This is a genomic window from Bacillus sp. NPDC094064, assembly GCF_050279585.1.
Classification (GTDB): domain Bacteria; phylum Bacillota; class Bacilli; order Bacillales; family Bacillaceae_G; genus Bacillus_A.
In genome coordinates, this window is the sequence record NZ_JBNNUI010000016.1 from 1 (window position 1) to 56,651 (window position 56,651).

The window sequence follows — 56,651 nt, forward strand, 5'->3', positions numbered from 1 at the left end:
CTTGGTCGCTCATTTGCGACTTCCTTATGTTAACATCTTCGTTTTTCGATGTCAACTAAGTTTTTCAATTTCTTTTTTGTCGTTTTCTGCGTTTCTGCATCAGCGACGGTTATTAATTTATCATATATTAACTATTAACGTCAACACTTTTTAATAAAAATTTCTTTTTCTTACATAACGGATACATTCTTCCGCGTTAGCAACTCTCCGAAACAAACAAAAAATGATTTTATATCTTTCTTCCATTGCCTTTTTTACAACGTCATGAATACGCTCATCTTCAAAATCAAATAAAAGTTCCTCTAGCTCTCTCTTCAACATGTATTCCATTTCTTTTCTCTCTTCTTTCGTCAACATAATCCCAAGCAAATCATCACCTCAATAATCCCTTACGGGGCAATAAACATTCCGCTCATTTTCACTTATCAAAATCCTCTCATTCATTATATCCACTACTTACGATATTAATCACTTGTTCTCTTTTTTATATTTTAAGCATATATGTAACTGAAAAGGATTGGACAAAGGGGCGTAATATTATGTTTTTCTTTTTTATTACGAGTAAAAGAACTTTTAAACACATTAGCTTAATAGTAATACTTTCCTTATTTACGGCATGGCTTCTCTTTTTAAAAACATATTCACATGAGTCTGCTTTTTCAACAGCTACAGGACCTAAGGTAATTTACAAAGGGGACACCAGTAAAAAACAAGTTGCATTCACGTTTGATATTAGTTGGGGAGACAAAAAGGCTATTCCAATCCTTGATACACTTAAAGAAAGAGATATTAAGAATGCAACCTTCTTCCTTTCTGCTGCATGGGCAGAAAGACACCCTGATATTGTTGAACGCATCATGAAAGATGGACATGAAATCGGTAGTATGGGCTATAATTACACGTCCTACACTTCTCTAGAGACAAATGAAATACGAAGAGATCTTTTGCGTGCACAAGATGTTTTTACGAAACTCGGTGTGAAACAAGTCAAGCTATTACGTCCGCCTAGTGGAGACTTTAACAAAGCAACACTTAAAATAGCAGAATCACTCGGATACACTGTCGTTCACTGGAGTAATAATTCGAACGATTGGAAAAACCCAGGTGTAAATAATATCGTATCCACCGTCTCTAATCATTTGAAAGGTGGAGATATCGTTTTATTACATGCATCCGACTCTGCCCTTCAAACAAATAAAGCTTTACCACTGCTTCTACAAAAGCTAAAGAGTGACGGATATGAACAAATATCTGTCTCACAACTTATTTCCAACACAAGTACAAAAAGTGAAGATGTAAAGTAATTTCCCTACTACCCTTCACACATAAAAAGCTCTATTACCTTTCATCCAGGTAATAGAGCTTTTTTTATCCTGATATTCACAGTAGTACAACTATTACTGCGTAAAAACAAGATAATTCTCTTAATTAAACAGATTTACTCGTTCTTCCAATTAAACGATGTAACACAAGTAACTGATATGCATTACACAATAAAAGTGGTATCACCATTAAATATAACCAATCTGTATCATTAATCCGAAGTGCTGGTACCCATTCAAGAATTGTGACGACAACCATAAAAAACAGGGCAGGCACAAATGCTTTTTTATTCGTTTCTTTACTTTTTATATAAGCAACAATCGCTCCAAACACAAATAATACCCCAGCAACAAGTATGTTATTCCCTAATGAAACTTCCCCATTTGCAATAAGTACGGATCTTAAATATACGAAATCAAATAATACAAATGCGATAAAGAAAAGTTGTACTGCATTCCATAAAGAAGATGACCGAAACATCCCGAGTCCAAAACGATGAATTGTTAAATATGCAAAGAACCCCATTTGACTTATAACACTAAAAATAAATCCTACACCCATCAACCAGAAAGAAATTGCTAGAATTTCCTTACCGTCGAAATTTTGAAAAAATTTAGCGTACTTGTCCCACTCTAAAACAAACCCGATAAAGACCGTACTAATTCCTCCAAGAAACAACGTCGTTAAAAATAGTCGTACCCACTTGCGGCTATTCACAACACATCCCCCATTATTCGTATATTTCTAATTAAATTGTATCAATGACAATTTCAAAAAGCTAGCCATGTTCATGTATAAATTCCTTAAAGATATTTATATTAAAAAAGAGAACTGTGTTGAAAGGAGTCCCAATTTATGAAACGGATGCTACTCGTTTTGATTTCTTCTTTTTTATTTATCGCACTTGTAGCATGTGCACAAGAAAAAGAAGCTAAATCCGAACTAGATTACGATCAAACAAAGAAAATGATTATTGATATTTTAAAAACTGACCAAGGAAAGAAAGCTATTCAAGATGTATTAACAGATGAAAAAATGAAACAAGCACTCATACTAGATGAAACAGTAGTAAAGAAAACGATTGAAGATGCAATGGTATCCGACAAAGGGCAACAATTCTGGGAAAAGCTCTTTAAAGACCCTGAGTTCTCATCGAAATTCGCTAAAAGTATGGGAAAAGAACAGACAAACTTAATGAAAACTCTCCTAAAAGATCCTGAATACCAATCAGGTGTGATAGAAATTATGAAGAACCCTGAAGTAGAAAAAATAATGCTGCAAACAATGAAGAGTAAAGAGTACCGTCAATATTTACAACAAGTACTAACAGAAACCGCTGAAAGCCCTCTCTTCCAAGCTAAGATGATTGACATCATTAGTAAAGGTGTACAAAAAGCTGAAAAAGGTGGGTCTGATAAGAAAGAAGCGGGCGGTGAAGGTGGTTCCCAAGAAGGGAACAAAGAACAACAGTAAAAATACTAACTATAATAATGAGTGGACGATATATATATCGTCCACTCATTATTACTTTACTTTTGCGTGACAGCTGTTTTCTCAATCACTGTTTCAGCTATCGTACGATAAATAAGACCCGTTGTATGTGTATCTTCATATACTGACGGCGCAAAGTCCTCTTTATTCCAATCAGGTTGTTGAAGTGGAATTCGGCCAAGTACATCTGTTTGGAGTTCTGTAGCTAATTTATCTCCTCCACCTCTTCCAAATACATACTCTTTCTCTCCAGTTACTTTACTTTCAAAATACGCCATATTTTCAACAACACCAAGAATACTATGTTCTGTGCGTAAAGCCATCGCTCCAGCACGTGCTGCTACGAACGCCGCTGTTGGATGAGGTGTCGTTACAATAATCTCTTTACAAGCCGGTAACATCGAATGTAAGTCTAGCGCAACATCACCTGTACCTGGAGGTAGATCTAATACTAAATAATCTAAATCACCCCATTCTACTTCTGTGAAGAAGTGATTTAACATCTTCCCAAGCATTGGCCCTCTCCAAATAACCGGTGCATTATCTTCTACAAAGAATCCCATAGAGATTACCTTTACACCTAGACGCTCTACCGGAATTATCTTATCACCTCTTACGATAGGACGTTTTTCTATCCCCATCATATCTGGTACGCTAAAACCGTAAATATCTGCATCAATAATACCAACCTTTTTCCCTAGACGAGCTAAAGCAATTGCAAGGTTAACAGAAACTGTTGATTTTCCAACTCCACCTTTTCCACTCGCCACTGCTAAAAATGTCGTTTTTGAGTTTGGTGATAATAAAGATTCACTCTTCTCTTCTTGCGGCGGCGCAAACTGAGCTAATTCCTCTTCCGTAAACTCTGCAAAACGAAGTCCCACCGTTGCTGCCCCAAGTTCTTTTACTAACTTTACGATTTCGGCTTGCAATTGCATTTGTTCTGCTGTACCCATTTTTACAATTGCAATTTTAACACTCACATGTCCCTTTTCCGGCTTGACTGTTACCTCTTTAATTGCATTTGTTTCTTTTAACGTTTTATGTAAAAACGGATCTACAATCCCTTCTAATGCTTCTACTATTTGCTCTTTCGTTACCATAATTAGCCCAGCCCCCTGTATGAAAAATAACGTAATGTTAATTAAATTTATCTCTCTTCATTCCTGAAATAAATGCGTTTACATTTCCAGTATAACATATTTTCCGAAAACTTCGTTAACGACAGAAACTCAAAAAAATCCTCCTTATTCTGGAGGATTTCCTTTTTCCGTGAAATAACGTAATATACCACGATATATAGCGGCAGCTACCTTTTGCTGATATTTCTCCGAATTTAACATATACCTTTCGTTCACATTCGATAAAAAGCCAGCTTCAATTAAAGCACCTGGTGTCTTCGCATACTTTAATAAATACACATGAGAAATCGTTTTAGCAGAACGGTTCGTATTTTCTAAACTCGTTCGCAATTCAGCTTGTATAAATTTCGCAGCACGTTCATTTTCAAGTAACGAACGATAATAGAACGTTTGTGCGCCTTTTGATCCACTACTCGTTAAAGCATTTAAATGAATACTTGCAAAAAAGTCTACATCAGGTTTATTAATGATCTCTACACGCTTTTTTAAATCCTCCGCTTTACGTCTACTATACGACTTTGTATCCTTGTGAGCTAAATCATAGTCTCCCTCACGTGTTAAAATAACTAACGCACCTTGTTCTTGTAAATAATCTTGTACTTTCTTTGTAATCTCAAGTGTAATATCTTTTTCTATAATATCCTTTCCACCAACAGCCCCTCCGTCTGGCCCACCATGCCCAGCATCTAGTACAATTACTTTCCCTGATAAGGGTAAATTCCAAGCTCGCCACGATTTTGTAATTTGAAACTCTTGTTTGACCAAAAAAAACAAAACAACCGCAGCGAGTGCAAAAGAGATAATTCGAATTCTCTTCATACCTTTCCTCCTCCAGCTAGTCCCTCTAATTACTTATATGGGACAAGAGGAAAGTTTATGCTTGTCTTAATGAAGCTTTAATCGATATCTTCTTTCACCTTTTTCATATCCTTCCTGCCACCATAAGCCGATAAACTGCTGGCAAGATTCAAAAAGTAATTCCTCATCTTGTAACTTAATTTCTCGCATAGTCATGCTCGTTAAAAATTGAAATAGTGTTTCTGTTAATTGTTGCTCTTCTTCCAAAGCTCTATATTTCACGTCAAAGAACGATTCGCCATAATAACCAAATTTACTATATCTCGCTCCTAATAAATACGATTCTATCCCTAATTCAATGCAGTAATCTTCATACTGACGATGAAGCTCCTGCATCTGAAAGGCATCTCTAATATTTGAACGTAATGTTTTTAATGATAATTCCCGCAGCATCTTTCGTTCATATTTCAACTGCTTTTCTTTTTGTTTTTCTTGTAAGCTGACAATGACATTCATAGTACTTATAAACCTCCCTACTACGTATTAGTCTAAACTTCTAGAGAAGAAGCATACGCGAGCGGATAGCACTAAAATATTCCAAGCAATAAAAATTATAAAAGAGGAATGAAACATAAAAAAACCCCAACCAAAATGGTTGGGGTTTGTAGTTCGCAAAAATTAACGTTTTGAGAACTGAGGTGCACGACGTGCGCCTTTAAGACCGTATTTTTTACGCTCTTTCATACGTGCGTCACGAGTTAATAGACCTGCACGTTTTAGTGTTAGACGGTATTCTGGATCAGCTTTTAATAAAGCGCGAGAAATACCGTGACGAATAGCACCAGCTTGACCAGTGTATCCACCACCATTTACGTTTACAAGTACATCGTAGTTACCTAAAGTTTCTGTTGCAACTAGAGGTTGTTTCACTACTTCACGTAATGCAGCAAATGGGATATAGTTTTCAAAATCACGACCGTTAATGATAACGCGTCCTTCGCCTGGAACTAGGCGTACGCGCGCTACTGAACTCTTACGACGTCCAGTGCCATAGTATTGAACCTGTGCCAAAGTAAGCCCTCCTTTAATTAATTATCCGCGAAGTTCGTAAACTTCTGGTTTTTGTGCTTGGTGTGGATGCTCTGCTCCAGCATACACGTTTAGTTTCTTAGAAACTTGACGGCCTAAGCGTCCTTTTGGAAGCATGCCTTTAATTGCAAGCTCTAACATTTGTACAGGGTAGTTTGTACGCATTTCTAGAGCTGTTCTTTGCTTAAGTCCACCTGGGTGGTTAGTGTGACGGTAGTAAATTTTATCGTTTAATTTATTACCTGTTAAATGAATTTTCTCAGCGTTAATAATAATTACATGATCACCCGTGTCAACGTGTGGTGTAAATGTAGGTTTGTTTTTACCGCGTAAAATAGATGCTACTTCCGTAGATAGGCGACCTAAAGTTTGACCTTCAGCATCAACCACATACCATTTACGCTCAACTTCGTTAGCTTTTGCCATAAAAGTCGTACGCATGTGTTTCCCTCCTCGTTATCTTTTCCATAGAAAAAATCTATTGTTTATCTTAAACACGATTTCCTTCCGGGGCTAATCGTGGTTTTAGAAACAATACCATATGTTATGATATACTTTTGAGTTTCTAATGTCAAGCAAATGTTACACCAGGATTAGTTGTTATAGTTTACCTCCCATAAGTAAAGCCCATGACCTGGAGCCATCTTTCCAGCAAACTGACGATTTTGTTTCGCTAAAATCTCTGGAATGCTATCAGGATCAAGCTTTCCTTGCCCTACGCTAAGCAACGTACCAACAATAATTCTGACCATATTATATAAAAATCCATTGCCTACAAAACGAAAAATTAATTCATCGCCTTGCTCAATTAATTCTATTTCATAAATTGTTCGCACTTTATCCTTTTTGTCAGTTTTTGCAGAACAAAAAGAGGTGAAATCATGCGTTCCAATAAAATACGGAATCGCTTTTCTTATAGAATTGATTTCAAGCGGATATGGATATTGATATACGTAATTTCTACGGAATACATCCGCAGTCTTTGATAATAATACACGATAACGATATTCTTTTTTCTCAACACCGTAACGCGCATGAAATTCTTCAGTTTTTTTCTCTACCTGCCTGATAACAATATCATCTGGCAACATTGTGTTTAAAGCATTACTCCATTGCCACTCTTCAAGAGACAACGGTGTATCAAAGTGTATTACTTGTCCTTTGGCATGAACGGTAGAATCCGTTCTGCCCGATGCCTGAACACGAACAAGCTCCCCTTTATGCAATTTCTGCAATGCTTTCTCTATCTCTTGTTGAACAGTACGATGCTGCGGCTGAATTTGATAACCACAAAAATGCATGCCATCATATGCAACCGTACATTTTATTCTATCCATTTCTCTATTCTCCATTACGATCGCACCCATGCCAAAATACAAGCTAAACAAAGTAAGCTTATAATCGTTACTGTATCGCTTGTTTTCCAGCGTAGTTGCCTAAATTTAGTACGTCCTTCGCCACTTTGATATCCACGGGCTTCCATCGCGATTGCTAAGTCCTCTGCACGCTTAAAAGCACTGATAAATAGAGGAACGAGTAATGAAATGATAGCTTTCATCCTATCCTTTATCGGGCCCCCTGCGAAATCAATACCACGTGACGCTTGTGCCTTCATTATTTTACTCGTTTCATCCATTAGTGTCGGGATAAAACGAAGAGAAATTGACATCATTAACGCGATTTCATGAACAGGAACTTTTATACGCTTCAACGGCTTTAATAACGTCTCCAACCCATCTGTAATTTCAATAGGTGTCGTCGTTAACGTTAATAATGTCGTCATTAGAATAATAACGACGAATCGTATAGAAATGTATATCCCTTGCTCTAATCCTTTTTCATGTATAGAAAACCAACCAAGTTGGAATAGTACATCCCCTTCTTTATTTGTAAAAATATGCAGGAAAAATGTAAAAAGAAAAATCCATAAAATTGGTTTTAAGCCCGAAAGTACATAACGAATCGGCACTTTTGCAAAAAATAAAGCAATGAGTGCATATAAAAATAAAAATCCATATGAAATCGCATTATTTGCCAAGAAAACAACAAATACATATAAAAAGACAATCAGCAGCTTCGTACGTGGATCAAGTTGATGAATAAGTGAATTCCCTGGGATATATCTCCCAATAATCAACTGCTGCATGATTCATGACCACCTTTTCGTAACACCTGCACAACTTCATGAGTAAGATCCTCTAAAGATAAGGTAGCCTTTGGAATTGAAATGCCAAACTTCTCTTCAATTGCACGTTTATACTTTAAAGACATAGGAAGATCAACGCCAATTTTTTCTAATTCATCAGCATGTGAAAATACTTCCGCTGCACTTCCTTGCAAAAAGACCGTTCCTTTATGCATGACTACAACCTGCTCTGCATACTTAGCAGCATCCTCCATATTATGCGTTACAAGGATAACTGTAAGACCTTTCTCCTTATGTAGCTTATAAAACATCTCCATAAGTTCATTCTGCCCTTTAGGATCTAGCCCTGCTGTAGGTTCATCTAATACAAGCACTTCGGGTTCCATAGCCAGTACGCCCGCTATCGCAACACGCCTCATTTGCCCTCCACTTAACTCGAACGGAGAACGTGTTAATAGTTCTGTATCTAATCCTACAAGTTCAATTGCCTCTCTGGCCTTTTTCTTCGCTTCTTCTACAGATACCCCAAAGTTTGTAGGGCCGAAACAAATATCTTTCTCCACAGTCTCTTCAAACAACTGATGTTCTGGGAACTGAAAGACAACCCCTACTTTTTTACGTAGTGGCTTTAGCTTCTTTTCTTTCTTTCCTGCCGAAATGAAATGTTCACCAATTTGAACCGTACCATTTGTCGGCTGCAATAAACCATTTAAATGTTGAATCATCGTCGACTTACCTGAACCAGTATGACCGATAATGGCATAATAGCCCCCACTTGGAAACGACACGTCTACATCATAAAGTGCGCGTCTTTCAAATGGAGTTTTATATTGATAACGATGTTCTACTTTTTGGAATGTAATCTCCAAAGTTCGTTCACCAAGCTTTCCATTGTAAGATGCGTATTTTGCAAGTGAATTTCATTTCTTTTTAATAATTCTGCTATTTTCACTGAAAAAGGTACATCTAATCCAATTTCTTGGAGCATATGAGAGGATTTGAAGATTTGCTCTGGGGTCCCTTCCTCCAATATTTCTCCCTTGTTTAAAATAACAACCCGGTCTGACTGTGCCGCCTCTTCTAAATCGTGCGTAATTGATAACACAGTAATCCCTTTCTGATTAACGAGCTGTCTAACCGTTTCTACTACTTCACGTCTCCCCTGAGGGTCTAGCATTGACGTTGCTTCATCTAGTATTAAAATAGATGGCTGAAGCGCTAAAACGCCTGCTATTGCCACTCGCTGCTTTTGTCCACCAGATAACGAATGAGGCTCATCATTAAGAAAATCTTCCATACGGACGAGTCGTAGGGCCTGTTCCAACCTTTCTACCATCTGCTCTCTTGGCATTCCGATATTCTCCAAACCAAATACAACATCATCTTGCACTGTTGTTCCAACAAATTGGTTATCTGGATTTTGAAATACCATTCCAATTTGCTTTCGAACATCCCATACCGTTTCCTCTGATAAAACCATTGTATCGTTTACTGTAATTGTCCCTGCTTCCGGCAAAAACAAACCATTCAATAATTTTGCAAGTGTAGACTTCCCTGAACCGTTTTGTCCAATAACAGATACCCATTCTCCTTCATATAAGGAAAATGAAACATCTTTTAATGCATAAGTGGCTGCCCCAGGATATTGAAATGATATATTTTCTGTCCGAAGTTTCTCTTTTTTCAATACAAGGCACCCTTTCTTTTGCCAAGTTAGCCTATTTTTATATTTAAAAAAAAGGGCCATGACCAGTTTCTTGAAAAGAACTGTCCTGCCCTTTTAATTATCATTATACTAACTCGATAATTACCATTGGTGCTGCGTCTCCGCGACGTGGACCAATTTTTGCAATACGAGTGTATCCGCCTTGGCGCTCAGCATAGCGTGGAGCTACATCAGCGAATAGTTTTTGAAGTGCATCTTGACCAGTCTCAGCGTTAGCTACTTCATTGCGAATGAAAGCTGCTGCTTGACGACGAGCATGAAGATCTCCGCGTTTACCTAAAGTGATCATTTTTTCCACTACAGAACGAAGTTCTTTTGCACGAGTTTCTGTCGTTTGGATGCGCTCGTTGATAATTAAATCAGTAGCTAAGTCACGTAACATAGCTTTACGTTGCGCACTTGTACGGCCTAATTTTCTGTATGCCATTCGTAGTTCCCTCCTTTGTTGATGGGTTTAAATCCTCAGTCGTCTTTACGTAAACCTAAACCTAATTCCTCAAGTTTATGTTTAACTTCTTCTAAGGATTTACGTCCTAAGTTACGAACTTTCATCATATCTTCTTCTGTTTTGTTCGCAAGCTCTTGTACAGTATTAATTCCTGCACGTTTTAGGCAATTATAAGAACGAACAGAAAGGTCTAGTTCTTCGATAGTCATCTCAAGAACTTTCTCTTTTTGATCTTCTTCCTTCTCGACCATAATCTCAGCATTTTGTGCTTCATCAGTTAAACCAACAAAGATATTTAAATGCTCAGTTAAGATTTTGGCACCTAAAGAGATAGCTTCTTTTGGCCCGATGCTTCCATCCGTCCATACATCAAGCGTAAGCTTATCATAATTAGCCACTTGTCCGACACGTGTCTTTTCCACTTGGTAAGTCACACGTGATACTGGAGTATAAATAGAATCAATAGGAATTACTCCTATTGGTTGATCTTCGCTTTTATTTGCATCAGCTGGCGTATACCCACGGCCACGCTTTGCAGTTAAACGCACGCGGAAATGCGCATCTTTTGCTAACGTTGCAATGTGTAAATCTGGATTTAAGATTTCTACATCACTATCGTGAGTAATATCAGCAGCTGTGACAATACCTTCGCCCTGCACATCAATTTCCAACGTCTTCTCTTCTTCAGAGTAGATTTTAAGAGCTAACTTTTTCAAGTTTAAGATGATCGTCGTAACGTCTTCTACTACGCCCTCAACTGTTGAAAATTCATGTAATACGCCATCGATTTGGATAGCAGTAACAGCGGCACCAGGGAGTGAGGATAAAAGAATACGACGTAAGGAGTTACCCAAAGTAGTACCATATCCACGCTCAAGCGGTTCAATTACGAATTTACCATATTTAGCATCTTCGTTAAGTTCAACCGTTTCGATTTTCGGCTTTTCGATTTCAATCATTAACTAAACCCTCCTTCAAAACGTCGAAACCCCGGTTAAACAAAGGTATACACCCCTGTCTAACCGAAAGTCCCCCTTAGGCAGTTCCCGATTGTGCACAACAAGCGATGTTTCTGTACGAAATTTCTCGATAATGCATCATATCCATTATAGACAAAAGGGAAAATTCTATACAGAAAAATTACACACGACGACGTTTTGGTGGACGACATCCATTATGAGGAACTGGAGTAACATCTCTAATTGCTGTTACTTCTAGACCTGCAGCTTGAAGAGCACGAATTGCAGCTTCACGACCAGCACCAGGACCTTTAACAGTAACCTCTAAAGTTTTTAAACCGTGTTCCATTGCAGCTTTAGCAGCAGTTTCAGCAGCCATTTGCGCAGCGAATGGAGTAGATTTACGAGATCCACGGAAACCAAGTGCACCAGCACTAGACCAAGAAAGTGCGTTACCGTGAGTATCTGTAAGTGTTACGATTGTGTTGTTGAAAGTAGAACGAATATGAGCTACACCAGCTTCAATATTCTTTTTCACACGTTTTTTACGAGTGTTTGTTTTACGTGCCATTGTTAGTTCAACCTCCTTTACTTATTATTTCTTTTTATTTGCTACTGTACGACGTGGACCTTTACGTGTACGAGCATTGTTTTTAGAGTTTTGACCACGAACTGGTAAACCACGACGGTGACGAAGACCACGGTAAGAACCGATCTCCATTAGACGTTTGATGTTAAGAGATACTTCACGACGAAGGTCTCCCTCAACTTTAATACGATCGATGATATCACGGATACGTCCTAATTCGTCTTCCGTTAAATCACGAACTCGTGTTTCTTCAGAAATACCTGCTTCAGCAAGAATTTTTTCAGCAGTTGTACGACCAATGCCGAATACGTAAGTTAAAGAAATAACAACGCGTTTGTCTCGAGGAATATCTACACCTGCGATACGTGCCATTACGAATGCACCTCCTTCTGATTAACCTTGTTTTTGTTTATGTTTAGGGTTTTCACAAATAACCATTACTTTTCCACGTCTACGAATAACTTTACATTTTTCGCAGATTGGTTTAACTGACGGTCTTACTTTCATGTCTCGAACCTCCTTAAAGATTACGGAGTGCTATATTATTTAAAACGGTACGTAATACGACCACGATTTAAATCGTACGGAGATAATTCTACCGTAACTTTGTCTCCTGGTAAAATACGAATGAAGTTCATACGGATTTTACCAGAAACGTGAGCCAATACGACATGCCCATTCTCTAATTCTACTTTGAACATAGCATTTGGCAACGTTTCAAGAACGGTACCTTCGACTTCAATTACATCATCTTTAGCCATTCAATAGTTCTCCCTTCTTCAAATCAGTAACATTTTACACTGCTCTGAAATCCCGGAGAGCCAGCTACTTATAAAGTGGTAAGGATTTCGTATCCTGCTTCTGTAAGAGCAATCGTGTGCTCAAAATGGGCACACCATTTACCATCTACCGTTACCACTGTCCAGTCATCAGATAGTGTTTTTACATATCGTCTTCCTTGATTCACCATCGGCTCAACACAGATGACCATTCCCGGCTTTAATCTAGGGCCTCTATTTGGTGGACCATAGTGCGGGATTTGAGGGTCCTCATGTAAGTCTTGCCCGATTCCGTGACCAACATACTCCCTAACGATCGAGAATCCATTCTCTTCAGCATGGGTTTGAACCGCATGTGAGATATTTGATAATCTTTCGCCTGGTTTTACTTGTTCTAGACCAAGATACAACGATTTTTCTGTGACATCAAGTAGCTTTTGAACAGATTCAGAAATGTTTCCAACTGGATACGTCCATGCAGAATCTCCATGGTACCCATTGTATTTCGCACCAATATCGATACTGATGATATCGCCCTCTTTGAGCTTGCGCTTCCCTGGAATTCCGTGTACAAGCTCTTCATTTACAGAAGCACATATGCTCCCCGGAAATCCGTTATATCCTTTAAAAGATGGCGTAGCACCATATTTTCGAATCGTCTTTTCCGCTATTTGATCGAGCTCTTTCGTTGTAATTCCTGGAGTAATGTGCTGTTTCAACTCTTGATGAGTTAAAGCAACGATTCTGCCCGCTTCTCGCATGATTTCTATCTCGCGAGGAGTTTTGCAGATGATCACTACGCTAAGCCTCCGATGAGAACATCGATATCAGCAAATACTTTATTGATATCTTGCTCACCATTAATGCTTTGTAAGTAACCAAGCTCTTCGTAGAAATCAAGCAAAGGTTTTGTTTGCTTAATATTTACATCTAAACGATTTGCTACAGTTTCTTCATTGTCATCAGAGCGTTGATATAATTCGCCACCACATTTATCGCACACATCAGCTTTTGCTGGTGGATTGAATTCTAAATGGTAAGTCGCACCGCACTCTTTACAAATGCGACGGCCTGTAAGACGTTTTAATAACAACCCTGAATCCACATTAATGTTTAAAACATAGTCGATTTTTTTGCCAAGATCTTTCATAATTTCTTCAAGAGCTGATGCTTGTGCAACAGTTCGTGGGAAACCGTCCAGTAAGAAGCCTCTTACGCAGTCTTCTTGACTTAAACGTTCACGAACGATTCCGATTGTAACTTCATCTGGAACAAGTGCACCTTTATCAATAAAAGATTTTGCTTGTAGACCCATTTCAGTTTCAGCCTTCATAGCTGCACGGAACATATCTCCTGTTGAAATGTGAGGGATGTTATACTTGGCAACAATCTGTTCGGCTTGTGTACCTTTACCAGCACCAGGAAGCCCCATTAAAATTAAGTTCATCCTTGTTCCCCCTCAGAGTACATGAGCATGTAGGGAAGACAATTCTTCCCACCTACTCACTGCTTGATAAACCCTTTGTAATGGCGTTTTACCAGTTGGCTTTCTAGCTGCTTCATTGTTTCTAAAGCAACGCCGACAACGATTAACATACTCGTTCCACCAATCTGTGCAGATGGAGGAAGATTTCCCAGTTTCGTAAAGATAACTGGTAAGATTGCAATCGCTGCTAGGAAAATTGATCCTACAAAGGTCAAACGATACAAAATTTTTGTTAGATATTGTTCTGTATTCTTACCCGGACGAATACCAGGAACATATCCACCTTGCTTGTTTAGATTCTCTGACATTTGCTCTGGATTAACCTGAACAAACGCATAGAAATATGTGAAGGCTACAATGAGCGCAACATATATGATCATTCCCACTGGATGAGAATAGTTAAAGTTTGCAATAATCCACTGCGATACATCATGATCCGGGAAGAACTGTGCAATAGTCGGAGGCGTAATTAAGAATGAAACAGCAAAAATTACTGGAATAACACCAGCACTATTTACCTTAAGCGGTAAATGTGTGTTTTGTGCTCCAGCATAACCACCATTTCCTCCTGTTACACGCTTCGCATATTGAATTGGGATCTTTCTAACAGCCTGTTGAATGAAAATAACACCTACAATAACTGCTAGCACAGCTAGTAAAATCAATGCAACTTTAACGATACTCATGAACAATTGATCTCCGATATTTTGAAACTGTTGCTGATACACTTGAGATATAACACTTGGGATCGCTGCGGCAATACCACCAAAGATAAGGATGGAAATACCATTACCTACACCTTTAGCTGTAATCTGTTCACCTAACCACATTAAAAATGCAGTACCAGCAGTCAGTACCGTAGCAATGTATAAATAAGTGCTCCAACCAGGATTCAAAATTAATTGCCCACCTACCATACCGTTAAAACCGATTGACATACCAAACCCCTGAATAAACGCAAGAACAATTGTAAAGTAACGCGTGAATTGCGTTAATTTACGACGGCCCATTTCACCTTGCTTCGACCATTCCGAAAATTTAGGAACAACATCCATCTGCAATAATTGCACGATGATGGATGCTGTAATATACGGCATGATTCCCATCGCAAAGATGGAGAAGTTTTTCAAGGCTCCACCGCCAAATGTATTTAGAATACCTAAAGCATTTAATTGATCTTGTGCCTTCAGTACGTCTCCATTTGTAAATGGCACGGGGATAAACGTGCCAATCCTGAATACGATTAACATCGCTAAAGTGAATAATATTTTACGTCTTATCTCAGCAACGCGCATAAAGTTGGAGATTGTACGAAACATTAGATCACCTCAACTGATCCGCCAGCTGCTTCAATTGCTTCTTTAGCACTTGAAGAGAACTTGTGCGCTTTAACAGTTAGTTTTTTCTCTACTGCTCCGCTTGCAAGAATTTTAACACCGTCGTTTAACTTGCTGATAACGCCAGTTTCCAGCAATAATTCAGGTGTTACTTCTGTACCATCTTCAAAACGATTTAACGTTGATAAGTTTACAATAGCAAACTCTTTACGGTTAATGTTTGTGAAGCCGCGTTTTGGTAAACGACGGAATAATGGAGTTTGACCACCTTCGAAGCCAAGACGAACACCGCCGCCAGAACGTGCGTTTTGTCCTTTATGACCTTTACCAGCAGTTTTACCGTTACCAGAACCGATACCACGACCGACACGGTTACGTACTTTACGAGAACCTTCTGCAGGTTTTAATTCATGAAGTTTCATTCCCAGGCACCTCCTTATATTAATGAGTTATCCTTAAGCTTCTTTTACAGTTATAAGGTGAGAAACTTTGTTGATCATACCAAGAATAGCAGGAGTTTCTTCCTTAACTACAGTTGAATTCAACTTTTTAAGACCTAAAGCTTCTACCGTCGCACGTTGATCTTGTGGACGACCAATTACACTACGAGTGAGGGTAATTTCTAACTTTTTCGCCATTTGTTTTCCCTCCTTAACCTAGTAGCTCTTCTACAGATTTACCGCGTAATTTTGCAACATCTTCAGCGCGCTTAAGTTCGCTTAATCCGTTCACAGTAGCGCGAATCATGTTGATTGGTGTGTTAGAACCAAGAGATTTCGAAAGAATATCTTGTACACCAGCTAATTCAAGGACCGCACGAACAGGTCCACCAGCAATAACACCAGTACCTTCAGCAGCAGGTTTTAAGAATACTTCACCAGCTCCAAAGTGACCGTTGATTGTGTGTGGAATTGTTGTACCAACTAATGGTACAGCGATTAAGTTTTTCTTAGCGTCTTCGATAGCTTTGCGGATTGCGTCTGGTACCTCTTGTGCTTTACCAGTACCGAATCCAACATGACCGTTTTTATCGCCAACTACAACTAGTGCAGCAAAGCGGAAACGACGACCACCCTTAACAACTTTCGCGACACGATTTATCGTAACTACACGTTCTTCAAGTTCTAATTTACTTGGGTCAATGCGATGCATCAATTTTCCCTCCTTTGACCATTAAAATTGTAATCCAGCCTCACGAGCAGCTTCAGCTAGAGCTTTAACACGGCCATGGTATAAGTAACCACCGCGATCAAATACTACTTCTTTAACGCCTTTCTCTACAGCACGCTTAGCAACTGATTCTCCAACTTTCGTAGCAGCTTCAATATTGCTAGTACCGTTAAGAGCAAGGTCTTTATCAAGAGTAGATGCACTTACTAACGTTACACCATTCACATCATCAATAACTTGAGCGTAAATATGTTGGTTAGAACGGAACACGTTTAAACGTGGACGCTCTGCAGTACCAGTAAGTTTAGCACGTACACGTGCATGTCTTTTCTTACGAGTCGCATTTTTATCAGCTTTAGTGATCATTTTCTTGTCACTCCTTTCTCTCACCTAACGGGTTTACTTAGCAGTTTTACCTTCTTTACGACGAACAACTTCGCCTTCGTAACGAATACCTTTACCTTTGTAAGGCTCAGGAGCACGTACAGCGCGGATGTTAGCAGCGAATTCGCCAACACGTTGCTTGTCGATACCTTTAATTACGATCTTAGTTGGTGCAGGTACTTCAACTTCAAGACCTGCTTCCGGAGTCATTTCTACTGGATGAGAATAACCTACGCTTAATACAAGTTTATCACCTTGTTTTTGAGCACGGTAACCAACACCGACTAATTCAAGTCCGCGTGCGAAACCTGCAGTTACACCTTCAACCATGTTTCCGATTAAAGCACGAGTTGTACCGTGTAATGCACGGTGTTCCTTCTGTTCAGATGGACGCTCAACTGTTAATGTATTCTCTTCAATTTTGATAAGCATATCAGCATTGAAAGTACGAGTTAATTCACCTTTAGGGCCTTTTACTGTTACAGTATTGTCTTCTGCAACTGTAATAGTAACACCTGCAGGGATTTCAAGAATCTTTTTACCAATACGAGACATGTGGTCACACCTCCGTTCGTTTTAAATATATATTACCAAACGTATGCTACTACTTCTCCACCAGTTTGTAATTGACGAGCGTCTTTGTCCGTCATTACTCCCTTAGATGTAGAAACAAGAGCGATACCTAATCCGTTAAGTACACGTGGTACTTCGTCAGCTTTAGCGTAAACGCGTAAGCCAGGTTTACTGATACGTTTTAATCCAGTGATTACACGTTCATTGTTTGCACCATATTTCAGGAAAATACGAAGGATACCTTGTTTGTTATCCTCGATGTATTCTACATCACGAATGAAACCTTCACGTTTTAAAAGTTCAGCGATCTCTTTTTTGATTTTAGAAGCAGGAACCTCTAATTTCTCATGACGTACCATGTTCGCATTACGGATGCGAGTAAGCATGTCTGCAATTGGATCTGTCATCACCATGTGTTTTACCTCCTTCCCATTTGTGGGTTTTACCAACTAGCTTTTTTAACACCAGGAATTTGACCTTTATATGCAAGTTCACGGAAACAAATACGGCAAAGTTTAAATTTGCGGTATACAGAATGCGGACGACCGCAGCGTTCGCAACGTGTATACTCTTGTACTTTAAACTTAGGAGTACGCTTTTGTTTCGCTATCATAGATTTTTTAGCCACGTTTTCGCCTCCTCTACTTAGCGTTGGCTTCCATTATTTTTGGAATGGCATACCGAATTGTGTTAAAAGTTCACGAGCTTCTTCATCAGTTTTCGCTGTAGTAACGATTACGATGTCCATACCGCGGACTTTGCTTACTTTATCATAGTCGATCTCAGGGAAAATAAGTTGCTCTTTAACACCTAATGTGTAGTTTCCACGACCATCGAATGATTTCTTAGAAACACCACGGAAATCACGTACACGTGGTAAAGAAACTGATACTAATTTGTCGAAGAACTCATACATTTGCTCGCCGCGTAAAGTTACTTTCGCACCGATTGGCATACCTTCACGAAGACGGAAACCAGCGATTGATTTTTTAGCACGAGTTACAACAGGTTTTTGACCTGCGATTTGTGTTAATTCTTCTACTGCATTGTCTAAAGCTTTTGAGTTAGATACCGCGTCACCAACACCAGTGTTGATTACGATCTTTTCGATTTTCGGTACTTCCATCACAGATTTATAGTTAAACTTGCTCACTAGAGCAGGAGTAATTTCCTTTTGGAACTTCTCTTTAAGGCGATTCAATGAAGTGACCTCCTTTCTTAAGAAAATTATTTATCTAATAATTCACCAGATTTTTTTGCAATACGAACTTTTTTACCATCTTCTACTTTGAAGCCTACACGAGTAGGTTCACCTGTTTTCGGATCTAAAATCATAACGTTAGAAACGTGAATAGGTGCTTCTTTAGTAATAATTCCACCTTGTGGATTTAATTGAGATGGCTTAGAGTGCTTCTTAACGATGTTGACACCCTCAACGATAACACGGTTTTGCTTTGGGAAAGCCACAAGGATAACGCCTTGTTTTCCTTTGTCTTTACCAGTGATTACCTGTACTTTATCACCTTTTTTTACATGCATCTTAATTCTGCACCTCCTTAGCAAGGCAATACCTTAAATTATAGAACTTCTGGAGCTAAAGAAACGATCTTCATGAAGTTGCTATCACGTAATTCACGAGCTACTGGTCCGAAGATACGAGTACCACGTGGGCTCTTATCGTCTTTAATGATAACCGCTGCGTTTTCATCAAATTTGATATAAGAACCGTCCGGACGACGAGCTCCGCTCTTCGTACGTACTACTACTGCTTTAACAACGTCACCTTTTTTAACAACGCCACCTGGTGTTGCTTGTTTTACCGTAGCAACGATAATATCACCAATGTTAGCATATTTACGACCAGAGCCGCCTAATACTTTAATTGTTAAAAGTTCACGTGCACCAGAGTTGTCAGCAACTTTCAAACGAGATTCTTGTTGGATCATGTTATGAAACCTCCCTTCGGACTAAAAATTCCGATTCGTCTATTTAGATAATAACCGCTTCTTCAACGATTTCAACTAAACGGAAACGCTTAGTAGCAGAAAGCGGGCGAGTTTCCATGATTTTAACGATATCGCCAAGTTTCGCTTGGTTTTGCTCATCATGGGCTTTGTACTTCTTAGAATACTTAACACGTTTTCCGTACAAGGAATGAGTTTTGTAAGTTTCAACTAAAACTGTAATCGTTTTGTCCATTTTGTCAGACACTACACGACCAGTATAAACTTTGCGTTGGTTACGTTCGCTCACTATGCAAACCTCCCCTCAATTTATCGATTAATTCCGATCTCTCTTTCACGAACTACAGTTTTCATACGAGCAATTGCTTTACGCACTTCACGAATGCGAGTTGGATTCTCTAATTGTCCTGTAGCAAGTTGGAAGCGAAGATTAAACAACTCTTCCTTTAAAGCTTTAACTTTTGTTTCGATTTCGGCAGTGGTTAATTCACGAATATCATTAGTTTTCATTAGATTCACCACCATTTTCTTCACGTTTTACGAATTTACATTTCACAGGTAACTTGTGAGCTGCAAGACGTAATGCTTCGCGTGCTACCTCTTCAGATACACCCGCGATTTCGAACATAATTTTCCCAGGTTTTACTACTGCTACCCAGCCTTCTGGTGCCCCTTTACCGGAACCCATACGTACTTCTAGAGGTTTTGCAGTGTAAGGTTTAGAAGGGAAAATTTTAATCCATACTTTACCGCCACGTTTCATGTAACGAGTCATTGCACGACGAGCAGCTTCGATTTGACGGTTTGTAATCCATGAAGCAGCTTGTGCTTGTAAACCGAATTCACCGAAAGCAATTTCAGTTCCACCTTTAGCACGACCACGCATTTTACCACGATGCTCTCTACGATATTTTACGCGTTTTGGCATTAACATATTATTTTCCTCCTTCCTCAGAAGCTTTCTTTTTTGTAGGAAGGACTTCTCCACGGTAGATCCATACTTTTACGCCTAATTTACCGTATGTTGTATCAGCTTCAACTGCTGCATAGTCAATATCAGCGCGAAGTGTATGAAGTGGAACAGTTCCTTCACTGTAAGATTCTGCACGAGCGATATCAGCTCCGCCAAGACGACCAGAAACCTGTGTTTTAATACCTTTAGCACCTGCACGCATAGCACGTTGAATAACTTGCTTTTGTGCACGACGGAATGATACACGGTTTTCTAATTGACGAGCGATGTTTTCGCCTACTAATTTAGCGTTAAGATCAGCTCTCTTAACTTCTAAAATGTTGATGTGTACACGCTTGCCTGTTAATTGGTTAAGAGCTTTACGAAGTGCTTCAACTTCAGTACCACCTTTACCAATTACCATACCAGGTTTTGCAGTGTGAATTGTAACATTTACACGATTTGCTGCACGTTCGATTTCTACTTTAGCAACAGCAGAATCTTTTAAGCGTACATTAATGTACTCACGGATTTTGATGTCTTCATGTAATAATGTAGCGTAATCTTTCTCAGCGAACCAACGAGATTCCCAATCACGAATAACGCCGACACGAAGACCAATTGGATTAACCTTTTGACCCATCGATTATCCCTCCTTCTTTTCTGATACCACAACTGTGATGTGGCTTGTGCGTTTGTTAATTTGGCTTGCACGACCCATTGCACGTGGACGGAAACGTTTTAACGTTGGACCTTCGTCAACGAAAACTTTTTCAACAACTAAGTTGTTAATATCCATCTCATAATTGTGCTCTGCATTTGCGATTGCAGATTTTAAAACTTTTTCTACAACTGGAGAAGCAGTTTTCGGTGTGTGGTTAAGGATAGCAATCGCTTCACCCACTTGCTTACCTCGGATTAAGTCTACTACTAAACGAACTTTACGAGGAGCAATACGAACTGTTCTCGCTACTGCTTTAGCTTGCATTGAAGTGCCTCCTCTCATTATCTTCTAGTTTTCTTATCGTCAGCAAGGTGACCTTTATACGTACGAGTTGGTGCGAATTCACCTAACTTATGGCCAACCATATCCTCAGTGATGTACACAGGTACGTGTTTACGACCATCATATACAGCGATTGTGTGTCCGATGAACTGAGGGAAGATTGTTGAACGGCGAGACCAAGTTTTAACAACTTGTTTTTGCTCAGATGCAACTAATTTTTCCATTTTGCTCATTAAGTGATCATCGACAAATGGTCCTTTTTTTAAGCTACGAGCCATTTTGGTGCCTCCCTTCGTGATTGGCGTACGGTTCTAGAAATGAACCGTACTACAATCCCATTATTTTTTACGACGACGAACGATAAATTTGTCAGACGCTTTGTTTTTCTTACGAGTCTTGAATCCAAGAGTTGGTTTACCCCATGGAGACATTGGAGACTTACGTCCGATTGGAGAACGTCCTTCACCACCACCGTGTGGGTGATCAACCGGGTTCATTACAGAACCACGAACTGTTGGGCGTTTACCTAACCAGCGAGAGCGACCTGCTTTACCGATTTTGATAAGTTCGTGTTGTTCGTTACCTACTTGACCGATTGAAGCGCGACAAGCAGATAATACAAGACGTACTTCACCAGAAGTTAAACGTACAAGTACGTATTTACCTTCTTTACCAAGTACTTGAGCAGATGTACCAGCAGAACGAACTAATTGTCCGCCACGACCAGGCTTAAGCTCGATGTTATGAACAACAGTACCTACTGGAATGTTGATTAATGGTAATGCGTTACCGACTTTGATGTCAGCCTCTGGGCCAGACATAACTTCCATACCTACTTCTAAAGTTTTAGGAGCAAGAATGTAACGTTTTTCACCGTCAACGTAGTTAATTAATGCGATATTCGCAGAGCGGTTTGGATCGTATTCGATCGTAGCAACGCGTCCTGGAATTCCATCTTTGTTACGCTTAAAGTCGATGATACGGTATTGACGCTTATGTCCGCCACCTTGATGACGTACAGTAATTTTACCTTGGTTATTACGACCAGCCTTCTTGCTTAAAGGAGCAAGTAATGACTTTTCGGGTCTGTCAGTCGTGATTTCAGCGAAATCATTCGTAGTCATGTTACGACGACCGTTAGTAGTTGGATTATACTTTTTAATTCCCATCTCAATTTCCCTCCTTCTTTAGTAAGAATTAAACGCCTTGGAAGATTTCGATTTCTTTGCTGTCAGCAGTTAGCTTAACGATTGCTTTACGACGACGGCTAGTAAAACCAGCGTGACGACCAACGCGTTTTGCTTTCGGCTTGTAGTTCATGATGTTCACTTTTTCTACTTTAACACCAAAGATCGCTTCAAGAGCATCTTTAACTTCTGTTTTATTAGATTTAACGTCCACATCGAACGTGTATTTTTTTTCAGCCATCATTTCCATAGAACGTTCAGTGATAACTGGGCGCTTAATGATATCACGAGGATCTCTCATTATGCAAGCACCTCCTCTACTTTTTCCACTGCCGCTTTTGTCATGATTAGCTTATCATGATGAAGCACGTCTAAAACGTTTACGCCATCAGCAGTGATTACTGTTACTCCAGGGATATTGCGAGCAGATAACTCTACAGATTCGTTTGCATCAGCAGTTACGATAAGAGCTTTCTTCTCAACAGTTAATCCTTTAAGTACTGCTAGCATATCTTTTGTTTTTGGTGCATTTAACACTAGGTCTTCAAGAACTACAATGTTGTTCTCAACTACTTTAGTAGCTAATGCAGATTTGATTGCTAAACGACGAACTTTCTTAGGAAGTTTGTACGCATAGCTTCTTGGTGTAGGTCCGAATACCGTACCACCACCACGCCATTGAGGAGAGCGGATAGACCCTTGACGAGCACGTCCAGTTCCTTTTTGACGCCATGGTTTACGACCACCACCGCGAACTTCAGAGCGAGTTTTTACTTTGTGTGTACCTTGACGTAAAGATGCACGTTGCATCATTACAGCTTCGAAAAGTACAGCTTCATTTGGTTCGATACCGAAAATAGCTTCAGCTAATTCGATTTCACCAACCTGTGAACCAGTTTGGTTATATACAGTAACTTTTGGCATTGGAATTCCTCCTTCCTATTGTGAATTATTTGCTAACCTTCACAGCGCCTTGAACAACTACAAGAGATTTCTTAGCACCTGGAACGTTACCTTTTACTAATAATAAGTTGCGCTCAGTGTCAACTTGAACGATTTCTAAGTTTTGGATAGTAACTTGGTCTCCACCCATACGTCCAGCAAGTTTTTTGCCTTTGAATACACGGTTCGGAGCAACTGGGCCCATTGAACCTGGACGACGGTGATAGCGAGAACCATGAGACATAGGTCCGCGAGATTGTCCGTGGCGTTTGATAACACCTTGGAAACCTTTACCTTTAGAAATTCCTGTTACATCAACGATTTCACCTGTAGCGAATACGTCAACTTTTACCTCTTGACCAACCTCTAATCCGTCCACGTCTGCATCGCGGATTTCGCGAATGAAGCGCTTAGGAGTTGTAGATGCTTTAGCAGTGTGGCCTTGTTCAGGTTTGTTAGTTAACTTTTCACGTTTATCTTCAAATCCTAACTGAATTGCGTTGTAGCCATCAGTTTCAGTTGTTTTCTTTTGAAGAACAACGTTTGGATTAGCAGCGATAACTGTTACTGGGATTAACTCACCGTTCTCAGCAAATACTTGAGTCATACCGATCTTTCTTCCTAAGATTCCTTTGGTCATGAGTTACACCTCCTACATTTTTAAGTTATATAAATTATAGTTTGATTTCGATATCTACACCAGATGGTAAGTCTAAACGCATTAATGAATCTACTGTTTGTGGAGTAGGACTCACGATGTCGATTAGACGTTTGTGCGTGCGCATTTCGAATTGCTCACGAGAATCTTTGTACTTATGAACAGCACGAAGAATTGTGTAAACAGTTTTCTCAGTTGGTAATGGGATCGGACCAGAAACTGTTGCCCCAGAACGCTTAGCTGTTTCTACAATTTTCTCAGCTGACTGATCAAGAATACGGTGATCGTAAGCTTTTAAACGGATACGAATTTTTTCTTTTGCCATTATTTTCCCTCCTTCGTTCGCCTATTTCTAAAATAGACCTTCTCCATGGAAATTTCCCCACACCATGCCATGGCAAAGCGGCCGGGTGTGTCAGCAACCTTCCACTTCATCGCAGTCAAAGACCAACATTGTCTATTATACAATGTTATTCGTCTAGATGCAAGCATCTTTTTGTTTGCATCTGCTTTTCTCTACTTTTGCTATTATACATGGCACTTTAAAGAATTTCAAGTTTTCATCTACTAGAATTCTTTTTACAGTTTCTGGGTTTTGTTTTATTGATTTTATATACTATAGAAGAAACTCGCCAAAACGAAAAAATGTTATCTTGTTTCTTATATAAACACAAACAAAAAACCCAAGGGAAAATCCCTTGGGTTTTTTTATATCAGTTAAGATTACTCAACGATAGTAGCAACTACACCGTAACCTACTGTACGTCCACCTTCACGAATAGAGAATTTAGTTCCCTCTTCGATAGCGATTGGAGCGATAAGTTCGATAGTCATTTCGATGTTGTCACCAGGCATTACCATTTCAGTACCTTCTGGTAATTGGATGATACCAGTTACGTCAGTTGTACGGAAGTAGAACTGAGGACGGTAGTTAGCGAAGAATGGAGTGTGACGTCCACCTTCTTCTTTAGATAATACGAAAACTTCAGCTTTGAATTTAGCGTGAGCTTTTACAGAACCGCTTTTTGCAAGTACTTGTCCACGTTGGATGTCTTCACGAGCAACCCCACGAAGTAAAGCACCGATGTTGTCTCCAGCTTGAGCTTGGTCAAGAAGTTTACGGAACATCTCTACACCAGTTACAGTTGTAGAAGCATTTTCTTCAGCAAGACCGATGATTTCTACTACGTCACCAACTTTAACGATACCGCGCTCAACACGACCAGTAGCAACTGTACCACGACCTGTGATAGAGAATACATCCTCTACAGGCATTAAGAATGGTTTGTCAGTTTCACGTTCTGGAGTTGGGATGTAAGCATCAACTTCAGCCATTAATTCAATGATTTTTGCTTCCCAATCAGCTTCTCCTTGAAGAGCTTTAAGAGCAGAACCTTTGATTACAGGAATGTCGTCGCCTGGGAATCCGTATTCAGATAATAGGTCGCGAACTTCCATTTCTACTAATTCTAATAATTCTTCGTCGTCTACCATGTCGCATTTGTTTAAGAATACAACGATGTAAGGTACACCTACTTGACGAGAAAGAAGGATGTGCTCACGAGTTTGAGGCATTGGGCCATCTGCAGCAGATACTACTAAGATACCGCCGTCCATTTGAGCAGCACCAGTGATCATGTTTTTAACATAGTCAGCGTGACCTGGGCAGTCAACGTGTGCATAGTGACGAGTTTCAGTTTCGTACTCAACGTGTGCAGTTGAGATTGTGATACCGCGCTCTCTTTCTTCTGGAGCAGCATCGATTTGATCGTATCCGCGTGCTTCAGCACCACCAGCTTTTGCAAGAACTGTAGTGATCGCAGCAGTTAATGTAGTTTTACCATGGTCAACGTGGCCGATTGTACCGATGTTAACATGGGGTTTAGAACGTTCGAATTTAGCTTTAGCCATTCTAAATTCCTCCTTAGTTTATATAGGTTATTTTATATTTAGACTAGAAAGTGAAACTTGCGTCCCACTTTCTAAGCTTACATAAGTAGTTATACTCGAACAATCGATAAAAATCAATTATTCACCTTTATTTTTTTTGATAATTTCTTCAGAAACAGACTTTGGTACTTCTTCATAGTGGTCAAACACCATAGAGAATGTTCCGCGTCCTTGAGTGTTAGAACGTAATGACGTTGCATAACCGAACATTTCAGAAAGTGGAACCATAGCGCGAACAACTTGTGCGTTACCGCGAGCTTCCATACCTTCTACACGTCCACGACGAGATGTTACGTCACCCATAATGTCTCCCATGTACTCTTCAGGAATTACAACTTCAACTTTCATCATTGGCTCAAGAATTACTGGGCTACATTTAGAAACCGCAGCTTTAAGTGCCATAGATGCAGCGATTTTGAACGCCATCTCAGATGAATCGACATCATGGTAAGATCCGTCAACTAATGCAGCTTTAATGTCAACTAGTGGATAACCAGCTAGTACACCATTTTTAAGTGCATCTTCAAGACCTGCTCCAACAGCTGGGATGTATTCACGAGGAACTACACCACCGACGATCTTGTTTTCGAATTCGAATCCTTTACCTTCTTCGTTAGGTTCAAACTCAATCCAAACGTGACCGAATTGTCCACGTCCACCAGATTGACGAGCGAACTTACCTTCAACTTTCGCAGCAGCGCGGAAAGTCTCACGGTATGCTACCTGAGGAGCACCAACGTTTGCTTCAACTTTGAATTCACGGCGCATACGGTCAACGATGATATCAAGGTGAAGTTCACCCATACCAGCGATGATTGTTTGGCCAGTTTCTTGGTCAGTGTGAGCACGGAATGTTGGATCTTCTTCAGAAAGCTTAGATAATGCTGTACCCATTTTATCTTGGTCAGCTTTAGATTTTGGTTCGATAGCTACAGAGATAACTGGCTCTGGGAATTCCATAGACTCAAGGATAACAAGGCTCTTCTCGTCACAAAGAGTATCACCAGTAGTAGTATCTTTTAAACCTACAGCAGCAGCGATATCACCAGCGTAAACTGTTGAAATCTCTTCACGGCTGTTAGCGTGCATTTGTAGGATACGACCTACACGCTCACGCTTACCTTTAGTTGAGTTTTTCACGTATGATCCAGAGTTTAACACACCAGAGTACACACGGAAGAACGTTAACTTACCAACATAAGGGTCAGTCATGATTTTGAATGCTAAAGCTGCGAATGGTTCTTCATCGCTAGACTTACGTTCTACCACTTCATCTGTATCCGGAAGAGTACCTTTGATAGCAGGTACGTCTAATGGAGATGGTAGGTAGTCGATAACTGCGTCTAACAGAATTTGAACACCTTTATTTTTGAATGCAGAACCACAGATTACTGGGAAGAATTCTACAGAAGTTGTAGCCTTACGGATACCAGCTTTAAGCTCTTCTACAGTGATTTCTTCACCTTCTAGGTACTTCATCATCATTTCTTCATCAAGCTCAGCTACCGCTTCAATAAGCTTTCCACGGTATTCTTCAGCTAGTTCTTTGTGCTCTTCAGGAATTTCAACACGTTGAATGTCTGTTCCTAAATCGTTACCGTACATGTAAGCACATTCTTCAACAAGGTCAATGATACCATTGAACTCATCTTCAGCACCGATTGGTAACTGAATTGGGTGTGCGTTTGCTTGTAAACGATCGTGGATTGTTCCTACAGAGTATAAGAAATCTGCACCGATTTTATCCATTTTGTTAACGAATACGATACGAGGTACGCCGTAAGTAGTAGCCTGACGCCAAACAGTTTCTGTTTGTGGTTCTACACCAGATTGCGCATCAAGTACTGCTACCGCGCCATCAAGTACGCGTAAAGAACGTTCTACTTCTACTGTGAAGTCTACGTGTCCTGGAGTGTCAATGATGTTTACACGGTGACCTTTCCATTGTGCTGTAGTTGCAGCAGAAGTAATTGTGATACCACGCTCTTGCTCTTGCTCCATCCAGTCCATCTGAGATGCACCTTCGTGAGTTTCACCGATTTTATGAATACGTCCTGTGTAATACAGAATACGCTCAGTTGCTGTTGTTTTACCAGCATCGATGTGAGCCATGATACCAATATTACGAGTGTTTTCTAAAGAGAACTCTCTTCCCATTTGGTGTCTTGCTCCTTCCATATATGGATTGGATTTTTTTATTTTAAGTAGCAAAAAAGCCACTTTATATTGTTACACATGTCAGTATGTCCAGTACTCTCATTATGTAAAACGAGCGCCCAACGAAAGGGAGAGGCATTCTCCCTCTCCACACTTCCATAAGCGACAAATAAAGCGGTTTATGCTTACATTTATTTTACGTTGAATCCTACCAACGGTAATGAGCAAATGCTTTGTTAGCTTCTGCCATTTTATGAGTGTCTTCACGTTTCTTAACTGATGCACCAGCGTTGTTAGCTGCATCTAAGATTTCGTTAGCAAGACGCTCTTCCATAGTTTTTTCACCACGAAGACGAGCGTAGTTTACTAACCAACGAAGACCTAAAGTTGTACGGCGTTCTGGACGAACCTCAACTGGAACTTGGTAGTTAGCACCACCAACACGACGAGCGCGTACTTCAAGAACAGGCATAATGTTCTTAAGAGCTTGCTCGAATACTTCCATTGGCTCTTTACCAGTACGTTCGCTTACGATATCGAACGCATTATAAAGAATTGTTTGAGATTTACCTTTTTTACCGTCAACCATCATTTTGTTGATAAGGCGTGTTACTAGCTTCGAATTGTACATTGGATCTGGTAACACGTCACGTTTCGCAACAGGTCCTTTACGAGGCATATTGAGTTCCTCCTTTCATTTTAAAGTTATTATTTTTTAGCAGGTTTTGGTCTCTTAGTACCATATTTAGAACGTCCTTGCATACGTTTGTCAACACCAGCTGTGTCAAGCGCACCACGAACGATGTGGTAACGTACCCCCGGTAAATCCTTTACACGACCACCGCGAATTAATACTACGCTATGCTCTTGTAGGTTATGACCGATACCTGGGATGTAAGCTGTAACCTCGATACCGTTTGTTAAACGTACACGAGCGTATTTACGTAACGCTGAGTTAGGTTTCTTTGGAGTCATTGTACCAACACGAGTACATACACCACGTTTTTGAGGTGCAGAGATATCAGTTGATTTTTTCTTTAAAGAGTTGAACCCTTTGTTTAACGCAGGTGATTTAGATTTCCATACTTTATCAGTACGACCATTTCTCACTAATTGGTTAATAGTAGGCATTTGATTATCCTCCCTTCGCATGTTTGTATGACCACATATCCAGGTGGTTCATTATTAGTTGAAAACAAAGTTTTTGCAAGGGAGAGCAAATGCTCTCTCCTCACAAAAACAGTTTTAACTTATTATTCCTATTGCTGAAGCTCCCACTTGAATCCCCGAAACTTTTCCAAGTTTACGAACTGATTCAACTTTTGTTATAGGTATGTTATGTTGCAATGCATTACGAATGATAACATTGGTTAACCGCATATCAGCATCTTCTGCGATGACAACTTCTTTAACTATACCGTTTTTGATTGCCTCCAATGTACGTTTATGACCAACGACTACATTTTCAGCATTTGACACTTTTTGATAAGACATATAAATATCCTCCAAAGCATCGTTCAGGAGCAACCTTGCTTATAGTAACATTTTGACTCATACAATGTCAACTAGGATTAACTGTTTTTATACAAAATTTACGACGGAAAATTTTACTGTTCCACATAAACTTCATCGTTTTCTACATTCATGTCATCTTGCGTTGTTTTTACAAGATCCACTTTGCGATAACGATTCATACCTGTTCCAGCAGGAACAAGTTTACCGATAATAACATTTTCTTTCAATCCTAGAAGTTCATCGCGTTTACCTTTAATTGCTGCATCAGTTAAGACACGAGTTGTTTCTTGGAACGATGCTGCAGATAAGAATGAATCTGTTTCAAGTGAAGCTTTTGTAATACCAAGTAGAACAGGTCTAGCTGTTGCTGGTTGTTTACCTTGCAGTAACACCTTCGCATTCGCATCAGTAAACTGATGGATATCTAGTAACGTTCCTGGTAATACATCTGTTTCACCTGCATCACTTACACGAACTTTACGTAGCATTTGACGTACCATTACTTCTACGTGTTTGTCACCAATTTCTACCCCTTGCATACGGTATACTTTTTGAACTTCACGTAATAAGTATTCTTGAACTGCTGTAATGTCCGTTACTTTTAGTAATTCTTTCGGATCAATAGAACCTTCTGTTAACTCTTTACCGTGGCTAATTGGCTGTCCTAGAGTTACTTTCAAACGAGCACCGTAAGGAATAGCATACGTACGAGCTTCTACTTCACCCTGTACAACTACTTCTTGGCGATCTTTAACATCGTTGATCGCTGCGATAACACCGTCGATTTCACTGATAACTGCCTGACCTTTCGGATTACGAGCTTCGAAGATCTCTTGGATACGAGGTAAACCTTGAGTGATATCATCTCCGGCAACCCCACCTGTATGGAACGTACGCATCGTTAACTGTGTACCTGGCTCACCGATAGATTGAGCTGCGATAATACCTACCGCTTCTCCTACTTCTACGTCTGTACCAGTTGCTAAGTTACGACCGTAACACTTCTTACATACACCATGGCGAGTGTTACACGTAAACGCTGAACGAATGTTTACAGTTTCAACACCCGAATTTTCAACGATATGAGCGATATCTTCAGTAATTAATTGATTTTCACCAACTAATACTTCACCTGTTTCAGGATGTTTTACAGTTTTTCTTGCAAAACGTCCAACAAGACGATCATATAAAGACTCAATAACTTCATTACCCTCTTTAATCGCACCAATTAGTAAACCACGATCTGTTCCACAATCGTCTTCACGAACGATTACATCTTGTGCAACGTCAACTAGACGACGTGTTAAGTAACCAGAATCGGCAGTTTTAAGTGCTGTATCGGCAAGACCTTTACGCGCACCATGCGTAGAGATGAAGTACTCAAGTACTGTTAAACCTTCACGGAAACTTGATTTGATCGGAAGTTCGATAATACGACCAGATGGATTGGCCATCAGACCACGCATACCAGCAAGCTGAGTAAAGTTCGATGCGTTACCACGGGCACCGGAATCACTCATCATGAAGATCGGGTTGCGTTTATTCAAGGACTTCATCAGTTTTCCTTGGATAACATCTTTTGCATTACTCCAAATAGAGATAACGCGATCGTAACGTTCTTCTTCCGTGATTAAACCGCGACGGAATTGTTTAATTACATTATCTACTTTTGCTTGTGCTTCGTGGAGAATTTCATCTTTTTCACCTAATACAAGAATGTCAGATACCCCAACTGTAATACCAGCTTTTGTAGAGTACTTAAATCCTAGGTTTTTCATACGGTCAAGCATGCGAGATGTTTCTGTAATTTGGAAACGTTTGAACACTTCCGCAATGATGTTTCCAAGGATCTTCTTGCTAAATGGTGCCACTTCTTCGCGACTAGCAATAATCTCTTTAATGTTCGCACCTTTTTCAACGAAGTATTTCGCTGGTGTTTCTTTTTCAAGGTTTGAGTTTGTTGGTTCGTTAATATAAGGGAACGACTCTGGTAAGATTTCGTTAAATATTAATTTACCAACTGTTGTTAATAGAAGCATACCTTTTTGCTCTTCAGTAAATGTTGCATTGTTTACTGCGCTTGCAGCAACTGCAACACGTGTGTGCAGATGTACATATCCATTTTGATATGCAAGTAATGCTTCATTTGCATCTTTGAAGACCATACCTTCACCGATTGCACCTTCACGCTCAAGTGTTAAGTAGTAGTTACCTAATACCATATCCTGAGATGGAGTAACAACTGGTTTTCCGTCTTTTGGATTCAAGATGTTTTGTGCCGCTAACATAAGAAGACGAGCTTCTGCTTGCGCTTCTGATGATAATGGAACGTGAACCGCCATTTGGTCACCGTCAAAGTCAGCGTTGTATGCAGTACATACAAGTGGGTGAAGACGGATTGCACGACCTTCTACTAATGTAGGTTCAAACGCCTGGATACCAAGACGGTGAAGTGTTGGTGCGCGGTTTAGAAGTACTGGATGCTCTTTGATCACAGATTCTAAAACGTCCCAAACTTCAGGTTGTACACGCTCGATTTTACGTTTCGCACTCTTAATATTGTGTGCTAATCCTTTTTCAACTAACTCTTTCATAACGAAAGGTTTGAACAGTTCAAGCGCCATTTCTTTCGGTAATCCACATTGATACATCTTTAAGTTCGGTCCTACAACGATTACAGAACGGCCAGAGTAGTCAACACGTTTACCTAATAAGTTTTGACGGAAACGTCCTTGTTTACCTTTAAGCATGTGAGATAGTGATTTTAATGGACGGTTACCTGGTCCAGTTACTGGACGGCCACGACGACCATTATCGATTAATGCGTCTACAGCTTCTTGTAACATACGTTTTTCGTTTTGAACGATGATGCTTGGTGCACCTAAGTCCAATAGACGTTTTAAACGGTTGTTACGGTTAATTACACGACGGTATAAGTCGTTTAAGTCAGAAGTAGCAAAACGTCCACCATCTAACTGTACCATTGGGCGTAGTTCTGGTGGGATAACTGGTAGAACATCTAAGATCATCCAAGATGGTTCATTTCCAGAGTTACGGAATGCTTCTAATACTTCTAGACGTTTAATAGCACGAGTACGGCGTTGTCCTTGTGCTGTTTTTAATTCTTCTTTTAAGAAGTCTACTTCTTTATCTAAATCGATATCTTGTAGTAGCTTTTTAATCGCTTCTGCACCCATAGCAGCTTGGAATGTGCTACCATATCGATCACGATATGCACGGTATTCTTTTTCAGAAAGTAATTGCTTCTTATCAAGTGGTGTATCTCCACTTTCTGTTACAACATAAGAAGCGAAATAAATTACTTCTTCAAGCGCGCGAGGGGACATGTCTAAGACAAGTCCCATGCGGCTCGGGATACCTTTGAAATACCAAATATGAGATACAGGAGCAGCTAATTCGATATGACCCATACGTTCACGACGTACTTTTGCACGCGTTACTTCAACGCCACATCGATCACAAACTACACCTTTATAACGTACACGTTTGTATTTTCCGCAATGACATTCCCAGTCCTTTTGTGGTCCGAAAATACGTTCACAGAACAAGCCATCTTTTTCAGGCTTTAACGTACGATAGTTAATAGTTTCTGGTTTCTTAACTTCACCGTATGACCAAGAACGAATCTTGTCAGGTGAAGCAAGTCCAATCTTCATATATTCAAAGTTATTTACATCTATCAAGGGGCCTACCTCCCTTTTAGTCTACAGGTTATCCCAATTATTCCTTAGTTGTCTCCACTTCGACATTCAATTTATCTGCTGATTGATGATCATCGTCATCTTCCGTATCACGCATTTCAATTTCTGTATCGTCGCTAGACATCATTTTAACGTCCATACCTAAACTTTGCAGCTCTTTAATCAATACTTTGAATGATTCAGGAACGCCTGGTTCTGGAACATTTTCGCCTTTAACAATTGCTTCATACGTCTTAACACGTCCAACAACATCATCAGACTTCACTGTTAAGATTTCTTGAAGAGTATAAGCAGCACCGTAAGCTTCAAGTGCCCAAACCTCCATCTCACCGAAACGCTGTCCACCGAACTGAGCTTTACCTCCAAGAGGCTGCTGCGTTACAAGTGAGTATGGTCCAGTAGAACGAGCATGAAGTTTATCGTCAACCATGTGCGCAAGTTTGATCATATACATGACACCAACAGATACGCGGTTATCGAATGGTTCACCAGTACGTCCGTCATACAGGATTGTTTTCGCGTCGTTTGCCATACCAGCTTCTTCAATCGTGCCCCAAACATCTTCCTCACGAGCACCATCGAATACTGGTGTTGCAATGTGAATACCAAGGTATCTCGCTGCCATACCAAGATGAAGCTCTAATACCTGACCGATATTCATACGAGATGGTACCCCTAATGGGTTTAACATGATATCGATTGGCGTACCATCTGGTAAGTAAGGCATATCTTCTTCTGGTAAAATACGAGAGATAACACCTTTGTTACCGTGACGTCCGGCCATTTTGTCACCTTCAGAAATTTTACGTTTTTGAACGATATATGCACGTACAAGTTGATTCACTCCTGGTGGCAATTCATCGCCATCTTCACGGTTGAATACTTTTACGTCTAAGATAATACCGCCACCACCGTGTGGTACACGTAGTGATGTATCACGTACTTCACGTGCTTTTTCTCCAAAGATAGCATGTAATAGACGTTCTTCAGCTGTTAATTCTGTTACACCTTTAGGTGTTACTTTACCAACAAGTAAATCTCCATCTTTTACTTCCGCACCAACGCGAATGATACCGCGCTCGTCAAGGTTGCGCAATGCATCTTCCCCAACGTTTGGAATGTCACGTGTAATTTCTTCTGGTCCAAGCTTCGTATCACGAGCTTCTGACTCATATTCTTCAATATGAATAGAAGTGTACACATCATCTTTTACAAGGCGCTCACTCATAATGATCGCATCCTCGTAGTTATAACCGTCCCAAGTCATGAAGCCAACAAGCACGTTACGTCCAAGTGCTAGTTCGCCCAGTTCCATAGAAGGACCATCCGCAAGGATTTCACCTTTTACAACTTCGTTTCCAACACTTACGATTGGACGTTGGTTGTAACAAGTTCCTTGGTTAGAACGAATGAATTTCTGCATTTTGTAGCGATCTAAGTCGCCTTTTACTGTTTGACCGTCAACTTCTACATAGCGACGTACCCAAACTTCACGTGCTTCTACGCGTTCAACAACACCAGGGTGTTTACAGATTACTGCAGCACCTGAGTCTTTTGCTGATACGTACTCCATACCAGTACCTACAATCGGAGATTCCGGATTCATTAACGGAACCGCCTGACGTTGCATGTTCGCTCCCATAAGTGCGCGGTTAGAGTCATCGTTTTCTAAGAACGGAATACAAGCTGTCGCTGCCGACACTACTTGTTTTGGAGATACATCCATGTAGTCGATGCGTTCTTTATTTGTGACAATGTTTTCACCACGGAAACGAGCTACGATATCTTCATCAAGGAATTCTCCTTCTTCAGATAGTTTCATATTCGCTTGGGCTACAACATAATTATCTTCTTCATCTGCTGTTAAGTAATCAACATGCCCTGTTACAAGACCAGTTTCTGGATCAACACGGCGGTATGGTGTTTCAATGAAACCAAACTCATTTACTTTCGCGAACGAAGATAATGAGTTAATCAAACCGATGTTTGGTCCCTCTGGTGTTTCAATCGGACACATACGACCATAGTGAGAGTAGTGAACGTCACGCACTTCAAAGCCTGCGCGCTCACGCGTTAAACCACCAGGTCCTAATGCAGATAGTCTTCGTTTGTGAGTTAACTCTGCTAATGGGTTTGTTTGGTCCATGAACTGAGATAACTGAGAACTTCCGAAGAACTCTTTAATAGATGCAATAACAGGACGAATATTAATTAATGCCTGTGGTGTAATTGCATTTGTATCTTGGATCGACATTCTCTCACGAACAACACGTTCCATACGAGAAAGACCGATACGGAATTGATTTTGTAATAATTCTCCAACAGAACGCAGACGACGGTTTCCTAAGTGGTCGATATCATCTGTATCCCCTACTTTGTATAGTAGGTTGAAGAAGTAACTGATAGAAGCAAGGATATCACCTGGTGTGATATGTTTAATATCACGAGTAATATTTGCGTTACCAATTACATTAATTACGCGTTCGCCTTCTGACTCAGGAGCATAAATCTTAATGGATTGCAGCTCAACATCGCCTTCTACCACTCCACCCATTGGTTTCGCTGTTTTGAATCCAATGTTTTTCTCTAAGTAAGGTAAAATGCGATCAAGTGTACGACGATCTAAGATTGTTCCTTCTGCCGCTAAAATTTCACCAGTTTCTGGATCCACTAACGTTTCAGCTAAACGTTGATTAAACAATCTGTTTTTAATGTGTAACTTTTTGTTGATCTTATAGCGACCTACATTTGCTAAATCGTAGCGCTTTGGATCGAAGAAACGAGACACAAGTAAGCTCTTAGCATTTTCTACTGTTGGTGGTTCACCAGGGCGTAGACGCTCATAAATTTCAAGCAATGCTTTTTCTGTGCTATCTGTGTTGTCTTTTTCTAATGTGTTGCTTAAGTATTCGTTATCACCTAAAAGCTCGGTGATTTCTTGATCAGAGCCAAACCCTAATGCGCGTAACAAAACAGTTACAGGAAGTTTACGCGTACGGTCAATACGCACATATACAACATCCTTAGCATCTGTCTCATACTCTAACCAAGCTCCGCGGTTTGGAATTACAGTAGCAGTAAAACCACGTTTTCCGTTTTTATCCACTTTGCCACTATAGTATACGCTTGGAGAGCGAACTAACTGGGAAACGATAACACGTTCTGCACCGTTAATTACGAATGTTCCAGTCTCTGTCATGAGTGGGAAATCTCCCATGAACACATCTTGTTCTTTTACTTCACCAGTTTCCTTGTTGATTAGACGCACTTTTACACGAAGTGGTGCTGCATACGTCACATCACGCTCTTTGCATTCGTCTACAGAGTATTTAGGTTCACCTAAGCTGTAGTCGATAAATTCAAGCGATAGATTTCCCGTAAAGTCTTCAATCGGAGAAATGTCTTGGAACATTTCTCGCAAACCCTCATCAAGAAACCACTGATAAGAAGAGGTTTGAATTTCGATAAGATTTGGTAACTCTAATACTTCACTAATACGGGCATAACTTCTTCGTTGGCGGTGGCGTCCGTATTGAACTAGTTGACCTGTCAACTGCTTCACCCCTCAAATCATGAGTATTATAAATGCACAAAAAAATTTGTGCAAAATCACAAATAAATACAACTACTGCTATTCGCGTAGTCTTTTTCTCTTAAAGATAAATACGTTGAGTCTTTCTACCTGCTCAAAAAAGAAAAATGGCTTCTATAAGAAAACCATCATTCTGTTTCATAATCTGCTGATTTTACTATCTTTTCCAAGAGAAACAAAAATATACATTTTTCTCAACGCAGAAAATCATATATTGGCATTGTATAATGTTAACATAGCCAAAAATAACCGTCAACGTTTTTTTGATTTTATGATATAATATCCTTTTTTCTTTTCTACAACTTCAACTTCAGAAAACACTTCTTCTAGTTTCTTCAGCGCAGATGGTGCACCTTGCTTCTTTTGAATAACAATCCACAGCTCTCCACCTGGAACTAAATACTCCACAGCTTTTTCTAAAATTTCATGCACGATATCTTTCCCTGCACGAATTGGAGGATTAGATAGAATGGCAGCATACTCGCCATCTACATTTTCATAGACGCTACTTTGAAAAATACGTATATTCTCGATTTTGTTATTAGCGGCATTTTCTTTTGCAAGCCCAAGCGCCCTTTCATTCACATCCACCATGTGAACGTTACGACCTTGAAACTCTTTCGCTAACGACAAACCAATAGGACCGTATCCGCAACCTACGTCTAATATATCACCTTTAATATCCGGCATTTGAAACGCTTCAATTAAAAGACGAGAACCAAAGTCCACCTCGTTTTTCGAAAACACCCCATGGTCAGATAAAAAAGTAAATCGAGATCCACGAAGGGTAAATTCCCATCGTTTACGATCACTTTTACTAGAAGGGTCGTTAGAAAAATAATGGTCTGCCATATGGCCACCTCTTTTCTTTACAGTTAAAAAAAAAGCTCGCATGAGAGCGAGCTTTTTTTAAAGCATCAAAAGTTAATTACTTAACTTCTACAGCAGCGCCAACTTCTTCAAGTTTAGCTTTGATTTCTTCAGCTTCTTCTTTAGCAGCAGCTTCTTTGATTACTTTTGGAGTGTTGTCAACTAATTCTTTAGCTTCTTTTAAGCCAAGACCAGTGATTTCACGAACAACTTTGATAACTTTGATTTTTTGTGCACCAGCGCTAGTTAGTTCCACATCAAATTCAGTTTTCTCAGCAGCAGCTTCTCCAGCGCCACCAGCAACAGCTACAGGAGCAGCAGCAGTTACGCCGAATTCTTCCTCGATAGCTTTTACTAAGTCGTTAAGTTCTAATACAGTCATAGATTTAACTGCTTCAATGATTTGTTCTTTAGTCATTGTAAATATCCTCCCTTAAATAGGTTTGTATTGTTTTATAGATAACAAGTAATTATCTTTTAAAAAATTAAGCGCCTTGCTCTTCCTTTTGTTCTGCAACTGCTTTAGTAGCAAGTGCAAGATTACGGATTGGAGCTTGAAGAACGCTAAGAAGCATAGAAAGTAAGCCTTCACGTGATGGAAGAGTAGCGATAGCTTTAACCTCATCAAGTGTTACAAGTTTACCTTCGATTACGCCCGCTTTAATTTCTAAAGCTTCATGCTTTGTAGCGAAGTCGTTTAATACTTTCGCAGGAGCAACTACATCCTCGTTACTGAACGCGATTGCGTTTGGTCCTGTTAAGAATTCGTTTAACTCAGCCATTTCAGCAGACTCTGCAGCACGACGAGTTAAAGAGTTTTTGTAAACTTTGAACTCAACGCCAGCTTCACGTAATTGCTTACGTAATTCTGTTGCTTCAGAAACTGTTAAACCACGGTAGTCAACAACGATTGTAGATTTACTAGCGCGAAGTTTGTCCGCGATTTCAGTCACAACTTGTTGTTTAGTTTCGATTACTTTGCTCATGTTATTACACCTCCTGTAGATTATATAGAAGATGTACCGAAAGTGCACTAAAAACCTCCATGCCCAACTTGTAGACATGGAGGCATATAGTCACAGAAAAAAATTCCGTTTCGTATATTAACACCTAGGTAGGAAATTAAGTCTATTGACACCTACTGTCTACGGTACACTATTTAAATTCACAACATAAATGATTATATTAAATCTTCTTTATGAAGTCAACTTCCAATTTTTACGCTAATGTAGAAACGTCTACACGTACGCCAGGTCCCATTGTAGAAGCAACCGTTACGTTCTTCATGTAAGTACCTTTTGCAGCAGCTGGCTTAACTTTTTGTAAAGTGTCAGCAATTGTTCTGAAGTTTTCTACTAATTTAGCATCTTCGAAAGATACTTTACCGATTGGAACGTGGATGTTACCAGCTTTATCAACGCGGTATTCAACTTTACCAGCTTTGATTTCGTTAACAGCTTTAGTTACATCGAAAGTAACTGTTCCAGTTTTAGGGTTTGGCATTAAACCTTTAGGTCCTAATACGCGACCAAGTTTACCAACTTCACCCATCATGTCAGGAGTTGCTACTACTACATCGAAATCGAACCAACCTTGTTGGATTTTACCGATGTAATCAGCATCGCCTACGAAGTCAGCTCCAGCAGCTTCAGCTTCTTTAGCTTTTTCGCCTTTAGCGAATACTAATACACGTTGTACTTTACCAGTACCGTGCGGAAGAACAACTGCACCACGGATTTGTTGGTCAGCTTTCTTAGGGTCAACACCTAAACGGAATGCAGCTTCTACAGTTGCATCAAATTTAGCTGTGTTTGTTTTCTTTACTAATTCTACTGCTTCTGTTGCAGAGTAAGCAGCTGCACGATCAACAAGCTTTGCAGCTTCTACGTACTTTTTACCTCTTTTAGCCATTTTTATTTCCTCCTCGAATGTGGTTTTAGCGGAATAACCTCCCACGTTTACGCTTATTTCCAGGTATAACCTGAGGATGCGCGCCATCCATTTATTTAAAAACGATAATCATTTACGATAATAAAGGTTGCGAATTGGAATTCCAGACCCGCAACCTTTTTAAAAAAAACAAATCGAATTAGTCTTCGATAACGATGCCCATACTGCGTGCAGTACCTTCAACCATACGCATTGCAGCTTCTACGCTAGCAGCATTTAGGTCAGGCATTTTAGTTTCAGCGATTTCGCGTACTTTATCACGCTTAACAGTTGCCACTTTATTACGGTTTGGTTCACCAGAACCAGACTCAATACCAGCTACTTTCTTAAGAAGAACAGCAGCAGGAGGAGTTTTAGTAATGAAAGTGAATGAACGGTCCTCAAATACCGTAATTTCAACAGGGATGATAAGACCAGCTTGATCTGCTGTACGAGCGTTAAACTCTTTACAGAAGCCCATGATGTTAACACCTGCTTGTCCTAATGCTGGACCAACTGGTGGAGCTGGGTTAGCTTTACCTGCAGGAATTTGAAGCTTTACCATTTTAATTACCTTTTTAGCCACGAGACACACCTCCTTAAGTCCGTGATGTGGTCAATTGGACAGTGATTTGCCCTCCCACGTCATATTTTATCGTAGTGATAAAATCTTTCAAAAAACGTCTCCGATAACGAAGACGTACTGACTTAAAAGATATTATCACTTTTTACAATTCATTTCAAGTTTCATTTTATAATTTTTCAATTTGATGGAAGTCAAGCTCAACTGGAGTCTCGCGTCCAAACATGTCCACAAGCACGCTAACCTTCTTCTTCTCCACATCAATTTCTTCGATAGCACCTGTATAATCTGCGAATGGCCCTTCATTTACACGCACTGTTTCATGAAGTTCAAAGTCGAAATCAACCACTTCGTTGTCCATTCCCATATGCTTCATGATGGTAACAACTTCCTCTTCTAATAGAGGTGATGGTTTAGAACCAGAACCAGAAGAACCAACGAACCCAGTTACACCCGGCGTGTTACGTACAACATACCAAGAGTCATCAGTCATGATTAGTTCTACTAATACGTAACCTGGGAACACTTTTCTTTTCATTAATTTTTCTTTACCGTTTTTCATTTCTACTTCTACTTCTTCCGGGACAACAACACGGAAAATTTTATCTTGCATACCCATTGATTCTACACGTTTCTCTAGGTTTGCTTTTACTTTATTTTCATATCCAGAATAAGTATGGACAACATACCAACTTTTTTCCATTCATTTAGGACGAGCGTCCTTCCCTCCCTGACGTACATTTTTTTGCGCAAATGAAAAAACCCGTTCACCGGGCTTTTACACAGTTCTTATAAATAACATTATATCATGGATAAGTGCTTCTTATTCAAGAATTAACCAAGAATTAACCGAATTAAAGAAGAAATGCCCATATCAACTACTGCGAAGAAAATCGCAAAGAAGACAACTGTAGCAATAACTGTCGCTGTTGAGCGAAGTAATTCATCTTTTTTAGGCCAACTTACTTTTTTCATTTCGCGACCTACATCGCCGAAAAAGTTCGTTAAACGCATCTACGGGACCTCCAATTTAGTATTTCAATTATTTATTTTGTTTCCTTGTGAACTGTATGCTTATTGCATGTTTTACAAAACTTCTTTATCTCAAGTCGCTCTACTGAGCTCGTATCTTTCATCGTAGAGTAGTTTCGATTTTTACACTCTTCACATGAGAGTACAACTTTTTTCCTCATTAGTTACACCAACCTTGTAACATTATGTCCCTAAAAATGTATCATACAACAAAAGACAATGTCAATGTCATGACTCCTACTCTCTTTACAAAAAGAAAACAGGTGAATTATCTTACACCTGCGATACTTGCTATGAGTTTAAGGTTGTACTCTCTCTCATCTCCATATATCTTTCCAGTTTCCTTTTCACACGTTGCAACGCGTTATCAATAGATTTCACATGCCTGTTTAGCTGTTCTGAAATCTCTTGATAGGAACGGCCATCTAAGTATAGAGATAGTACCTTCCTTTCTAAATCGCTTAATAATTCAGATATTTTAGATTCTATGTCTGTATATTCTTCCTGACTGATAATCATTTCCTCAGGATCAGTTACTTTCGCTTCTGAAATAACATCTAATAGTGTTCGATCAGATTCCTCATCATAAATTGGCTTATCTAAAGATACATATGAATTTAACGGAATATGTTTTTGCCTGGTTGCTGTTTTAATAGCGGTAATAATTTGTCGAGTGATACACAGTTCAGCAAATGCTTTGAATGAAGACAGCTTGTCCTCTTTATAATCACGAATTGCTTTAAACAATCCAATCATACCTTCTTGAACAATATCTTCTCGATCGGCACCCACCAAGAAATAAGATCTTGATTTCGCGCGAACAAAGTTCTTATATTTGTGAATCAAATATTCTAAAGCGTCAGTATTACCTTTTCGAACTAACTCAACGATTGCCTCATCCTCTAAATCACGAAATGTAACGTCGCCTACACTTACGAAGCCTGCTTCCACCTTGATCCCTCCGACCGCTATTTATTTAGCAATATTATACAGTAAAAAGATAAAGAGCGTCAATGCTTCAACGCTCTCCTCTTCTTAATTTTTCTAATTTTTCTGTAATATCCTTACTAAATATCTTCCGCATGGCGGGTTGCTTTTCTTTCGTGTCTTTTGTACGTCTTCTCACTTGTTGCTCCATCGCTTGTACTTCCAACTCTAATTCACGTGCAGATTTCCGAAGAGCACCTTGCGCAAATATAACCCACTGTTCCGTATAATCAGAAGTCGCAACGTATATTTGTGTATTTATATTTCTAAGCTCAATCGCAAGTTGCTCTATCTTTTCATCCGCAGTTTGATTCTTTCTCGTGAATATTACTTCCACACGAGATTGTTTCATCTTTTTTTCAATACCATAAACTGTATAGGCATCAAATACTATCATTACCTTTGTGCCTGTATAACCTTGATAATCCGCCATCTTATCAATGAGTGCATCTCTTGATGATTGCAAATCTACATCCCGCAGTTTCTTCAAATCTCCCCAAGCCCCGATAATGTTGTAGCCATCAACGATTAAAATATCGTTCATTTTTTATTTACCAATTTCGTGACGTTTACGATATACCTCATACATTAACAAACTTGCGGCTACTGAAGCATTTAAGGATGTAACTTTTCCAACCATCGGTAAGGTGATTAGGAAATCACACTTTTCACCAATAATACGACTCATACCTTTCCCTTCACTTCCAATTACTAATCCAATTGGCATATTCCCATCTAAATTACGATAATCCGTTTTCCCTTTGGCATCTGTACCAGCAATCCAAAGCCCACGTTCTTTTAATTCATCAATTGTGCGAGATAAATTTGTCACGCGCGCAACAGGAATGTATTCGATCGCCCCAGTCGATGCTTTCGCAACTGATGCAGTAAGTCCTACAGCTCTTCGTTTCGGAATAATAATCCCATGTGCTCCTGTTGCATCAGCAGTACGCATAATAGAACCTAGGTTATGCGGATCTTCAATTTCATCTAAAATTAAGAAGAATGGATCTTCATTACGCTTCTCTGCTACCTTAAATAAATCTTCTAACTCAGCATATTGATATGCAGCTACTTGAGCAATTACACCTTGATGGTTACCCTCAACTAATTGATCTAACTTCTTCTTTGGTGCATGTTGTAAAATAATCTTATTCTCTTTCGCTAATGCCAGTACAATTTGTACCTGTCCTTTGGCAGCACCTTCTGCGATCCAAATTTTATTAATATCTCTCCCTGATCGTAACGCTTCAATTACAGGGTTACGTCCAATAATATATTCACTACTCATGATGATGTGCCCCCTTCCTTTTCTTCTAAAACAGCAATTGCTTTATATACAATTTCATCTAATCTTTCACGATTATTTAACAAGTGATGATAACCGATTAAGGCTTCGAAGGCTGTACTATGTCGATATGTTTGTACATCCGTATTCTTCGGAACAGTGCCCGAATTTGCATTACGCCCCCTTCTTAGTACTGCCTCTTCTTCCTCTGTCAAAAATGCCGTCTCTAATAAATAATAAACAACTTTCGCCTGTGCTTTTGCCGAAACAAAGCTCGTCCCTAATCGATGTAATTGATTAGGGCGAACCTTTCCTTTTTGAAGGAGGTGATAGCGGATATATTGTTCATATACCGCATCACCCATATATGCTAACGCTAAGCTGTTTAATTGCTTTGCATCAATCATGCTTATCCTCTTTTCCATCTTGTACCTTGAGCGGTATCTTCTAAAATAATATTACGTTCTTTTAAATCATCGCGAATTTGATCAGATAATGCGAAATCGCGGTTTTTACGAGCTTCGATACGCTTTTGGATAAGCGCCTCAATTTCTTCATCAAGCAATTCTTCTTGCGCTAATTCTAATCCTAAAATATCAAATAATGTTTCAAGTTGTTTTACGTATGCCTCAATCACAACTGTAGAAGTATGTTCTTCCAGTAAATATTGATTCGCATGATTTGCTACATTATACAATTCAGTAATTGCATTAGCCGTGTTGAAATCATCATCCATTGCTTCTTCAAATGCAACCTGGAATTTTTCCATTTCAGCTAACCATTTCTCATTATGACCTGTTAAATCTGTGCTACTTTCCATACGATGCTTTAAGTTACCGTAAGCTGTTTTAATTCTTTCTAGCCCGTTATTTGTACTTTGTAATAACTCTTCACTAAAGTTAATTGGATGACGATAATGCACTGACAACATAAAGAATCTAATTAACTGTGGATCATATTGCTTAATGATATCGTGAACTAAAATGAAATTTCCAAGCGACTTAGACATCTTCTCATTATTAATATTAATATATCCATTATGCATCCAGTAGCGTGCAAATGTTTTTCCTGTTAATGCCTCTGACTGTGCAATTTCATTTTCATGATGAGGAAATGCTAAATCTTGACCGCCAGCATGAATGTCAATTGTATCTCCTAAGTACTTACGTGCCATTGCTGAGCATTCAATATGCCATCCTGGACGTCCTTTACCCCAAGGGCTTTCCCAGAAGATTTCTCCTTCTTTCGCGGCTTTCCATAAAGCAAAATCAAGAGGATCTTGTTTCTTTTCCCCTACTTCAATACGCGCACCGTGACGTAAGTCTGCAATTGGTTGATGCGATAATTTACCGTAACCTTCGAATTCCTTCGTTCTAAAGTACACATCACCTTCTGATTCATACGCGTACCCTTTATTCACAAGTTCTTGAATAAATTCAATGATGATATCCATGTTTTCTGTTACACGCGGATGAACCGTTGCGTGTTTGCAACCTAACGCTGTTACATCTTCAAAGTAAGCTTCTACAAAACGATCTGCAATTGTCGGCACATCTTCGCCTAATTCATTTGCTGCCTTAATTAATTTATCATCTACGTCAGTAAAGTTAGATACATACTGCACATCATACCCTTTATATTCTAAATAACGACGTACTGTATCAAATACCATAGGTGGTCTTGCATTCCCAATGTGAATGTAGTTATATACTGTAGGTCCGCACACATACATCTTTACCTTATTTTCTTCTAATGGAACAAACTCTTCCTTTTGACGCGTTAACGTATTATAAATGTGAATAGTCATTTTTATCCTTCCTTTCTACCTTTACTTCAAGTTGCTTTTTCAATTTATCAAGTTCTTCTTCCATAACCTTTAATTTATCAAAAATTGGGTCTGGAAGATCAGAATGATTTAATTCTTGACCAATCTTCACTCCATTTTGAATAACGACTCTTCCAGGTATACCTACAACTGTAGAATGTGCAGGAACTTCTTTTAATACGACAGATCCTGCTCCAATTTTAGAATTCTCTCCAACTGTAATAGAACCTAGTACTTTAGCACCTGTCGCAATTAATACATTATCTTGAATCGTAGGGTGCCTCTTTCCCTTTTCTTTACCTGTACCACCTAATGTAACACCTTGATAAATTGTTACATTATCACCAATTTCACACGTTTCTCCAATTACAACCCCCATTCCATGGTCGATGAAAAAACGACGACCGATAGTTGCCCCTGGATGAATCTCAATACCAGTAAAAAAACGACTAACTTGTGAAATCCAACGTGCAAGAAAGAAGAAATTCTTTTTATAGAAAGCATGTGCAATTCGATGAGCCCAAACTGCATGTAATCCAGAGTACGTCAAAATAACTTCAAAATAACTTCGTGCCGCTGGATCCTGTTCAAAAACGACTTCAATATCTTCTCGAAGCCTCTTAAACATTGATGTTCCCTCCCCTTTATGGGCTGCTTTGTCGAGCGAACTAACTTCCTTAAACTCCCCACTTATCCCCTAAATCTCTATGCGAAGAGATAAATTTTATACTCATACCCATTTATATGGTATAAAAAAAGACGCCTCTGTCATATTGACAGAGACGCCTTATAAGCGCGGTTCCACTCTGTTTAGGCTAAAGAAAGCCTCAAACTCTTCCATGATAACGGTTTGCACCGCTTCTGTTTACTTTGCGTCCAAAGACGTTCCGCGAAATACTTCGCTGTTCAACAGAAGACTCGAAGGGGCATTTCAAAAATCCGCTTATAAACCACTCCCAGCCTAAAGGTGGTTCTCTCTGTAAAAAGCCTGATTTTCTACTTCTCCTTCTCGTCGCTTTTCCTTATTAGGTTTTAAGTATACTTATTATATTTCTAAACCTAGAAAATGTTAACCAATTACTTTTTGAATACGATTTAAAACTTTTTCTTTTCCAAGAAGAGCAATCGCATTAGGCAGTTCTGGACCATGTGTTTGTCCAGTAGTCGCAACACGGATTGGCATAAATAAGTTTTTACCTTTATGTCCCGTTTCCTTTTGAACCGCTTTAATAGCCGCCTTAACTGCTGCTGGTTCCATTGCTTCTAGAGCTTCTACTTGACCCTCAAATGCACGAAGTACTTCAGGTACTTGTTCACCTTTCAATACTTCTTGTCCTTCTTCTTCGTAATCAACGTGATCTTTAAAGAACATTTCAGAAAGCTCTACAATTTCAGCTCCAAAACTCATTTGGTCATGATATAAAGCAATTACATCACGAACCCAAGTTTGTTCCTGTTCGCTTAAGTTTTCACCTACGCGACCTGCTTTCACTAAATGCGGTAAGCTTAGTTCAACAACCGTATCTAAATCTTGTTTTTTCATATATTGGTTGTTCATCCATTTTAATTTTTGAGAATCAAATAATGCAGGTGATTTTGATAAACGCGCTGCATCAAACATTTTGATAAACTCATCTTGAGAGAAGATTTCTTCTTCTCCTACTGGTGACCAACCTAGTAATGCAATAAAGTTAAAGATTGCTTCTGGAAGATATCCAAGCTCTTTATATTGCTCAATAAATTGAATAATAGATTCATCACGCTTACTTAACTTTTTACGGCTTTCATTTACAATTAAAGTCATATGACCAAATTGCGGGATATCCCAACCGAAAGCTTCATAAATCATCATTTGTTTTGGCGTGTTTGAAATATGGTCATCACCACGAAGTACGTGTGTAATCTCCATTAAGTGATCATCCACTGCTACCGCAAAGTTATAAGTTGGAATTCCATCTTTTTTCACGATAACAAAATCGCCAAAGTCATTTGAATGGAATGCAACTTCGTCTTTTACGATATCTTTAAATGTGTAATCACGATCTGCTGGTACACGGAAACGAATACTTGGAATACGTCCCTCAGCTTCAAATTCTTTCACTTGTTCTTCAGTTAAATCACGGTGGTTACCAGCGTAACGAGGTGTTTCACCACGAGCAATTTGCCCTTCACGCTCTGCTTCTAGCTCTTCTTCTGTCATATAACATTTGTAAGCTAAACCACGCTCTAATAAATCTACATATAATTTTTTATAAATATCTAAACGCTCTGTTTGACGATATGGTCCGAATTCACCACCAACATCAACACCTTCATCCCAGTCCATACCGAGCCATTTCAAGTATTTTAATTGGCTTTCTTCTCCACCTGCAACATTACGTTTTACATCAGTATCTTCAATACGAATAATAAACTTACCATCTTGATGACGAGCAAATAAATAATTAAATAATGCCGTACGCGCATTTCCGATATGTAAGTGTCCTGTTGGACTTGGCGCATAGCGCACTCTCACTTGCTTTTCCATAATTGGTACACCTTCCATTCTTAATGTCAACACATTCTATAATTGTACACCAAAAAAATGTGATTATCCATCTTACGAATTAAAAACCATTATTTTTTCTGTAATAAAACAACTGCTTGAGAAGCAATTCCTTCTTCCCTACCTGTAAATCCTAACTTTTCTGTTGTTGTTGCCTTTACATTGATATTATCAATAGACGTTTCTAATAGTTCACTAATGCGTTTACGCATACTTTCAATATGTGGTGCCATTTTTGGCTTTTGAGCAATAATTGTACAATCTAAATTCCCTAATTCATAACCTTGTTCACGCACAAATTCCCAAACCTTTTGCAATAATACAGCTGAATCAGCATTCTTAAACGCTGGGTCTGTATCAGGAAAATGCTTTCCAATATCTCCTGCTGCAATCGCACCTAAACATGCATCTGCAATCGTATGTAACAATACATCCGCATCCGAATGACCAATTAATCCTTTTTCGTAAGGAATTGTAATTCCGCCAATAATTAACGGTCTTCCTTCCGCAAATTCATGTACATCAAAACCTTGTCCAATTCGAAACATTTTTATATCCTCCTCAAGCTAAACTACTGAGCTTTATGACTCTATATTATATCGCTATCCTTATAAAGAAAAGCCCGGCTTTTGCCGAGCTTTTCTTTATAAGGATACCATCACAGCTATTTCTTCTGAACATGAAGGAAACTTTCAGCAATTAGTAAATCCTCTGGAGTCGTCACTTTAATATTATAGTAACTCCCCTCTACTACACCTACTGGCCTTCCAATACGCTCTACAAGACTTGCATCATCTGTACCAAGGAAGCAACTCTGTTTTGCACTTTTATGAGCTTCTAGCAAAAGGGGAACAGAGAACCCTTGTGGTGTTTGTACAGCTTTAAGCTGAGATCTTTCTACCGTTTCGACAACAACACCCTGCTCTACTTTCTTAACGGTATCTTTCACTGGCACCGCACAAATGGAAGCTCCATATTTTTCTGCTGCAGTTAATACATCTTGAATCACTTTATTCGTTACGAACGGGCGCGCACCATCATGCACAAGAACATACTCAACATCACTTGTATGCTGAATCGCATTATATACACTATCTTGTCTTTCTGCTCCACCCTGAATAAATTGTACTGGCTTTTCAACCGGATACTTTTGCATTAGCTCTTCAAAATACGGGCGTTCTTCTTCATTAATTGCCATAACAATACTTTTACACGCCTTATCTTTTTCAAAAGCACGTAATGTATGCACAATAATTGGTACTTCATTTATAAGTAAGAACAACTTATTTTTGCCGGCACCCATCCGCTTTCCTTGACCAGCTGCTGGAATAATTAATGTATACATATTAATAATCCTCTACTTATAATGCTTTTTCTAATAATTTACGTTTAGCGAAAATCATACGACCAGCCGATGTTTGTAATACACTAGTAACAAGTACATCGAGCTGTGAACCTACAAATTCTCTACCATCTTCTACTACAATCATCGTGCCATCATCTAAATATGCAACACCTTGATTTTGTTCTTTTCCATCTTTTACAACATAAACACTTAGTTCTTCACCTGGAAGTACAACTGGTTTAATCGCATTAGCTAAATCATTAATGTTTAACACCGTTACCCCTTGTAATTCAGACACTTTGTTTAAGTTGAAATCGTTCGTTACCACAGTTCCACCAGTGATTTTCGCCAACTTTACAAGTTTGCTATCCACCTCTTGAACATCCTCGAAATCGCCTTCATAAATTTCTACCGGAATCGGCATCTCTTTTTGAATACGATTTAAAATATCTAATCCTCTGCGACCACGATTTCGCTTTAACGCATCAGAAGAGTCGGCAATATGTTGTAATTCTTCTAATACGAATTGCGGAATCACAATGGTTCCTTCTAAAAACTTTGTTTGGCAAATATCAGCAATACGTCCATCAATAATTACACTCGTATCGAGAATCTTCCAGTGAGCTGTAGATTTCTCTGCTTCTCCCTCGACATCCTCAGTCTCACTATTGTTCTTTTTCTTACCGCCTCGTTGCGGTAATGTAAATAGTCCTAGCAATTCATTTCTCTTTTTAAACCCTACTTGGAACCCTAAATACCCAAGTAAAAGGGTAAAGAACACTTGCAATACTGTACTAATGACTGGAATTGTAAATTCACGAATTGGTATTAAAATTAAATATGCAACAATAAGACCAGAGATCAACCCTAATGTACCAAATAAAACATCTGCTACAGGCGCCTTTACAAGGGCTTCTTCAATATGCTTAATAAGTTGAACAATATAATCTACAAGCCAAAATGTTGTTAAAAATAAAATAATTGCACCAATAATTGCACGAACATACGATCCTTCCAACCAAGGAACCGCACCAATGTCCATTACATTAATAACTTTTGGAATTAAGAAAATCCCTAACGCTCCTCCGATCACTAAAAAGAAGAGCTGTACGATCCGTTTTAACATCCAACCACCTCCTACTCATTATTAACCATTGTTTCGCTAATCAAAACGCCGAATGCAAAAGCGGACGTGTTTTTTTTATAAATAGTTTTATTTACCAATATATCATATCATATACCAAAAATGTTCTAGTGTCGTTATATTATGGAATCAATGTAATATTCTTAATTGTGTCTACTCATATAGAGATGCTCTTGAATTCTTTTTAGGCCTTCTCGTATTTTCTTCGCCCTGACTTCCCCAATTCCTTCTACATCGTCCAATTCATTAATAGTTGCACGACAAACACCTTGCAACGTTTTAAATCGATTAATTAAATTTTCAATGATAAGTGGCGGAACACGCGAAATTTTACTTGTGATTCGGTATCCTCTTGGTGTCACACTTTCTTCTAAACTCGTTTGTCCTGGGTAACCAAGCAATTTAACCAAGTCGCTATCCTCTAGAAGTTGTGTATTCGCAAGATCTTGTAACTTTTTCAAAATTTGATGATGGTCTTGTGTTTTTTCTTGATAATAATCTTTAATTAATAACGCTGCCTCTGCCTCCAAATCGGCCAGTAATTCTGTAAGTTGTAAACGAATTAACCTACCTTCTGTTCCTAATTCATGAATATAGCTCAATATTTCATTTTTAATACGCAGCACCATTTCAACACTATGTAAGACATGAACCACTTCAGACATTGTAACGACCTCTTCAAATTCTAGAATGCCCAAATTCGTAATACCATCATTCCATACCGCCTTATATTTTTCTAACGTTTGAATAGCTTGATTTGCCTTTGTTAAAATAACGCCTATATCTTTTAGTGTATAACGTAAATTCCCTTGGTATAGCGTAATTACGTTACGTCTTTGTGAAATAGCCACAACAAGGCTACCCGTCTGCTTTGCTACACGCTCTGCCGTTCGGTGACGCATACCTGTTTCAATAGAATCAATAGATGATTCTGGAACTAACTGTGCGTTCGCAATTAAAATTTTACTTCCTGTTTCATTTAAAATAAGTGCCCCATCCATTTTTGCTAATTCGTATAAACTAGCAGGAGAGAACGCACAATTAATATGAAAACCTCCATCAACAATGCTTTTAATCTGCTCATTATATCCGAGAACAATTAATCCCCCCGTTTGTGCCCGAAGTACATTATCTATCCCTTCGCGCAGTGGTGTTCCTGGGGCCACGAGCTGTAAAATATTAATCATACTTTTGACACGTTGCTTGTTTTCTTCCATAGCCTAGCCTCCTAATGTCAAACGAAGCGCTTCTCCTAAATTAGATACACCTACTACCTCAATCCCATCCGGAATTGTCCACCCTCCCAAATTTTTTCTAGGAATAATAGCGCGTTGGAATCCTAATTTAGCTGCTTCTTGTACACGTTGTTCAATTCTTGATACTCTTCTTATTTCTCCAGTTAACCCTACTTCTCCTATTACTGCGTCGGTCGGCGCTGTAGATTTATCTCTAAAACTTGAAGCTATACTTAAAGCTACAGCTAAATCAATGGCTGGTTCATCTAATTTCAAACCACCTGCTACTTTTAAATACGCATCTTGATTTTGCAATAATAAACCTGTTCTTTTTTCTAGCACTGCCATAATAAGCGATACACGATTATGGTCAATCCCCGTCGCCATTCTTCGAGGATTTCCAAAACTAGTAGGGGAGATTAATGCTTGTATTTCTACTAAAACCGGTCTTGTTCCTTCCATTGAGGCAACCACCGTTGATCCTGCGACCCCAACTGGTCTTTCCTCAAGGAAAATTTCTGAAGGGTTTAAGACTTCTGCAAGACCAAGTTCTTTCATTTCAAAAATACCCATTTCATTTGTAGAACCAAAACGATTCTTCACAGCTCGCAAAATACGATATGTATGATGACGGTCTCCTTCAAAATAAAGAACTGCATCGACCATATGTTCTAACATACGTGGTCCTGCAATTGCCCCCTCTTTTGTCACATGTCCGACGATAAAAATAGGGATTCCTTTCGTTTTTGCAAGTTTCATTAATTCTGCTGTACACTCACGTACTTGTGCTACACTTCCTGGAGCTGACGTCACCTCTGGTAAATGTATCGTTTGAATGGAATCAATAACAACAAAGGCCGGATTCATCTCTTCAATGTGTGTTGCAATTCGCTGCAAATCCGTCTCTGCTACAACAAATAAATTACTACCCTTTACATCCAAACGATCTGCACGAAGCTTTATCTGCTTTGCTGACTCCTCACCCGATATATATAGTACATCATATGAAGAGTCTGCTAATTGTGATGAAATCTGTAATAACAAAGTTGATTTTCCAATCCCAGGGTCCCCGCCAATAAGTACTAAAGATCCATCTACGATTCCACCACCAAGTACACGGTTAAATTCTTGAAATTTTGTTTCAATACGCGCCTCAGACTTTGTTTCTACCTCTGTAAGACGTCTTGGTTTTGTTACTTCTGTTTGAATTGCATTTGCATAATTAAGGCGTCTTGATGATACAACCGGTTCCATTTCTTCAACAAGTGTATTCCATTGACCACATCCAGGACATTTACCCATATATTTTGGTGACTGATAGCCACATTCTTGACATGTGAATTTTGTTTTCTTTTTAGCCATATCGTTTTATAGTTCACTTCACTTTCATCTATAAACATTTTATCCTTCTCGTACAAGAAAGAGGGCTATCTCGTAGCCCTCTTAGTTTGTCTATACTTATTTTACCTTTTCGGCACTATGAATGACAAATGTTTCCCCTTCTACATCGAAGATAACTTTTTGTCCTTTCTCAATAGCACCTTTTAAAAGTTCTTCCGATAGTCTGTCTTCTACGTGCTTCTGAATTGCCCTACGCAGTGGACGAGCACCGTACTCTCGGTCAAATCCTTTATCAGCAATAGCTGAAATCGCTCCTTCTGTTAAATGCAATTCAATTTCTTGCTCTTTTAAGCGATTTACTAGCTGATTCACCATAAGGTTTACAATCTCTTGAATATGTTTTTTCTCAAGCATATGGAACACGATAATTTCATCAATACGGTTTAAGAATTCTGGACGAAATGCCTTTTTCAGCTCATCCATTACTTTACCTTTCATATCTGAATAATCGCGACTTTCATCTTGTACGTTGAATCCAAGATGCTTATTACGTTTTAATGCCTCTGCACCAACGTTAGATGTCATAATAACAATTGTATTACGGAAATCAACTGTACGTCCCTTAGAATCTGTTAAACGACCATCTTCTAATACTTGTAGTAAAATATTAAACACATCAGGATGAGCCTTCTCTACTTCATCTAATAGAACAACTGAATAAGGCTTACGACGAACTTTCTCTGTTAATTGCCCACCTTCTTCATATCCAACATATCCTGGAGGAGAACCAACTAAGCGAGAAGTTGAGTGCTTCTCCATGTACTCAGACATATCAATACGAATCATTGCATCTTCATCACCGAACATAGATTCTGCTAGTGCTCTTGCTAGTTCTGTTTTCCCTACACCTGTTGGTCCTAAGAAAATAAATGAACCAATTGGACGTTTCGGATCTTTCAATCCTGCTCTCGCACGACGAACAGCTTTCGCTACAGCTACTACTGCTTCATCTTGACCGATGACACGATCATGAAGAATGGATTCTAAGTTTAATAATTTATCAGTCTCTGTTTGTGCAAGTTTAGAAACTGGAATACGAGTCCATGTAGAAACGACATTTGCAATATCTTCTACCGTAACTTCTGAGTTTTCTTGTCCTTGTTTCTCTTTCCACTGACGCTTCGTATCTTCTAACTTCTCACGTAAGCGTTGTTCCATATCACGTAGGGAAGCAGCTTTTTCAAATTCTTGACTTTGTACAGCTGCATCTTTTTCTTTTCTAATTTCCTCAAGTTTCACTTCAAGCTCTTTTAAATTTGGTGGTGTTGTATAAGAGCGTAAGCGAACCTTGGAAGCAGCTTCATCAATTAAATCAATTGCTTTATCTGGTAAGAAACGATCTGTAATATAACGATCTGAAAGCTTTACAGCTGCATCAATTGCATCATCCGTAATAGATACGCGGTGATGTGCCTCGTAACGATCACGTAAACCTTTCAAGATTTGAGTTGATTCGTCTAAACTCGGCTCATCAACATGAATTGGTTGGAATCGTCTCTCTAAAGCTGCGTCTTTTTCAATATATTTACGATATTCATCTAAAGTTGTCGCACCAATACATTGTAACTCTCCGCGTGCTAAAGATGGTTTTAAAATATTCGATGCATCAATGGCACCTTCTGCTCCACCTGCACCAATTAATGTATGAAGTTCATCAATAAATAGAATAATGTTGCCAGCTTGACGGATTTCATCCATAACTTTCTTTAAACGATCTTCAAATTCACCACGATATTTCGTTCCAGCTACAACTGTACCCATATCTAGTGTCATAACGCGCTTATCTCTTAAAGTTTCAGGAACTTCATTATTTACAATTTGTTGTGCTAATCCTTCTGCAATCGCCGTTTTACCCACACCAGGCTCTCCGATTAATACAGGATTGTTTTTTGTTCTACGACTTAACACTTCAATTACACGTTGAATTTCTTTACCACGACCAATAACAGGATCTAGACGATTTTCACGTGCAACAACTGTTAAATCACGTGCTAAGCTATCAAGCGTTGGTGTATTTGCACTTGTTGAAGAACCACCTTGGTGACCTGAACTTGCCTCATTACTTCCAAGAAGTTGCAATACTTGTTGTCTTGCCTTATTTAAGCTAACACCTAAATTATTTAAAACACGTGCCGCTACACCTTCACCTTCACGAATCAAGCCAAGTAAAATATGTTCTGTTCCAACATAAGAGTGGCCTAATTTACGCGCTTCATCCATAGATAACTCGATAACTTTTTTAGCACGAGGTGTATAATGTACAGTTTGGGATGCTTCTGTCCCGCGTCCAATTAACGCTTCTACCTCTTTTTGAACTTTCTCTGGACTTAATCCAAGAGCAATTAACGCTTTTGCTGCAATTCCTTCACCTTCGCGTACAAGCCCAAGTAAAATGTGTTCTGTTCCAATATTATTATGCCCAATGCGAATTGCTTCCTCTTGAGATAAAGCTAATACTTTCTGTGCTCTTTCTGTAAATCTTCCAAACATCATAGAAATCCCTCCTACTTGCGCTTAGTTTTTTTCAATACGTAATCGCTCACGGATTAAGGTTGCTCTTCGATAATCTCTTTCTTCTGGTCCTAAAGGTCCTCCTGCATATTGTTGTAAAATGCCTGGTTGCGTAAGAACCATTAGCTCAGTCAAAATATTTCTCGATATCCCTTTTATATATCCTAGATCAATACCAAGTCGTACATCTGATAAGCAAGTGGCTGCTTCCGCAGATTGAATTAAACGACTGTTTGCTAGTATGCCATAAGAGCGAAAAACCTTATCTTCAAGTTCAATACTTGAATTTTGTACAATTAATTCTCTAGCCAGTTTTTCCTGTTGTATAATTTGTTGAATGACGCTCTTTAAATCTGCAATAATATCTTCTTCAGATTTCCCTAACGTCATTTGATTTGACACTTGAAATATATTACCTAACGCTTCGCTACCTTCACCGTATATTCCTCTTACTACTAGCCCTAATTTTTGAATTACTTGTATAATACGGCTAATTCTTTTTGTTAAGACCAGCCCCGGTAAATGAATCATTACAGAAGCTCTTAATCCTGTGCCAACGTTAGTTGGGCAACTCGTAATATATCCAAGGGATTCATCAAAAGCATATTCAACCTTTTCCTCAATCCAATTATCTATTTGATTAGCACTTTGAAGCGCCTCTGATAATTGCAATCCTGAAAATAGACACTGAATTCTAATGTGGTCTTCTTCATTAAGCATAACACTAATATGTTCACTTTCTGATAATAGGCATGCTCCATATTCTGTTCCTGCAAGATTGGGACTAATTAAATGCTTTTCGACCAAAACCCTCCTTTGAAGAGGAGTTAATTCATTCATTTTTAATAGTTCAAACTCTCCAAAAGGTTCT

Annotated in this window: 72 protein-coding genes and 2 other annotated features (1 of these 74 running past the window's edge); of the genes, 2 read left to right on the plus strand and 70 right to left on the minus strand. The window is 39.1% G+C overall.

All coding sequences use genetic code 11. The features are described from left to right. Positions 1–150 precede the first annotated feature (150 nt). The gene (locus ACQKNI_RS24985; RefSeq protein ID WP_088232933.1) at positions 151–369 is read right to left on the minus strand and encodes a hypothetical protein; all 219 of its coding nucleotides are present in this window, start codon (positions 367–369) and stop codon (positions 151–153) included. A 170-nt stretch (positions 370–539) separates the two neighbouring features. Between ACQKNI_RS24985 and pdaB the strand changes: the two genes are divergently transcribed. Then, the gene (gene pdaB, locus ACQKNI_RS24990; protein WP_088232932.1) at positions 540–1,304 is read left to right on the plus strand and encodes a polysaccharide deacetylase family sporulation protein PdaB; all 765 of its coding nucleotides are present in this window, start codon (positions 540–542) and stop codon (positions 1,302–1,304) included. A gap of 124 nt (positions 1,305–1,428) precedes the next feature. Here the strand turns inward: pdaB and kbaA are convergent, their stop codons facing one another. Beyond that, positions 1,429–2,040 (minus strand): KinB signaling pathway activation protein KbaA, encoded by a 612-nt coding sequence (gene kbaA / locus ACQKNI_RS24995; RefSeq protein ID WP_088232931.1) that lies wholly within the window; start codon positions 2,038–2,040, stop codon positions 1,429–1,431. Positions 2,041–2,178: 138 nt separating this feature from the next. On the opposite strand from kbaA, the gene gerD reads away from it, so the two are divergent. After that, positions 2,179–2,796: a spore germination protein GerD gene (gene gerD, locus ACQKNI_RS25000; RefSeq protein ID WP_088232930.1), complete on the plus strand. Its 618-nt coding sequence runs from the start codon at positions 2,179–2,181 to the stop codon at positions 2,794–2,796. Positions 2,797–2,852: 56 nt separating this feature from the next. Here the strand turns inward: gerD and ACQKNI_RS25005 are convergent, their stop codons facing one another. From ACQKNI_RS25005 to ACQKNI_RS25340, 68 genes are all read right to left on the minus strand, one after another. Then, the gene (locus tag ACQKNI_RS25005; RefSeq protein ID WP_088232929.1) at positions 2,853–3,917 is read right to left on the minus strand and encodes an Mrp/NBP35 family ATP-binding protein; all 1,065 of its coding nucleotides are present in this window, start codon (positions 3,915–3,917) and stop codon (positions 2,853–2,855) included. A gap of 144 nt (positions 3,918–4,061) precedes the next feature. Continuing rightward, positions 4,062–4,775 (minus strand): N-acetylmuramoyl-L-alanine amidase CwlD, encoded by a 714-nt coding sequence (cwlD, locus tag ACQKNI_RS25010; protein ID WP_071711511.1) that lies wholly within the window; start codon positions 4,773–4,775, stop codon positions 4,062–4,064. 66 nt (positions 4,776–4,841) lie between these two features. Then, positions 4,842–5,270, minus strand: a complete 429-nt coding sequence (locus tag ACQKNI_RS25015) for a YbaK family protein (RefSeq protein WP_001101006.1) — start codon at positions 5,268–5,270, stop codon at positions 4,842–4,844. Between the two features lie 162 nt (positions 5,271–5,432). Beyond that, entirely contained in the window at positions 5,433–5,825 is a 393-nt protein-coding gene (gene rpsI / locus ACQKNI_RS25020) for a 30S ribosomal protein S9 (protein ID WP_000079986.1), read from the minus strand. 21 nt (positions 5,826–5,846) lie between these two features. After that, entirely contained in the window at positions 5,847–6,284 is a 438-nt protein-coding gene (rplM, locus tag ACQKNI_RS25025; protein ID WP_001260795.1) for a 50S ribosomal protein L13, read from the minus strand. Positions 6,285–6,436: 152 nt separating this feature from the next. Then, the gene (truA, locus tag ACQKNI_RS25030) at positions 6,437–7,180 is read right to left on the minus strand and encodes a tRNA pseudouridine(38-40) synthase TruA (protein ID WP_088232934.1); all 744 of its coding nucleotides are present in this window, start codon (positions 7,178–7,180) and stop codon (positions 6,437–6,439) included. 14 nt (positions 7,181–7,194) lie between these two features. Continuing rightward, positions 7,195–7,989: an energy-coupling factor transporter transmembrane component T family protein gene (locus tag ACQKNI_RS25035; RefSeq protein ID WP_427282718.1), complete on the minus strand. Its 795-nt coding sequence runs from the start codon at positions 7,987–7,989 to the stop codon at positions 7,195–7,197. Next, positions 7,977–8,858 (minus strand): energy-coupling factor ABC transporter ATP-binding protein, encoded by an 882-nt coding sequence (locus ACQKNI_RS25040; protein ID WP_427282719.1) that lies wholly within the window; start codon positions 8,856–8,858, stop codon positions 7,977–7,979. Before ACQKNI_RS25040 ends, ACQKNI_RS25035 begins: the two co-directional genes overlap by 13 nt. After that, positions 8,834–9,676 carry an energy-coupling factor ABC transporter ATP-binding protein gene (locus tag ACQKNI_RS25045; protein ID WP_140417510.1) on the minus strand — a complete coding sequence of 281 codons (843 nt, stop codon included), beginning with the start codon at positions 9,674–9,676 and terminating at the stop codon, positions 8,834–8,836. Before ACQKNI_RS25045 ends, ACQKNI_RS25040 begins: the two co-directional genes overlap by 25 nt. 103 nt (positions 9,677–9,779) lie before the next feature. Next, on the minus strand, positions 9,780–10,142 hold the full coding sequence (gene rplQ / locus ACQKNI_RS25050; protein ID WP_000331490.1) for a 50S ribosomal protein L17: 363 nt from the start codon (positions 10,140–10,142) through the stop codon (positions 9,780–9,782). Positions 10,143–10,177: 35 nt separating this feature from the next. Continuing rightward, the gene (locus ACQKNI_RS25055; protein WP_000569643.1) at positions 10,178–11,122 is read right to left on the minus strand and encodes a DNA-directed RNA polymerase subunit alpha; all 945 of its coding nucleotides are present in this window, start codon (positions 11,120–11,122) and stop codon (positions 10,178–10,180) included. 181 nt (positions 11,123–11,303) lie between these two features. Beyond that, positions 11,304–11,693, minus strand: a complete 390-nt coding sequence (rpsK, locus tag ACQKNI_RS25060) for a 30S ribosomal protein S11 (protein WP_000101799.1) — start codon at positions 11,691–11,693, stop codon at positions 11,304–11,306. Between the two features lie 24 nt (positions 11,694–11,717). Next, the gene (gene rpsM / locus ACQKNI_RS25065) at positions 11,718–12,083 is read right to left on the minus strand and encodes a 30S ribosomal protein S13 (RefSeq protein ID WP_000090788.1); all 366 of its coding nucleotides are present in this window, start codon (positions 12,081–12,083) and stop codon (positions 11,718–11,720) included. 21 nt (positions 12,084–12,104) lie between these two features. Continuing rightward, positions 12,105–12,218 (minus strand): 50S ribosomal protein L36, encoded by a 114-nt coding sequence (rpmJ, locus tag ACQKNI_RS25070; RefSeq protein WP_000868344.1) that lies wholly within the window; start codon positions 12,216–12,218, stop codon positions 12,105–12,107. A 35-nt stretch (positions 12,219–12,253) separates the two neighbouring features. Further along, positions 12,254–12,472, minus strand: a complete 219-nt coding sequence (gene infA, locus ACQKNI_RS25075) for a translation initiation factor IF-1 (RefSeq protein ID WP_001029884.1) — start codon at positions 12,470–12,472, stop codon at positions 12,254–12,256. A gap of 68 nt (positions 12,473–12,540) precedes the next feature. After that, on the minus strand, positions 12,541–13,287 hold the full coding sequence (gene map, locus ACQKNI_RS25080) for a type I methionyl aminopeptidase (protein WP_088232926.1): 747 nt from the start codon (positions 13,285–13,287) through the stop codon (positions 12,541–12,543). After that, positions 13,287–13,937 (minus strand): adenylate kinase, encoded by a 651-nt coding sequence (locus ACQKNI_RS25085; RefSeq protein WP_001048996.1) that lies wholly within the window; start codon positions 13,935–13,937, stop codon positions 13,287–13,289. Before ACQKNI_RS25085 ends, map begins: the two co-directional genes overlap by 1 nt. 56 nt (positions 13,938–13,993) lie before the next feature. Beyond that, positions 13,994–15,295 carry a preprotein translocase subunit SecY gene (secY, locus tag ACQKNI_RS25090; RefSeq protein ID WP_000490116.1) on the minus strand — a complete coding sequence of 434 codons (1,302 nt, stop codon included), beginning with the start codon at positions 15,293–15,295 and terminating at the stop codon, positions 13,994–13,996. Next, positions 15,295–15,735 carry a 50S ribosomal protein L15 gene (gene rplO / locus ACQKNI_RS25095; RefSeq protein ID WP_000766080.1) on the minus strand — a complete coding sequence of 147 codons (441 nt, stop codon included), beginning with the start codon at positions 15,733–15,735 and terminating at the stop codon, positions 15,295–15,297. The genes secY and rplO overlap by 1 nt, the downstream gene beginning before the upstream one ends. Positions 15,736–15,768: 33 nt before the next feature. Further along, the gene (rpmD, locus tag ACQKNI_RS25100; protein ID WP_001085231.1) at positions 15,769–15,951 is read right to left on the minus strand and encodes a 50S ribosomal protein L30; all 183 of its coding nucleotides are present in this window, start codon (positions 15,949–15,951) and stop codon (positions 15,769–15,771) included. 13 nt (positions 15,952–15,964) lie between these two features. Then, positions 15,965–16,465: a 30S ribosomal protein S5 gene (rpsE, locus tag ACQKNI_RS25105; protein WP_000554646.1), complete on the minus strand. Its 501-nt coding sequence runs from the start codon at positions 16,463–16,465 to the stop codon at positions 15,965–15,967. 21 nt (positions 16,466–16,486) lie between these two features. Continuing rightward, a complete protein-coding gene (gene rplR, locus ACQKNI_RS25110; RefSeq protein ID WP_000628816.1) occupies positions 16,487–16,849 on the minus strand; it encodes a 50S ribosomal protein L18 in 363 nt (120 codons plus the stop codon). A 33-nt stretch (positions 16,850–16,882) separates the two neighbouring features. Then, complete coding sequence (rplF, locus tag ACQKNI_RS25115) at positions 16,883–17,422, minus strand: 50S ribosomal protein L6 (protein WP_000086556.1); 540 nt, start codon at positions 17,420–17,422, stop codon at positions 16,883–16,885. A gap of 32 nt (positions 17,423–17,454) precedes the next feature. Continuing rightward, entirely contained in the window at positions 17,455–17,853 is a 399-nt protein-coding gene (gene rpsH / locus ACQKNI_RS25120; RefSeq protein ID WP_000245511.1) for a 30S ribosomal protein S8, read from the minus strand. A 29-nt stretch (positions 17,854–17,882) separates the two neighbouring features. Next, a complete protein-coding gene (rpsN, locus tag ACQKNI_RS25125; RefSeq protein ID WP_001085700.1) occupies positions 17,883–18,068 on the minus strand; it encodes a 30S ribosomal protein S14 in 186 nt (61 codons plus the stop codon). Between the two features lie 33 nt (positions 18,069–18,101). Next, positions 18,102–18,641 carry a 50S ribosomal protein L5 gene (gene rplE, locus ACQKNI_RS25130; RefSeq protein WP_001080829.1) on the minus strand — a complete coding sequence of 180 codons (540 nt, stop codon included), beginning with the start codon at positions 18,639–18,641 and terminating at the stop codon, positions 18,102–18,104. A gap of 26 nt (positions 18,642–18,667) precedes the next feature. Continuing rightward, positions 18,668–18,979 carry a 50S ribosomal protein L24 gene (gene rplX, locus ACQKNI_RS25135; RefSeq protein WP_000558200.1) on the minus strand — a complete coding sequence of 104 codons (312 nt, stop codon included), beginning with the start codon at positions 18,977–18,979 and terminating at the stop codon, positions 18,668–18,670. Between the two features lie 38 nt (positions 18,980–19,017). Then, positions 19,018–19,386, minus strand: a complete 369-nt coding sequence (rplN, locus tag ACQKNI_RS25140) for a 50S ribosomal protein L14 (protein WP_000615912.1) — start codon at positions 19,384–19,386, stop codon at positions 19,018–19,020. Between the two features lie 43 nt (positions 19,387–19,429). Then, on the minus strand, positions 19,430–19,693 hold the full coding sequence (gene rpsQ, locus ACQKNI_RS25145; protein WP_000004106.1) for a 30S ribosomal protein S17: 264 nt from the start codon (positions 19,691–19,693) through the stop codon (positions 19,430–19,432). 20 nt (positions 19,694–19,713) lie between these two features. Then, entirely contained in the window at positions 19,714–19,914 is a 201-nt protein-coding gene (gene rpmC / locus ACQKNI_RS25150; protein WP_000855718.1) for a 50S ribosomal protein L29, read from the minus strand. Then, complete coding sequence (gene rplP / locus ACQKNI_RS25155) at positions 19,904–20,338, minus strand: 50S ribosomal protein L16 (protein WP_000928969.1); 435 nt, start codon at positions 20,336–20,338, stop codon at positions 19,904–19,906. Before rplP ends, rpmC begins: the two co-directional genes overlap by 11 nt. 1 nt (position 20,339) lies before the next feature. Then, positions 20,340–20,999 carry a 30S ribosomal protein S3 gene (gene rpsC, locus ACQKNI_RS25160; protein ID WP_000529956.1) on the minus strand — a complete coding sequence of 220 codons (660 nt, stop codon included), beginning with the start codon at positions 20,997–20,999 and terminating at the stop codon, positions 20,340–20,342. A gap of 3 nt (positions 21,000–21,002) precedes the next feature. Next, entirely contained in the window at positions 21,003–21,344 is a 342-nt protein-coding gene (gene rplV / locus ACQKNI_RS25165; RefSeq protein WP_001148024.1) for a 50S ribosomal protein L22, read from the minus strand. Between the two features lie 17 nt (positions 21,345–21,361). Beyond that, on the minus strand, positions 21,362–21,640 hold the full coding sequence (gene rpsS, locus ACQKNI_RS25170) for a 30S ribosomal protein S19 (RefSeq protein ID WP_000124454.1): 279 nt from the start codon (positions 21,638–21,640) through the stop codon (positions 21,362–21,364). A gap of 60 nt (positions 21,641–21,700) precedes the next feature. Then, complete coding sequence (rplB, locus tag ACQKNI_RS25175) at positions 21,701–22,531, minus strand: 50S ribosomal protein L2 (RefSeq protein WP_000511585.1); 831 nt, start codon at positions 22,529–22,531, stop codon at positions 21,701–21,703. A 28-nt stretch (positions 22,532–22,559) separates the two neighbouring features. Continuing rightward, positions 22,560–22,850: a 50S ribosomal protein L23 gene (gene rplW / locus ACQKNI_RS25180; RefSeq protein WP_001205558.1), complete on the minus strand. Its 291-nt coding sequence runs from the start codon at positions 22,848–22,850 to the stop codon at positions 22,560–22,562. After that, entirely contained in the window at positions 22,850–23,473 is a 624-nt protein-coding gene (rplD, locus tag ACQKNI_RS25185; RefSeq protein ID WP_001127258.1) for a 50S ribosomal protein L4, read from the minus strand. Before rplD ends, rplW begins: the two co-directional genes overlap by 1 nt. A 25-nt stretch (positions 23,474–23,498) precedes the next feature. Next, positions 23,499–24,131 (minus strand): 50S ribosomal protein L3, encoded by a 633-nt coding sequence (gene rplC, locus ACQKNI_RS25190; protein WP_000160207.1) that lies wholly within the window; start codon positions 24,129–24,131, stop codon positions 23,499–23,501. Positions 24,132–24,165: 34 nt separating this feature from the next. Next, on the minus strand, positions 24,166–24,474 hold the full coding sequence (gene rpsJ, locus ACQKNI_RS25195; RefSeq protein WP_001040596.1) for a 30S ribosomal protein S10: 309 nt from the start codon (positions 24,472–24,474) through the stop codon (positions 24,166–24,168). A gap of 398 nt (positions 24,475–24,872) precedes the next feature. Continuing rightward, positions 24,873–26,060: an elongation factor Tu gene (gene tuf, locus ACQKNI_RS25200; RefSeq protein ID WP_001029614.1), complete on the minus strand. Its 1,188-nt coding sequence runs from the start codon at positions 26,058–26,060 to the stop codon at positions 24,873–24,875. A gap of 117 nt (positions 26,061–26,177) precedes the next feature. After that, the gene (gene fusA / locus ACQKNI_RS25205; protein WP_088232925.1) at positions 26,178–28,256 is read right to left on the minus strand and encodes an elongation factor G; all 2,079 of its coding nucleotides are present in this window, start codon (positions 28,254–28,256) and stop codon (positions 26,178–26,180) included. Between the two features lie 208 nt (positions 28,257–28,464). Next, entirely contained in the window at positions 28,465–28,935 is a 471-nt protein-coding gene (gene rpsG, locus ACQKNI_RS25210) for a 30S ribosomal protein S7 (RefSeq protein WP_001137493.1), read from the minus strand. 29 nt (positions 28,936–28,964) lie between these two features. Further along, positions 28,965–29,387, minus strand: coding sequence for a 30S ribosomal protein S12 (rpsL, locus tag ACQKNI_RS25215; protein WP_001142341.1), 423 nt, complete (start codon positions 29,385–29,387; stop codon positions 28,965–28,967). A gap of 114 nt (positions 29,388–29,501) precedes the next feature. Beyond that, positions 29,502–29,750, minus strand: coding sequence for a ribosomal L7Ae/L30e/S12e/Gadd45 family protein (locus ACQKNI_RS25220; RefSeq protein ID WP_088232924.1), 249 nt, complete (start codon positions 29,748–29,750; stop codon positions 29,502–29,504). Between the two features lie 113 nt (positions 29,751–29,863). After that, positions 29,864–33,475, minus strand: coding sequence for a DNA-directed RNA polymerase subunit beta' (gene rpoC, locus ACQKNI_RS25225; protein ID WP_088232923.1), 3,612 nt, complete (start codon positions 33,473–33,475; stop codon positions 29,864–29,866). 37 nt (positions 33,476–33,512) lie between these two features. Beyond that, entirely contained in the window at positions 33,513–37,046 is a 3,534-nt protein-coding gene (gene rpoB / locus ACQKNI_RS25230; RefSeq protein WP_088232922.1) for a DNA-directed RNA polymerase subunit beta, read from the minus strand. Between the two features lie 291 nt (positions 37,047–37,337). Beyond that, a complete protein-coding gene (locus ACQKNI_RS25235) occupies positions 37,338–37,937 on the minus strand; it encodes a class I SAM-dependent methyltransferase (RefSeq protein ID WP_088232921.1) in 600 nt (199 codons plus the stop codon). A 76-nt stretch (positions 37,938–38,013) separates the two neighbouring features. Next, complete coding sequence (rplL, locus tag ACQKNI_RS25240; protein ID WP_000159736.1) at positions 38,014–38,373, minus strand: 50S ribosomal protein L7/L12; 360 nt, start codon at positions 38,371–38,373, stop codon at positions 38,014–38,016. 67 nt (positions 38,374–38,440) lie between these two features. Beyond that, positions 38,441–38,941: a 50S ribosomal protein L10 gene (rplJ, locus tag ACQKNI_RS25245; RefSeq protein ID WP_000048718.1), complete on the minus strand. Its 501-nt coding sequence runs from the start codon at positions 38,939–38,941 to the stop codon at positions 38,441–38,443. A gap of 39 nt (positions 38,942–38,980) precedes the next feature. Continuing rightward, positions 38,981–39,124 (minus strand) — a sequence feature (ribosomal protein L10 leader region). A 49-nt stretch (positions 39,125–39,173) separates the two neighbouring features. After that, positions 39,174–39,866: a 50S ribosomal protein L1 gene (gene rplA / locus ACQKNI_RS25250; protein WP_002020168.1), complete on the minus strand. Its 693-nt coding sequence runs from the start codon at positions 39,864–39,866 to the stop codon at positions 39,174–39,176. Positions 39,867–40,044: 178 nt separating this feature from the next. After that, positions 40,045–40,470, minus strand: a complete 426-nt coding sequence (gene rplK, locus ACQKNI_RS25255; RefSeq protein ID WP_001085872.1) for a 50S ribosomal protein L11 — start codon at positions 40,468–40,470, stop codon at positions 40,045–40,047. 166 nt (positions 40,471–40,636) lie between these two features. Next, positions 40,637–41,170 carry a transcription termination/antitermination protein NusG gene (nusG, locus tag ACQKNI_RS25260; protein WP_000415794.1) on the minus strand — a complete coding sequence of 178 codons (534 nt, stop codon included), beginning with the start codon at positions 41,168–41,170 and terminating at the stop codon, positions 40,637–40,639. 131 nt (positions 41,171–41,301) lie between these two features. Then, entirely contained in the window at positions 41,302–41,481 is a 180-nt protein-coding gene (secE, locus tag ACQKNI_RS25265) for a preprotein translocase subunit SecE (RefSeq protein ID WP_001241321.1), read from the minus strand. Between the two features lie 32 nt (positions 41,482–41,513). Then, positions 41,514–41,660, minus strand: coding sequence for a 50S ribosomal protein L33 (gene rpmG / locus ACQKNI_RS25270; protein WP_012260172.1), 147 nt, complete (start codon positions 41,658–41,660; stop codon positions 41,514–41,516). Positions 41,661–41,790: 130 nt separating this feature from the next. Beyond that, positions 41,791–42,450 carry an RNA polymerase sporulation sigma factor SigH gene (locus ACQKNI_RS25275; protein ID WP_000387198.1) on the minus strand — a complete coding sequence of 220 codons (660 nt, stop codon included), beginning with the start codon at positions 42,448–42,450 and terminating at the stop codon, positions 41,791–41,793. Positions 42,451–42,517: 67 nt separating this feature from the next. Then, positions 42,518–43,030, minus strand: coding sequence for an NYN domain-containing protein (locus tag ACQKNI_RS25280; protein ID WP_098945957.1), 513 nt, complete (start codon positions 43,028–43,030; stop codon positions 42,518–42,520). 3 nt (positions 43,031–43,033) lie between these two features. Continuing rightward, entirely contained in the window at positions 43,034–43,777 is a 744-nt protein-coding gene (gene rlmB, locus ACQKNI_RS25285) for a 23S rRNA (guanosine(2251)-2'-O)-methyltransferase RlmB (RefSeq protein ID WP_088232920.1), read from the minus strand. Beyond that, positions 43,774–44,181, minus strand: coding sequence for a Mini-ribonuclease 3 (locus ACQKNI_RS25290; protein ID WP_088232919.1), 408 nt, complete (start codon positions 44,179–44,181; stop codon positions 43,774–43,776). Before ACQKNI_RS25290 ends, rlmB begins: the two co-directional genes overlap by 4 nt. A 2-nt stretch (positions 44,182–44,183) precedes the next feature. After that, positions 44,184–45,581: a cysteine--tRNA ligase gene (gene cysS / locus ACQKNI_RS25295; protein WP_088232918.1), complete on the minus strand. Its 1,398-nt coding sequence runs from the start codon at positions 45,579–45,581 to the stop codon at positions 44,184–44,186. Continuing rightward, a complete protein-coding gene (gene cysE / locus ACQKNI_RS25300) occupies positions 45,562–46,227 on the minus strand; it encodes a serine O-acetyltransferase (RefSeq protein WP_088232917.1) in 666 nt (221 codons plus the stop codon). The genes cysS and cysE overlap by 20 nt, the downstream gene beginning before the upstream one ends. A 147-nt stretch (positions 46,228–46,374) precedes the next feature. Next, positions 46,375–46,621 (minus strand) — a binding site (T-box leader). A gap of 47 nt (positions 46,622–46,668) precedes the next feature. Then, the gene (gene gltX / locus ACQKNI_RS25305; RefSeq protein ID WP_098357172.1) at positions 46,669–48,126 is read right to left on the minus strand and encodes a glutamate--tRNA ligase; all 1,458 of its coding nucleotides are present in this window, start codon (positions 48,124–48,126) and stop codon (positions 46,669–46,671) included. A gap of 89 nt (positions 48,127–48,215) precedes the next feature. Then, positions 48,216–48,692: a 2-C-methyl-D-erythritol 2,4-cyclodiphosphate synthase gene (gene ispF / locus ACQKNI_RS25310; protein WP_088232915.1), complete on the minus strand. Its 477-nt coding sequence runs from the start codon at positions 48,690–48,692 to the stop codon at positions 48,216–48,218. 116 nt (positions 48,693–48,808) lie between these two features. Then, positions 48,809–49,489 carry a 2-C-methyl-D-erythritol 4-phosphate cytidylyltransferase gene (gene ispD / locus ACQKNI_RS25315; RefSeq protein ID WP_088232914.1) on the minus strand — a complete coding sequence of 227 codons (681 nt, stop codon included), beginning with the start codon at positions 49,487–49,489 and terminating at the stop codon, positions 48,809–48,811. 16 nt (positions 49,490–49,505) lie between these two features. Continuing rightward, the gene (locus ACQKNI_RS25320) at positions 49,506–50,615 is read right to left on the minus strand and encodes a PIN/TRAM domain-containing protein (RefSeq protein WP_088232913.1); all 1,110 of its coding nucleotides are present in this window, start codon (positions 50,613–50,615) and stop codon (positions 49,506–49,508) included. Between the two features lie 161 nt (positions 50,616–50,776). Beyond that, the gene (disA, locus tag ACQKNI_RS25325; protein WP_000392167.1) at positions 50,777–51,850 is read right to left on the minus strand and encodes a DNA integrity scanning diadenylate cyclase DisA; all 1,074 of its coding nucleotides are present in this window, start codon (positions 51,848–51,850) and stop codon (positions 50,777–50,779) included. Between the two features lie 3 nt (positions 51,851–51,853). Then, entirely contained in the window at positions 51,854–53,230 is a 1,377-nt protein-coding gene (gene radA / locus ACQKNI_RS25330) for a DNA repair protein RadA (RefSeq protein WP_060629200.1), read from the minus strand. Between the two features lie 96 nt (positions 53,231–53,326). Further along, complete coding sequence (clpC, locus tag ACQKNI_RS25335; protein WP_088232912.1) at positions 53,327–55,762, minus strand: ATP-dependent protease ATP-binding subunit ClpC; 2,436 nt, start codon at positions 55,760–55,762, stop codon at positions 53,327–53,329. 21 nt (positions 55,763–55,783) lie between these two features. Beyond that, positions 55,784–56,651, minus strand: partial view of a protein arginine kinase gene (locus ACQKNI_RS25340; protein WP_088232911.1) — the 3' portion only. Its footprint extends 197 nt past the window's final position; only the last 868 of its 1,065 coding nucleotides appear in the window; its start codon lies off the right edge, out of view; its stop codon occupies positions 55,784–55,786.

Coding starts and splice junctions, on each gene's coding strand:
- clpC (WP_088232912.1), bottom strand. CDS start 55,762: ATGATGTTTGGAAGATTTACAGAAAGAGCACAGAAAGTATTAGCTTTA.
- rplN (WP_000615912.1), bottom strand. CDS start 19,386: ATGATCCAACAAGAATCTCGTTTGAAAGTTGCTGACAACTCTGGTGCA.
- nusG (WP_000415794.1), bottom strand. CDS start 41,170: ATGGAAAAAAGTTGGTATGTTGTCCATACTTATTCTGGATATGAAAAT.
- rplL (WP_000159736.1), bottom strand. CDS start 38,373: ATGACTAAAGAACAAATCATTGAAGCAGTTAAATCTATGACTGTATTA.
- ispF (WP_088232915.1), bottom strand. CDS start 48,692: ATGTTTCGAATTGGACAAGGTTTTGATGTACATGAATTTGCGGAAGGA.
- rlmB (WP_088232920.1), bottom strand. CDS start 43,777: ATGAGTAGTGAATATATTATTGGACGTAACCCTGTAATTGAAGCGTTA.
- rpsC (WP_000529956.1), bottom strand. CDS start 20,999: ATGGGTCAAAAGGTTAATCCAATTGGTCTTCGTGTCGGCGTTATTCGT.
- rpmC (WP_000855718.1), bottom strand. CDS start 19,914: ATGAAAACTAATGATATTCGTGAATTAACCACTGCCGAAATCGAAACA.
- rpsG (WP_001137493.1), bottom strand. CDS start 28,935: ATGCCTCGTAAAGGACCTGTTGCGAAACGTGACGTGTTACCAGATCCA.
- rpmG (WP_012260172.1), bottom strand. CDS start 41,660: ATGAGGAAAAAAGTTGTACTCTCATGTGAAGAGTGTAAAAATCGAAAC.
- rplW (WP_001205558.1), bottom strand. CDS start 22,850: ATGAGAGATCCTCGTGATATCATTAAGCGCCCAGTTATCACTGAACGT.
- rplJ (WP_000048718.1), bottom strand. CDS start 38,941: ATGAGCAAAGTAATCGAAACTAAACAACAAGTTGTGACTGAAATCGCG.
- rpsH (WP_000245511.1), bottom strand. CDS start 17,853: ATGGTGATGACAGATCCAATTGCAGACATGCTTACTCGCATCCGTAAT.
- cysE (WP_088232917.1), bottom strand. CDS start 46,227: ATGTTTAAGAGGCTTCGAGAAGATATTGAAGTCGTTTTTGAACAGGAT.
- tuf (WP_001029614.1), bottom strand. CDS start 26,060: ATGGCTAAAGCTAAATTCGAACGTTCTAAACCCCATGTTAACATCGGT.
- ispD (WP_088232914.1), bottom strand. CDS start 49,489: ATGTATACATTAATTATTCCAGCAGCTGGTCAAGGAAAGCGGATGGGT.
- rplD (WP_001127258.1), bottom strand. CDS start 23,473: ATGCCAAAAGTTACTGTATATAACCAAACTGGTTCACAGGTTGGTGAA.
- ACQKNI_RS25035 (WP_427282718.1), bottom strand. CDS start 7,989: ATGCAGCAGTTGATTATTGGGAGATATATCCCAGGGAATTCACTTATT.
- rplB (WP_000511585.1), bottom strand. CDS start 22,531: ATGGGAATTAAAAAGTATAATCCAACTACTAACGGTCGTCGTAACATG.
- rplC (WP_000160207.1), bottom strand. CDS start 24,131: ATGACCAAAGGAATCTTAGGAAGAAAGATCGGTATGACTCAAGTATTT.
- rpsM (WP_000090788.1), bottom strand. CDS start 12,083: ATGGCACGTATCGCAGGTGTAGATATTCCTCGAGACAAACGCGTTGTT.
- ACQKNI_RS25085 (WP_001048996.1), bottom strand. CDS start 13,937: ATGAACTTAATTTTAATGGGGCTTCCTGGTGCTGGTAAAGGTACACAA.
- ACQKNI_RS25320 (WP_088232913.1), bottom strand. CDS start 50,615: ATGTTAAAACGGATCGTACAGCTCTTCTTTTTAGTGATCGGAGGAGCG.
- gerD (WP_088232930.1), top strand. CDS start 2,179: ATGAAACGGATGCTACTCGTTTTGATTTCTTCTTTTTTATTTATCGCA.
- rpmD (WP_001085231.1), bottom strand. CDS start 15,951: ATGGCGAAAAAGTTAGAAATTACCCTCACTCGTAGTGTAATTGGTCGT.
- secE (WP_001241321.1), bottom strand. CDS start 41,481: ATGCGTTTAACGAACTTTTTCGGCGATGTAGGTCGCGAAATGAAAAAA.
- gltX (WP_098357172.1), bottom strand. CDS start 48,126: ATGGAAAAGCAAGTGAGAGTGCGCTATGCGCCAAGTCCAACAGGACAC.
- rplO (WP_000766080.1), bottom strand. CDS start 15,735: ATGAAACTTCATGAATTAAAACCTGCAGAAGGTTCTCGTAAAGTACGT.
- rplP (WP_000928969.1), bottom strand. CDS start 20,338: ATGTTAATGCCAAAACGCGTAAAATATCGTAGAGAGCATCGTGGTAAA.
- truA (WP_088232934.1), bottom strand. CDS start 7,180: ATGGATAGAATAAAATGTACGGTTGCATATGATGGCATGCATTTTTGT.
- cysS (WP_088232918.1), bottom strand. CDS start 45,581: ATGACTATTCACATTTATAATACGTTAACGCGTCAAAAGGAAGAGTTT.
- ACQKNI_RS25015 (WP_001101006.1), bottom strand. CDS start 5,270: ATGAATGTCATTGTCAGCTTACAAGAAAAACAAAAAGAAAAGCAGTTG.
- rpsK (WP_000101799.1), bottom strand. CDS start 11,693: ATGGCACGTAAAACAAACACTCGTAAAAAACGTGTGAAAAAGAATATT.
- ACQKNI_RS25005 (WP_088232929.1), bottom strand. CDS start 3,917: ATGGTAACGAAAGAGCAAATAGTAGAAGCATTAGAAGGGATTGTAGAT.
- fusA (WP_088232925.1), bottom strand. CDS start 28,256: ATGGGAAGAGAGTTCTCTTTAGAAAACACTCGTAATATTGGTATCATG.
- ACQKNI_RS25280 (WP_098945957.1), bottom strand. CDS start 43,030: ATGAACGATATTTTAATCGTTGATGGCTACAACATTATCGGGGCTTGG.
- rplF (WP_000086556.1), bottom strand. CDS start 17,422: ATGTCTCGTATTGGTAAAAAGATTCTTGAAATCCCTGCAGGTGTTACT.
- ACQKNI_RS25290 (WP_088232919.1), bottom strand. CDS start 44,181: ATGATTGATGCAAAGCAATTAAACAGCTTAGCGTTAGCATATATGGGT.
- radA (WP_060629200.1), bottom strand. CDS start 53,230: ATGGCTAAAAAGAAAACAAAATTCACATGTCAAGAATGTGGCTATCAG.
- ACQKNI_RS25055 (WP_000569643.1), bottom strand. CDS start 11,122: ATGATTGAAATCGAAAAGCCGAAAATCGAAACGGTTGAACTTAACGAA.
- rpsL (WP_001142341.1), bottom strand. CDS start 29,387: ATGCCTACTATTAACCAATTAGTGAGAAATGGTCGTACTGATAAAGTA.
- rplR (WP_000628816.1), bottom strand. CDS start 16,849: ATGATCACTAAAGCTGATAAAAATGCGACTCGTAAGAAAAGACATGCA.
- ACQKNI_RS25220 (WP_088232924.1), bottom strand. CDS start 29,750: ATGTCTTATCAAAAAGTGTCAAATGCTGAAAATGTAGTCGTTGGTCAT.
- rpsS (WP_000124454.1), bottom strand. CDS start 21,640: ATGGCTCGTAGCTTAAAAAAAGGACCATTTGTCGATGATCACTTAATG.
- rplV (WP_001148024.1), bottom strand. CDS start 21,344: ATGCAAGCTAAAGCAGTAGCGAGAACAGTTCGTATTGCTCCTCGTAAA.
- rpsE (WP_000554646.1), bottom strand. CDS start 16,465: ATGCATCGCATTGACCCAAGTAAATTAGAACTTGAAGAACGTGTAGTT.
- rpmJ (WP_000868344.1), bottom strand. CDS start 12,218: ATGAAAGTAAGACCGTCAGTTAAACCAATCTGCGAAAAATGTAAAGTT.
- secY (WP_000490116.1), bottom strand. CDS start 15,295: ATGTTTCGTACAATCTCCAACTTTATGCGCGTTGCTGAGATAAGACGT.
- cwlD (WP_071711511.1), bottom strand. CDS start 4,775: ATGAAGAGAATTCGAATTATCTCTTTTGCACTCGCTGCGGTTGTTTTG.
- rplX (WP_000558200.1), bottom strand. CDS start 18,979: ATGCATGTAAAAAAAGGTGATAAAGTACAGGTAATCACTGGTAAAGAC.
- rpsJ (WP_001040596.1), bottom strand. CDS start 24,474: ATGGCAAAAGAAAAAATTCGTATCCGTTTAAAAGCTTACGATCACCGT.
- disA (WP_000392167.1), bottom strand. CDS start 51,850: ATGGAAGAAAACAAGCAACGTGTCAAAAGTATGATTAATATTTTACAG.
- rplM (WP_001260795.1), bottom strand. CDS start 6,284: ATGCGTACGACTTTTATGGCAAAAGCTAACGAAGTTGAGCGTAAATGG.
- rplA (WP_002020168.1), bottom strand. CDS start 39,866: ATGGCTAAAAGAGGTAAAAAGTACGTAGAAGCTGCAAAGCTTGTTGAT.
- infA (WP_001029884.1), bottom strand. CDS start 12,472: ATGGCTAAAGATGATGTAATTGAAGTCGAAGGTACCGTTCTTGAAACG.
- rplQ (WP_000331490.1), bottom strand. CDS start 10,142: ATGGCATACAGAAAATTAGGCCGTACAAGTGCGCAACGTAAAGCTATG.
- ACQKNI_RS25235 (WP_088232921.1), bottom strand. CDS start 37,937: ATGGCAGACCATTATTTTTCTAACGACCCTTCTAGTAAAAGTGATCGT.
- pdaB (WP_088232932.1), top strand. CDS start 540: ATGTTTTTCTTTTTTATTACGAGTAAAAGAACTTTTAAACACATTAGC.